Origin of the sequence: Hamadaea sp. NPDC051192, from assembly GCF_040682475.1 — a bacterium.
Classification (GTDB): Bacteria; Actinomycetota; Actinomycetes; order Mycobacteriales; family Micromonosporaceae; genus Hamadaea; species Hamadaea flava.
In genome coordinates, this window is record NZ_JBFBAZ010000040.1 from 1 (window position 1) to 56,369 (window position 56,369).

52 protein-coding genes, 3 pseudogenes and 1 riboswitch (1 of these 56 running past the window's edge) are annotated in these 56,369 nt (G+C 70.4%); of the genes and pseudogenes, 28 read left to right on the forward strand and 27 right to left on the reverse strand.

Going from position 1 to position 56,369, the window contains the following annotated elements; all coding sequences use genetic code 11:
* Positions 1-176: 176 nt before the first annotated feature.
* Positions 177-764 carry an MFS transporter gene (locus AB0M47_RS18810; RefSeq protein WP_363415122.1) on the reverse strand — a complete coding sequence of 196 codons (588 nt, stop codon included), beginning with the start codon at positions 762-764 and terminating at the stop codon, positions 177-179.
* A 71-nt stretch (positions 765-835) separates the two neighbouring features.
* Here AB0M47_RS18810 and AB0M47_RS18815 point away from each other — a divergent pair.
* Positions 836-1,096: pseudogene (locus AB0M47_RS18815) on the forward strand (hypothetical protein); the annotation flags it as partial.
* A gap of 4 nt (positions 1,097-1,100) precedes the next feature.
* Here AB0M47_RS18815 and AB0M47_RS18820 read toward each other — a convergent pair.
* Positions 1,101-1,670, reverse strand: a pseudogene (locus AB0M47_RS18820) (MFS transporter); the annotation flags it as partial.
* Between the two features lie 64 nt (positions 1,671-1,734).
* Between AB0M47_RS18820 and AB0M47_RS18825 the strand changes: the two are divergent.
* Positions 1,735-2,703 carry a DUF5937 family protein gene (locus tag AB0M47_RS18825; protein ID WP_363414976.1) on the forward strand — a complete coding sequence of 323 codons (969 nt, stop codon included), beginning with the start codon at positions 1,735-1,737 and terminating at the stop codon, positions 2,701-2,703.
* On the opposite strand, the gene AB0M47_RS18830 is transcribed toward AB0M47_RS18825, so the two are convergent.
* Positions 2,700-4,292, reverse strand: coding sequence for a glycoside hydrolase family 71 protein (locus AB0M47_RS18830; protein WP_363414978.1), 1,593 nt, complete (start codon positions 4,290-4,292; stop codon positions 2,700-2,702). The genes AB0M47_RS18825 and AB0M47_RS18830 overlap by 4 nt on opposite strands.
* A gap of 91 nt (positions 4,293-4,383) precedes the next feature.
* On the opposite strand from AB0M47_RS18830, the gene AB0M47_RS18835 reads away from it, so the two are divergent.
* Together AB0M47_RS18835 and AB0M47_RS18840 are read left to right on the forward strand one after the other, a co-directional pair.
* Positions 4,384-5,148: a metallophosphoesterase family protein gene (locus AB0M47_RS18835; protein WP_363414981.1), complete on the forward strand. Its 765-nt coding sequence runs from the start codon at positions 4,384-4,386 to the stop codon at positions 5,146-5,148.
* A gap of 71 nt (positions 5,149-5,219) precedes the next feature.
* A complete protein-coding gene (locus AB0M47_RS18840) occupies positions 5,220-6,131 on the forward strand; it encodes a superoxide dismutase (protein WP_363414984.1) in 912 nt (303 codons plus the stop codon).
* Between the two features lie 98 nt (positions 6,132-6,229).
* Here AB0M47_RS18840 and AB0M47_RS18845 read toward each other — a convergent pair whose 3' ends face one another.
* Complete coding sequence (locus AB0M47_RS18845; protein WP_363414987.1) at positions 6,230-6,787, reverse strand: TetR family transcriptional regulator; 558 nt, start codon at positions 6,785-6,787, stop codon at positions 6,230-6,232.
* Positions 6,788-6,842: 55 nt separating this feature from the next.
* Between AB0M47_RS18845 and AB0M47_RS18850 the strand changes: the two genes are divergently transcribed.
* The 6 genes from AB0M47_RS18850 (at position 6,843) to AB0M47_RS18875 (ending at position 11,499) form a co-directional block, all read left to right on the forward strand.
* A complete protein-coding gene (locus AB0M47_RS18850) occupies positions 6,843-7,898 on the forward strand; it encodes an FAD-dependent oxidoreductase (RefSeq protein ID WP_363414990.1) in 1,056 nt (351 codons plus the stop codon).
* A gap of 285 nt (positions 7,899-8,183) precedes the next feature.
* Positions 8,184-8,696, forward strand: coding sequence for a GNAT family N-acetyltransferase (locus AB0M47_RS18855; RefSeq protein WP_363414993.1), 513 nt, complete (start codon positions 8,184-8,186; stop codon positions 8,694-8,696).
* A gap of 188 nt (positions 8,697-8,884) precedes the next feature.
* Positions 8,885-9,568 carry a hypothetical protein gene (locus AB0M47_RS18860; RefSeq protein WP_363414996.1) on the forward strand — a complete coding sequence of 228 codons (684 nt, stop codon included), beginning with the start codon at positions 8,885-8,887 and terminating at the stop codon, positions 9,566-9,568.
* A gap of 31 nt (positions 9,569-9,599) precedes the next feature.
* Positions 9,600-10,091, forward strand: a complete 492-nt coding sequence (locus tag AB0M47_RS18865; protein WP_363414999.1) for a DUF402 domain-containing protein — start codon at positions 9,600-9,602, stop codon at positions 10,089-10,091.
* Positions 10,091-10,840 (forward strand): NRDE family protein, encoded by a 750-nt coding sequence (locus AB0M47_RS18870; RefSeq protein ID WP_363415002.1) that lies wholly within the window; start codon positions 10,091-10,093, stop codon positions 10,838-10,840. The genes AB0M47_RS18865 and AB0M47_RS18870 overlap by 1 nt, the downstream gene beginning before the upstream one ends.
* A 98-nt stretch (positions 10,841-10,938) precedes the next feature.
* Entirely contained in the window at positions 10,939-11,499 is a 561-nt protein-coding gene (locus tag AB0M47_RS18875; protein ID WP_363415005.1) for a YceI family protein, read from the forward strand.
* A gap of 113 nt (positions 11,500-11,612) precedes the next feature.
* On the opposite strand, the gene AB0M47_RS18880 is transcribed toward AB0M47_RS18875, so the two are convergent.
* Positions 11,613-12,116, reverse strand: a complete 504-nt coding sequence (locus AB0M47_RS18880) for an XdhC family protein (protein ID WP_363415008.1) — start codon at positions 12,114-12,116, stop codon at positions 11,613-11,615.
* 61 nt (positions 12,117-12,177) lie between these two features.
* On the opposite strand from AB0M47_RS18880, the gene dusB reads away from it, so the two are divergent.
* Positions 12,178-13,299: a tRNA dihydrouridine synthase DusB gene (dusB, locus tag AB0M47_RS18885; protein WP_308197780.1), complete on the forward strand. Its 1,122-nt coding sequence runs from the start codon at positions 12,178-12,180 to the stop codon at positions 13,297-13,299.
* A 129-nt stretch (positions 13,300-13,428) separates the two neighbouring features.
* Here dusB and AB0M47_RS18890 read toward each other — a convergent pair whose 3' ends face one another.
* Positions 13,429-14,781, reverse strand: a complete 1,353-nt coding sequence (locus AB0M47_RS18890) for an FAD-binding oxidoreductase (protein ID WP_363415012.1) — start codon at positions 14,779-14,781, stop codon at positions 13,429-13,431.
* Positions 14,782-14,935: 154 nt separating this feature from the next.
* On the opposite strand from AB0M47_RS18890, the pseudogene AB0M47_RS18895 reads away from it, so the two are divergent.
* The 5 genes and pseudogenes from AB0M47_RS18895 to AB0M47_RS18915 all read left to right on the forward strand — a co-directional run.
* Positions 14,936-15,247 (forward strand): annotated as a pseudogene (locus AB0M47_RS18895) (carbohydrate binding domain-containing protein); the annotation flags it as partial.
* Positions 15,248-15,652: 405 nt separating this feature from the next.
* Complete coding sequence (locus AB0M47_RS18900) at positions 15,653-16,915, forward strand: glycosyl hydrolase family 18 protein (RefSeq protein ID WP_363415125.1); 1,263 nt, start codon at positions 15,653-15,655, stop codon at positions 16,913-16,915.
* A 101-nt stretch (positions 16,916-17,016) separates the two neighbouring features.
* On the forward strand, positions 17,017-18,792 hold the full coding sequence (locus tag AB0M47_RS18905) for a hypothetical protein (protein WP_363415015.1): 1,776 nt from the start codon (positions 17,017-17,019) through the stop codon (positions 18,790-18,792).
* Between the two features lie 266 nt (positions 18,793-19,058).
* Complete coding sequence (locus AB0M47_RS18910; protein ID WP_363415018.1) at positions 19,059-19,973, forward strand: NAD(P)-dependent oxidoreductase; 915 nt, start codon at positions 19,059-19,061, stop codon at positions 19,971-19,973.
* Positions 19,974-19,982: 9 nt separating this feature from the next.
* Entirely contained in the window at positions 19,983-20,843 is an 861-nt protein-coding gene (locus AB0M47_RS18915) for an RNA polymerase sigma-70 factor (RefSeq protein WP_253761158.1), read from the forward strand.
* Here the strand turns inward: AB0M47_RS18915 and AB0M47_RS18920 are convergent.
* The gene (locus AB0M47_RS18920) at positions 20,833-21,285 is read right to left on the reverse strand and encodes a GNAT family N-acetyltransferase (RefSeq protein ID WP_363415021.1); all 453 of its coding nucleotides are present in this window, start codon (positions 21,283-21,285) and stop codon (positions 20,833-20,835) included. The two genes, AB0M47_RS18915 and AB0M47_RS18920, sit on opposite strands and share 11 nt — an antisense overlap.
* 25 nt (positions 21,286-21,310) lie before the next feature.
* On the opposite strand from AB0M47_RS18920, the gene AB0M47_RS18925 reads away from it, so the two are divergent.
* The gene (locus AB0M47_RS18925) at positions 21,311-21,973 is read left to right on the forward strand and encodes an N-acyl homoserine lactonase family protein (RefSeq protein ID WP_363415024.1); all 663 of its coding nucleotides are present in this window, start codon (positions 21,311-21,313) and stop codon (positions 21,971-21,973) included.
* Here AB0M47_RS18925 and AB0M47_RS18930 read toward each other — a convergent pair.
* Both AB0M47_RS18930 and AB0M47_RS18935 read right to left on the reverse strand, forming a co-directional pair.
* The gene (locus tag AB0M47_RS18930) at positions 21,966-22,574 is read right to left on the reverse strand and encodes a 50S ribosomal protein L11 methyltransferase (RefSeq protein WP_363415026.1); all 609 of its coding nucleotides are present in this window, start codon (positions 22,572-22,574) and stop codon (positions 21,966-21,968) included. The two genes, AB0M47_RS18925 and AB0M47_RS18930, sit on opposite strands and share 8 nt — an antisense overlap.
* Entirely contained in the window at positions 22,571-22,972 is a 402-nt protein-coding gene (locus tag AB0M47_RS18935) for a helix-turn-helix domain-containing protein (protein ID WP_363415029.1), read from the reverse strand. Before AB0M47_RS18935 ends, AB0M47_RS18930 begins: the two co-directional genes overlap by 4 nt.
* A 126-nt stretch (positions 22,973-23,098) precedes the next feature.
* On the opposite strand from AB0M47_RS18935, the gene AB0M47_RS18940 reads away from it, so the two are divergent.
* Positions 23,099-23,950 carry an NAD(P)H-binding protein gene (locus AB0M47_RS18940; RefSeq protein ID WP_363415032.1) on the forward strand — a complete coding sequence of 284 codons (852 nt, stop codon included), beginning with the start codon at positions 23,099-23,101 and terminating at the stop codon, positions 23,948-23,950.
* 144 nt (positions 23,951-24,094) lie between these two features.
* Here AB0M47_RS18940 and AB0M47_RS18945 read toward each other — a convergent pair whose 3' ends face one another.
* Complete coding sequence (locus AB0M47_RS18945) at positions 24,095-25,204, reverse strand: lytic polysaccharide monooxygenase (RefSeq protein ID WP_363415035.1); 1,110 nt, start codon at positions 25,202-25,204, stop codon at positions 24,095-24,097.
* Between the two features lie 151 nt (positions 25,205-25,355).
* Here AB0M47_RS18945 and solA point away from each other — a divergent pair, with 151 nt between their 5' ends.
* On the forward strand, positions 25,356-26,465 hold the full coding sequence (gene solA / locus AB0M47_RS18950; protein WP_363415038.1) for an N-methyl-L-tryptophan oxidase: 1,110 nt from the start codon (positions 25,356-25,358) through the stop codon (positions 26,463-26,465).
* Between the two features lie 11 nt (positions 26,466-26,476).
* On the opposite strand, the gene hrpA is transcribed toward solA, so the two are convergent.
* From hrpA to AB0M47_RS18970, 4 genes are all read right to left on the reverse strand, one after another.
* On the reverse strand, positions 26,477-30,550 hold the full coding sequence (gene hrpA / locus AB0M47_RS18955) for an ATP-dependent RNA helicase HrpA (protein WP_363415041.1): 4,074 nt from the start codon (positions 30,548-30,550) through the stop codon (positions 26,477-26,479).
* A 142-nt stretch (positions 30,551-30,692) separates the two neighbouring features.
* The gene (locus AB0M47_RS18960) at positions 30,693-32,072 is read right to left on the reverse strand and encodes a glycine--tRNA ligase (RefSeq protein ID WP_363415044.1); all 1,380 of its coding nucleotides are present in this window, start codon (positions 32,070-32,072) and stop codon (positions 30,693-30,695) included.
* 143 nt (positions 32,073-32,215) lie between these two features.
* Complete coding sequence (locus tag AB0M47_RS18965) at positions 32,216-32,704, reverse strand: hypothetical protein (RefSeq protein WP_253761148.1); 489 nt, start codon at positions 32,702-32,704, stop codon at positions 32,216-32,218.
* Positions 32,705-32,715: 11 nt separating this feature from the next.
* The gene (locus tag AB0M47_RS18970) at positions 32,716-33,054 is read right to left on the reverse strand and encodes an antibiotic biosynthesis monooxygenase (RefSeq protein WP_360003086.1); all 339 of its coding nucleotides are present in this window, start codon (positions 33,052-33,054) and stop codon (positions 32,716-32,718) included.
* A 91-nt stretch (positions 33,055-33,145) separates the two neighbouring features.
* On the opposite strand from AB0M47_RS18970, the gene AB0M47_RS18975 reads away from it, so the two are divergent.
* From AB0M47_RS18975 to AB0M47_RS18990, 4 genes are read left to right on the forward strand one after another with little or no spacing between them, the layout of a single operon-like run.
* The gene (locus AB0M47_RS18975; protein ID WP_363415048.1) at positions 33,146-34,060 is read left to right on the forward strand and encodes a metal ABC transporter substrate-binding protein; all 915 of its coding nucleotides are present in this window, start codon (positions 33,146-33,148) and stop codon (positions 34,058-34,060) included.
* Entirely contained in the window at positions 34,057-34,815 is a 759-nt protein-coding gene (locus AB0M47_RS18980; RefSeq protein ID WP_363415051.1) for an ABC transporter ATP-binding protein, read from the forward strand. Before AB0M47_RS18975 ends, AB0M47_RS18980 begins: the two co-directional genes overlap by 4 nt.
* A gap of 22 nt (positions 34,816-34,837) precedes the next feature.
* Positions 34,838-35,710, forward strand: coding sequence for a metal ABC transporter permease (locus tag AB0M47_RS18985; protein WP_363415054.1), 873 nt, complete (start codon positions 34,838-34,840; stop codon positions 35,708-35,710).
* Positions 35,710-36,102, forward strand: coding sequence for a transcriptional repressor (locus tag AB0M47_RS18990; RefSeq protein WP_363415057.1), 393 nt, complete (start codon positions 35,710-35,712; stop codon positions 36,100-36,102). Before AB0M47_RS18985 ends, AB0M47_RS18990 begins: the two co-directional genes overlap by 1 nt.
* Here the strand turns inward: AB0M47_RS18990 and AB0M47_RS18995 are convergent.
* Complete coding sequence (locus tag AB0M47_RS18995) at positions 36,094-36,783, reverse strand: DUF2306 domain-containing protein (RefSeq protein ID WP_363415060.1); 690 nt, start codon at positions 36,781-36,783, stop codon at positions 36,094-36,096. The two genes, AB0M47_RS18990 and AB0M47_RS18995, sit on opposite strands and share 9 nt — an antisense overlap.
* Before the next feature lie 76 nt (positions 36,784-36,859).
* On the opposite strand from AB0M47_RS18995, the gene AB0M47_RS19000 reads away from it, so the two are divergent.
* Positions 36,860-37,528: a TetR/AcrR family transcriptional regulator gene (locus tag AB0M47_RS19000; RefSeq protein WP_363415063.1), complete on the forward strand. Its 669-nt coding sequence runs from the start codon at positions 36,860-36,862 to the stop codon at positions 37,526-37,528.
* 52 nt (positions 37,529-37,580) lie between these two features.
* Complete coding sequence (locus AB0M47_RS19005) at positions 37,581-38,204, forward strand: hypothetical protein (RefSeq protein ID WP_363415066.1); 624 nt, start codon at positions 37,581-37,583, stop codon at positions 38,202-38,204.
* Between the two features lie 116 nt (positions 38,205-38,320).
* Here AB0M47_RS19005 and AB0M47_RS19010 read toward each other — a convergent pair whose 3' ends face one another.
* From AB0M47_RS19010 to AB0M47_RS19020, 3 genes are all read right to left on the reverse strand, one after another.
* Positions 38,321-40,234, reverse strand: coding sequence for an acyl-CoA dehydrogenase family protein (locus AB0M47_RS19010; protein WP_363415068.1), 1,914 nt, complete (start codon positions 40,232-40,234; stop codon positions 38,321-38,323).
* A gap of 160 nt (positions 40,235-40,394) precedes the next feature.
* Complete coding sequence (locus tag AB0M47_RS19015; RefSeq protein ID WP_363415071.1) at positions 40,395-41,126, reverse strand: TIGR03943 family protein; 732 nt, start codon at positions 41,124-41,126, stop codon at positions 40,395-40,397.
* Positions 41,123-42,133, reverse strand: coding sequence for a permease (locus tag AB0M47_RS19020; protein WP_363415074.1), 1,011 nt, complete (start codon positions 42,131-42,133; stop codon positions 41,123-41,125). Before AB0M47_RS19020 ends, AB0M47_RS19015 begins: the two co-directional genes overlap by 4 nt.
* A 55-nt stretch (positions 42,134-42,188) precedes the next feature.
* A riboswitch (TPP riboswitch) is annotated at positions 42,189-42,333 on the forward strand.
* Between the two features lie 91 nt (positions 42,334-42,424).
* Between AB0M47_RS19020 and AB0M47_RS19025 the strand changes: the two genes are divergently transcribed.
* From AB0M47_RS19025 to AB0M47_RS19035, 3 genes are read left to right on the forward strand one after another with little or no spacing between them, the layout of a single operon-like run.
* On the forward strand, positions 42,425-43,015 hold the full coding sequence (locus AB0M47_RS19025; protein WP_253761136.1) for an ECF transporter S component: 591 nt from the start codon (positions 42,425-42,427) through the stop codon (positions 43,013-43,015).
* A complete protein-coding gene (locus AB0M47_RS19030) occupies positions 43,015-44,340 on the forward strand; it encodes an ABC transporter ATP-binding protein (protein WP_363415077.1) in 1,326 nt (441 codons plus the stop codon). Before AB0M47_RS19025 ends, AB0M47_RS19030 begins: the two co-directional genes overlap by 1 nt.
* Positions 44,337-45,068, forward strand: a complete 732-nt coding sequence (locus tag AB0M47_RS19035) for an energy-coupling factor transporter transmembrane component T (protein ID WP_363415080.1) — start codon at positions 44,337-44,339, stop codon at positions 45,066-45,068. Before AB0M47_RS19030 ends, AB0M47_RS19035 begins: the two co-directional genes overlap by 4 nt.
* A 293-nt stretch (positions 45,069-45,361) precedes the next feature.
* Here the strand turns inward: AB0M47_RS19035 and AB0M47_RS19040 are convergent, their stop codons facing one another.
* The 9 genes from AB0M47_RS19040 to AB0M47_RS19080 form a co-directional block, all read right to left on the reverse strand.
* On the reverse strand, positions 45,362-46,147 hold the full coding sequence (locus AB0M47_RS19040) for an isoprenyl transferase (RefSeq protein ID WP_253763859.1): 786 nt from the start codon (positions 46,145-46,147) through the stop codon (positions 45,362-45,364).
* Positions 46,148-46,182: 35 nt separating this feature from the next.
* Positions 46,183-46,938, reverse strand: a complete 756-nt coding sequence (gene recO / locus AB0M47_RS19045) for a DNA repair protein RecO (RefSeq protein WP_253761133.1) — start codon at positions 46,936-46,938, stop codon at positions 46,183-46,185.
* A gap of 50 nt (positions 46,939-46,988) precedes the next feature.
* Positions 46,989-48,464 (reverse strand): Asp-tRNA(Asn)/Glu-tRNA(Gln) amidotransferase subunit GatA, encoded by a 1,476-nt coding sequence (gene gatA / locus AB0M47_RS19050; protein WP_363415084.1) that lies wholly within the window; start codon positions 48,462-48,464, stop codon positions 46,989-46,991.
* Positions 48,461-48,760: an Asp-tRNA(Asn)/Glu-tRNA(Gln) amidotransferase subunit GatC gene (gatC, locus tag AB0M47_RS19055; RefSeq protein ID WP_253761131.1), complete on the reverse strand. Its 300-nt coding sequence runs from the start codon at positions 48,758-48,760 to the stop codon at positions 48,461-48,463. The genes gatA and gatC overlap by 4 nt, the downstream gene beginning before the upstream one ends.
* Before the next feature lie 149 nt (positions 48,761-48,909).
* Positions 48,910-50,856: an EAL domain-containing protein gene (locus tag AB0M47_RS19060; RefSeq protein ID WP_363415128.1), complete on the reverse strand. Its 1,947-nt coding sequence runs from the start codon at positions 50,854-50,856 to the stop codon at positions 48,910-48,912.
* A gap of 403 nt (positions 50,857-51,259) precedes the next feature.
* Positions 51,260-53,338 (reverse strand): NAD-dependent DNA ligase LigA, encoded by a 2,079-nt coding sequence (gene ligA / locus AB0M47_RS19065; RefSeq protein WP_363415087.1) that lies wholly within the window; start codon positions 53,336-53,338, stop codon positions 51,260-51,262.
* Positions 53,339-53,380: 42 nt separating this feature from the next.
* Positions 53,381-54,361, reverse strand: coding sequence for a methionine synthase (locus AB0M47_RS19070; protein ID WP_363415090.1), 981 nt, complete (start codon positions 54,359-54,361; stop codon positions 53,381-53,383).
* Entirely contained in the window at positions 54,358-55,548 is a 1,191-nt protein-coding gene (mnmA, locus tag AB0M47_RS19075) for a tRNA 2-thiouridine(34) synthase MnmA (RefSeq protein ID WP_363415093.1), read from the reverse strand. The genes AB0M47_RS19070 and mnmA overlap by 4 nt, the downstream gene beginning before the upstream one ends.
* 20 nt (positions 55,549-55,568) lie before the next feature.
* Positions 55,569-56,369 carry the 3' portion of a cysteine desulfurase family protein gene (locus AB0M47_RS19080; RefSeq protein WP_363415096.1) on the reverse strand. 363 nt of this gene lie beyond the right edge of the window, so 801 of the gene's 1,164 nt are visible here — the last part of the coding sequence; its start codon lies beyond the right edge, outside the window — the gene reads right to left on this strand; the stop codon is at positions 55,569-55,571.

The following is a 56,369-nucleotide window of genomic DNA, read 5'->3' on the forward strand; positions in this document are numbered from 1 at the left end:
GTCGCGCCCCCACCCCACCCCCACCCCCACCCCCCGTCGCGTTGATCATGGAGTTAACTGCGGTATCGACGGCGTGTCAGGGGTGCAAAGCCCATGATCAACGGGGCCAGACGGGAGCGTCGGGAGCGCGGGCGGGCGGTGGGAGCGCGGGTGGGCGGTGGGAGCGCGGGCGGCCGTCACGAGCGAGGCCAGGCAGCGAGCGGGCGGAGCGAAGCGACGGCCGCGACGAGACGGAGAACCCCGGCCACGATCCACGGGGCGGCCAGCCCCCACCACTGTGCGACGTAGCCGCCGAGCAGCGCGCCGATCGGCTGCGTTCCGAAGGCCACGAGCAGGCCGACGCTGGCGACCCGGCCCATCAGGTCGGCCGGCACGGCGCGCTGACGCACCGACATCACGGCGACGTTCCACAGTGAGGCGCTGAACGTCGTGACGGCGGCCAGTGCGGTCAGGGTCACGATGTCGTGGGCGTACAGGCCGAGGACGATCATCGCCGTCGGCGTCACGAACAGCGTCGTCGTCACGGTACGCCGCCCGCCGAACCGGCCGACGATCCGTCCACTCAGGAAGCTGCCGAGCACGCCGCCGATTCCGGTCAGCGCCACGACCACCCCGTACGCCGCGTCCGAGACGCCGAGCCGATCGCGCACGAAGAGCACGAAGGTGGCCATCGCCAGGAAGTTGGCGAGGTTCGCCACGCCCGCCAGCAGGGACAGGGTCCGGAGCAGCCGATGCGAGGCCAGCCACCGCACACCGGCGGTGATCTCCCGCCGAAGCGACCGGCCAGCCGACGGCTGAGTCGACCGCCCAGCCGACCGGCCAGCCGACCGGCCAGCCGACTGCTGAGTCGACCGCCCAGCCGACCGCTGAGCCGACCGCCCAGCCGACCGCCGAGCCCGAGCCGACCGCCCAGCCGACCCGCCGGAAACAGCGCCGGAGGAAACGCCAGAAGCAGCGCCGGAACCAGCGCGGGAAGAAACGCCAGAAGCAGCGCCGGAACCAGCGCGGGAAGAAACGCCAGAAGCAGCGCCGGAACCAGCGCCGGAGGAAACGCCGGAAACAGCGCCCGAAGCAGCGCGGGAGGAACGGCCGATGAGGTGGACCAGTAGCGCCGAGACCAGGAACGACGCGACGTCAACCCAGAACGGCAGCCCGGCGGCGACCGAGAACAGGAACGCGCCCAGCGGCTGGCCGAGGAACTGCCGGTTGGCGAAGAGCGCCCCGTTCTGCCGGCCGTTGGCCTTCTCCAGGTCGGCCGGGTCGACGACCGCGGGAAGCAGCCGCTGGCCGGACACCTTCGCGAGCGTCTCGGCCAGCCCGACCGCGAACGCGACGGCGTACACGGCGAGGATGCCGCCGGACCGCACTGTCACGAGGACGGCCAGCACCCCGATCAGGAGCGCCTGGGCGAGTTGGACGACCGTGAGCGTCCGCCGGGCGTCCAGCCGGTCGGCGACCGCTCCGGCCGGCAGCGCCGCCAGCAGCCAGGGCAGCGTGCCCCAGGCGGTCACCCCGGCGATCAGCCGCGGGTCGGTGGTCATCGTCGCCGCGAGCAGCGGCACCGCGGCGAGGAACGCGCCGTCGCCGAGGCTGGAGATCGCCCCCGCGCTCCACAGTAGGCGCCAGTCGCGCCGGGCGCGCCGGACCGGGGTTTCGAGAAGTGCCGTCATGCCGGGGATGCTGCGGCGAACTCGTCGAACGCGGCCACGATTTAGCGGACGCTAAATTGGGGTCATGGCTCTGCGCATCCCGCTCGACGGGCTCGAATTGGCCCGCGTGCGCTTCGCCGTCTCGCCCGCGTACGAGACGGTCTTCGCGCTCGCCGCGCTCCATCGGCCCGGCGTCCACGCCGTCCACCTGCCGTGGACCCGGTGGGCGCGGCCGCGCGTACCTGCCGGTCCGGGGGTGGATCTCCTGCTCGATCTGGCCGCGAACGACCGGTTCAAGCCCGCGTTCCTGCTGCCCGCTCCGGACGTCCGGCTGCCCGCGCTCAGCGACGAGCTCCGTCGGATCAAGTCCGTTTCGACCGCACGGGTACGCGAAGAGCTGAGCACGCTCCAGGTCGACACCCCGCGGACCCGGCGCTTGGCGGAGCAGCCGCGAGACGGCCTGCGCGCTGCGGCGGACGCCCTCGAAGCCTGCTACGAAGCCCTGATCGCACCACATTGGACTCGAATGCGGCGGGTACTGGAGGCCGACATCGCGTACCGGGCGGGGCTGCTGGCGCAGGGCGGCATCGAGGGGCTCTTCGCGGGTCTGCACGACGAGGTGCGCTTCCTCGACGGGGTGCTCCACGTCCATCCGCGGCGCCCGCCGTACGACAAGAAGCCGGTGCGGCTCAACGGGAACGGGCTGATCCTTTGCCCGAGTGTGTTCTGCTGGCCGCGCGTCACCGCGTCGGTCCGCCCGGTCGCGGCCGGCACCCTGCGCTACCCCGCTCGCGGTGTGGCGACCCTGTGGGAGCGGCCCGAACCCGTTTCCGATGCCCTGGCCGCGCTCGTCGGGCGTACCAGAGCGGAGATCTTGACGACCCTCGCGCAGCCCGCGACGACGACGGATCTGGCCATCCGGCTGGGCGTCACGGCCGGGGCGATCTCGCAGCACCTGGGCGTGCTGCGCGGGGCCGGGCTGGTGTCGACCAGCCGCGACGGCCGCACGGCGCTGCACCTGCGGACCGACCGGGCCGAAGCCCTGCTGGCTTAAGCCTTTCCGCCGCAGGCGGTGCCGCCGCCCGCCCGGTACATCATGTCCTGGTGGGTGACCTTGGCCTTGATCGGCACCTTGCTCTGCAGGGCCTGGACGACCTTGCCGGCGCGCTGCAGCTCGAACGACGGCGTGGTGCCCGGCACCATCGCGACCGCGAACGACACCATTCCCGCCGCCGTGACGTCCTTCGTGGACACCGTGCCGCCCTGCTTGATCACGAGCTTGCCGGGCGCGCTGAGGAAGGCGAGCAGTTCGACCTTGTTCGAGGCGCCGTCGCCGTTCGCGATGTGCATCGCGATCTGCTGGAGGCTCGTGTCGTAGGGCGCGTCGGTCCGGTGGCTGCGGTGGAAGTAGTAGAGCGCGTCCCGGACCAGGCTGGGCCGCTTGCCCGTCTTGAACCACGACGTGTAGTACGCGATCGTGTCGGCGACCGCGTAGCCCCGGCCCTTCGAGGGCGCCACCCAAGACTCGGTGTAGTCGTTCCAGGTGATCAGGGCGAGCCAATCGGCGTCACCGGCGATCGCCTTCTCCATCATGGCCCGCAGCGCGCCGCTGTTGGACGACTCCCAATAGCGGCCGTCGTAGATCCGGGTGTCCTCGAACGCGATCGGCGCCATGTACTTGCGCCCGTTGGCGTGCGCCTCGACCGCGCCCTTGCGTACCGAGTCCGCGCCGCCGACCCATCGGTTGCCCCAGAGGGAGTACCCGTAGACGCTGTTGTTCCAGGCGGCCGCCCGGACGTTCGGCGAGCCCGAGAGGAAGATCGGCACCAGCACGCTCTGCACGCCGCTGCCCGCCAGCGTCGTGCGGATGCCGTCCCAGAAGGAGACGGCGACGCGCTCCGGATAGAACGGGGCCAACACGATCTTGCCGTCGACCTTGTAGAGCGCCGGCTCGCTCTTGACCTTGAGCACATCGTTGACGATCGACGCCTGGGTGGAGTTCGCGCCCTGCTGCAGGTCGGGGCTGAGCATGATGCGGAACCCGGGGTCCACCGCCTTCGCCGCCGCCAGCATCGCGGGCAGCTGCGTCCACCGGGCGTCCGAGCTGACGCTGTGGTACTCCCAGATGAACCCGTCCAGGCCCATGTCGATCGCCTGGCGGATCTCGGTCTCGAAGTCCTTCTGCCGCCAGTTGCCGGACAACGGGGCCCGGGTCAGCGGCCGATCGAGCATCTCCTCGCCCTGCTTGGTGCCGCTGGCGAGCCGGTCCGCCTCGGTCGTCCACTTGGCCCAGTAGTCGCTGCCCGGGTCCTTGTTCTCGATCGAGATCGGGTAGGGCGGGAAGTAGAACGCGAACGCCTTCTTCTTCGCCGCGCGCAGCGTGCTCGTGGACGCCTTCGCGAAGGCGTACCGGCCGCAGTTGGTCGCCGGGACGACGCTGGGACTGGCGCTCGTGCTCGCACTCGCACTCGCGCTCGGGTCCGCCGACGCGTCCAGTCCGGCCTCGGTCCCGGCCGCACCGGTCTCCTGGGTGGTCGAGGCCGCGTCCCGAGTCGCCACCGAACAGGCCGCCACACCCGCCGCGGTCAGCAGCAAGACGCCGGTCACCGCCGCGGCGGCGCTGAGCATCAAACGTTTACGCATGGCTCCGGCGCCGCCTCTCTGTCCACTGAGGTCAGAAGTCTGCTCTGCCGACCGGTTCGCGTCAATGCCCGTGACGCGGCATCATCGCGCTATGACACCCCGCTACGGACCGGTACGCCGAGTCGCCGTCCTCGCCGACGTCCACGGCAACGTCCCCGCCCTCCGGGCGGTGCTGGCGGAACCGGACGTACAAGCCGCCGACCTGGTGGTCTTCCCCGGCGATCTCACCTGGGGACCGGAACCGCAGCGGACCGTCGACCTCGTCCGGGCGCTCGGCGACCGGGCGGTGTGCGTACGCGGGAACGCCGATCGGGCGGTCTACGAGCTGGCCCGCCAGGGGCGTACGCCGGAACGGGAGCGAGACTTCTGGATGCCCCAGCAGCATTCGGCCGAGGCGATCGATTTCCTGGAGTCCTTCCCGTTCACCGTGGTCGTCGACGTCGAAGGGCTGGGCGGCGTGCGGTTCTGCCACGGTTCGCCGCGCAAGGACACCGAATGCGTGACGCCGGAGACGCCCGAAGCCCGGTACGCCGAGCTGTCGGCCGGAGTCGCCGAGCACGTCATCGTCACCGGCCACACCCACCTCCAGTTCCACCGGGCGGTCGCCGGGCGGCGCAGCGTCAACTCCGGCAGCGTCGGCCTGCCCTACCACCTCGGCGAGCCGGGTACGGCGTACTGGGCGCTGCTCGGGCCGGACGTAGCCCTGCGGTCCACCCGGTACGACGTCCACGCGGCGGTCCAGGCGTGTGTGGACACCGGCGACCCCCGCGCCGACGTGATCACCCGATACCTGCTCACCCCGCCGACCCCGGCCGAGGTCACCGCGCACGCCGAAGGGCTCGTCTTCAGCGACTGACAACCATTTCACCGCTCCACCCGGTTTCCTTGCCGGCGGGCACGGGGCTCGCCGTCCAAGGAGGACTATCCATGCGCAGAAGGACGATGGTGGCCGCGCTGGCGGCCGCCCCGCTGGCCGGACTGCTCGGCGGGACGCCCGCCCAGGCCGGTGGCGCCACCCTGCCGGAGGTCATCGACCTGCCCGACGGCTGGAATCCCGAAGGGATCGCGGTCTCGGGCACTCACTTCTACGTCGGCTCCATCGCGACCGGCTCGATCTACCGGGGCAGCCTGCTGACCGGACGGGGTGGCGTGTTCATCCCCGGACCGGCCGACGGCCACCTGATCGGGCTGGAGATCGACCGCTTCAACCGGATCTGGGCCTGCACTGGCCCGAACGGCGGAGCGATCGTCTACGACGGGAACACCGGCGCGAAACTCGCCGAATACCAGTTCGGCGGCGGCTTCGTGAACGACGCGATCGTGACCGAGGACGCCGTCTACTTCACCGACTCCCCTAGCGACCAGCTCTTCGTGGTGCCGCTCGGCCGGGGCGGCCGGCTGCCCGACCCGTCGGCGGCGTACGCGATGACGCTGCCGGGCGGGCTCGGCGAGGTGGACGCCTTCAACAACGGCATCGAGACCACCCCGGACGGGCGGCAACTGCTGATCGTGCAGATGGTCGCCGGTCGGCTGTTCGCCTTCGATCCCCGGCGCGGCACGGCCACCCAGGTCGACCTCGGCGGGGCCAGCGTCCTCAACGGCGACGGGATGATCCGCCGCGGCCGGACGCTCTACATCTGCCGCAACTCCGACAACATCATCGCGAAGTTCGCCCTCGGGACGGACCGGGCGGTGCTGGTCGACGAGATCACCGATCCGCGACTGCAGGTCCCGGCGACGATCGCGCTCTTCGGCCCCTACCTGTACGCCGTGAACGCCCGGTTCGACGTCGACCCGGCGCCGGACGTGACCTACAACGTCGTACGCCTCCCCGCCTAGCGCGGCCCGCCTCGTTGATCATGGAGTTCGCCCCCTCGCCACGCCGTCGAGACCACGGTTAACTCCATGATCAACGGGGAGAGGTCAACGGGGAGAGGTCAACGGGGGGAGGACCACGCGCGGAGGAGGGTGCGGATGGTGGCGGCGGGGTCGAAGGTGGGGGTCGGGCTGGCGAGCTGGTTCAGCAGCAGCCCGTCGATCAGGTCCAGCAGCATCCGGTAATGCCGTTCCGGCTCGGCCGAGCCCAACGCCGCGACCAGGGGCACTCCCCAGGCGGCGAGCCGCTCCCGGTTCTCCGCGATCCGCCGCTGGAGATCGGGGTTGAACGCCGCTTCGTGGAAGATCGCGTACCGGGCGAGCGTGACGGCCCGGCCGGGACCGGCCAGCTCCGTGATCATCGCGCCGGCCGCGGTCGCGAATCGCTCCGCGTCCAGCGGCTGAGCGCCGCCGAGCCGGCCCCACAGTTCCGTCTCCCGGTCGACCAGCCGATCGAGCACCCCGCTGATCAGGGCTTCCCGCGTACGGAAGTGGTTGGACGCCGATCCCTCGGGCAGCCCGGCCACCGCGTCCACCGTCCGGTGCGTCAGCTGCCGGAGTCCCCGGGTGCCCAGCACTTCGATCGCGGCGTCGAGCAGCAGCGTACGGCGATCAGTCACAGCCAGCACACTACACCTGTAGTCATGGGCACTACAGGTGTAGTACGGTCGAGTCATGAGGAGAACAGCAGCGATCGTCGGGGGCGGCATCGGCGGCCTCGCCACCGCGATCGGACTGATCCGCGCGGGCTGGGCCGTCACCGTCTTCGAGCGGGCCGACGACCTGCCCAAGACCGGCACCGGACTCGGCATGTGGCCGTCAGCCATGCGTGCGCTCGACCAGCTCGGCGTCGGCGCGGCCGCGCGGGCCGCCGGCCGTCCGCAGGCCAACGGCCACATCCGGCGGAACGACGGCTCCCTGATCGCCACCCTCGACGTCGAACGGCTCGCCCGCAAGCAGGGCGAACCCGTCTATCTGCTGTCGCGGCCGGCGCTGCTGCGCGTACTGGCCGAGGCGGTGCCGGGCGGCGTGGTCCGCTTCGGCGACCCCGTCACCGATCTCGGTGCGCTGCGCCAGGCGTATCCCCTGGTGGTGGTCGCGGACGGCGCCAACAGCAAGGCCCGCGCGGCCCTCTTCCCGGACCACCGGTTGCGCTACGCCGGGGCCACGGTCTGGCGCGGCGTCACGGATCTCGACCTGGCCGCGGGCGGCGAGTTCTGGGGGCGCGGCGTCAAGTTCGGCGTCACGCCGCAAGAGCCCGGCAAGACCAACTGGTACGCCGTGCTGACAGTGCCCCAAGGCTACCGGCCGGCGGACGACCTGGCCGAGTTGCGCGGCGTCTTCGGCGACTGGCCCGAGCCGATTCCGGCCATCCTGAACCGGTACGCGGAGACTGAGGTCCTGCGCCACGACCTCACGTATCTCGACCCGCCCCTGCCGTCCTATGTATCCGGCTCCGTTGTGCTGATCGGCGACGCCGCTCACGCGATGACCCCGGACCTCGGGCAGGGCGCGTGCCAGACGCTGATCGACGCGGCGGCGCTGGCCGACTGCCTGGGCTCTGGGGACGTCGCCGCCGGACTGGCCCGGTTCGACGCACTGCGCCGCAAGCCGACCCAGAGGATCGCAGCCACGGCCGGGCGGGTCAGCCGCCTGACCCAGTGGCGACGGGGATTGTGGCTGCGCGACCTGATCACCAAGGCGGCGCTGATCCCCGGCCCGCCCGCCTGACCGGCCGGTGAAAGTACGCCGGAAATGGTGCGACCCCCAGGGTTCCGCCTGATGCGGACCGGCTGGACTGAGCCGGATAAGCCCTGGGGGTCGGGTAGCTGCCTGTTATTCGCCACACCGTTGTCACACGGCCCTGACGAAGCAGTCAAGGACAGCGGCTAGCGGACAGCCACCTCACGAGTCCCATTGCTATACAGCTGGACCACCTCCTTTCCCGTGTACTGCGAATCTACCCACGCGATCTTCACCCCCGCAACGGTGTTTTCCGACTCTTAAGATCACTGGATGCCGCACCCCCCGGTGGAGTACGCCGAACCCGCCCCGTTCCTCGCCGCCCTCGACGACCTCGCCGACGTTTACAGCGCCGCGTTCTCCGGCCCACCCTGGGACGAGTCCGCCGACCAGGTGCGTACCTTCGTGGCGTCGGTGCCCGACTGGACCGCCCGGGACGGATTCGTCGCGGCCTGGGCCCGGGAGCACGACGCGATCGCCGGTTTCGCTTTCCGCGTACGCACCCCGGCCCCGGTGCCGTCCGACGGCTTCTACGGACTGCTCCGCGACCGGTTCGGCGCGGTCGTCGACGACCTGGCCGGCGCCGTCGAGGTCGTCGAACTCGCCGTACGCCCGGACGCCCGAGGCGGTGGACTCGGCCGGACCCTGCTCACCACGGTCCTCGACGACTCCCCCGCCTGGCTGGTCACCCGGACCGCCGCGACGGCCACCATGGCCTTCTACGCCCGGCTGGGCTGGCAGGTCCAAGCCGAAGACGACGGCCTAGCCCTCCTAACCCACCCCTAACCCCCTTCACCCCCCTCACCCCCCACCCCCCCCACCCCCCCGTCCTTTCCGCGCGATCATGAACTAACGGTCGTGATCAACCGGCGTGTCGTGTCCCGGAGTCCCTGATCAACTCCTCAACGGAATGATCAACGGTGCGGACATAGTTGACGGTCGAACTTTCGGCATACCCCCGCTAGGCTCAGCGGATGTCGGAGTCGGCGTTCACCGTCTGGGGTGGCGTGTTCGCCGCCGCCCTGCTCGCGGTCGCCGCGCTGGCTCTGCTCGTCTCGGGCAACACCGGCGCACGCAAGTCCGCCCCCGACTGCCGCCCGCTCGTCGAGGAGGCCCGCGAGCTGGAGGAGATCGCCGCTGCGGCGTTCACCAAGGCGCTCGAGGCGGCCGACACGGCTGCGCGTACGACCGTCGAGCTGGAGAACGCCGAGAACCACCGGGACGAGTGCGACCGCCACCAGGTCGTGGCGGCGCACGCGCTGGCGGACGGGCTGCAACGTGTGTCCATTGAGGAGAGCGCGCCGTCCCGGGAGCCGGTCGGCGAGGCCTCCCGGGCCGCGATGGTGGCGTACCGGCAGGGGGTGATCTCGGTGGAACAGTTGCAGACCCTCTGGCAGCAGATCGACGGCTGGGACGCGACCCAGGAGGAGCAGTCGCACGAGCTCACCCGGCTACGCGCGGAGGACGTCGAGGCACGGCGTCGCTACGACGCCGCCGCGATACTGGAGCGCTCGGCTCGGCAGGCGTACGAGATCGCCCAGATCGCCGCCCGAGCACTGACGGAGGAGGCAGCCGAAGCAGCCGCCGAGGCGCAGGAGGCTCGGATCGCCGCCCAGAAGTGCCTCCGGCGGTCGGGGCGGCTGCCGACCCGACGCTGACGTTTCCCGCAACGCGCGTAGCCTTCGGATCATGAGGCTCACTCCGGGTCACGAGGTCATGGTTCGATTGGTCAAGTACGGGCGCGAGAAGCTGTCGTACGCCGCGACGGTGGTCGACGACGACGGCAACCACCTCGCCGTCCGCGCCCCGTTCGCCGGCGAAGAGGCGAAGGACCTGGGGTACATCTGGTTCGAGCCCGGCGACATCTTCACGGAGCACTACTGGCGTGACCGGTGGTATTCGGTGAAGGAGATCGTCGCCGCCGACGGCGTACGCAAAGGGTGGTATTGCGACATCGCCCGGCCGGTTTCGGTCGAAGACGGTGCGGTCATCGCCGACGACCTCGACCTCGACCTGTGGCGGTCCGCCGACGGATCCGTGATCCTGCGCCTCGACGAGGACGAGTACGCCGCCAGCGGCCTGGCCGAACGGGATCCGGCCGCGGCCGCCCAGGCCGAGCAGGCTCTGGACACATTGGAGAGGATCGCCCAGGACGGCTTCGACCAGCTCCTGGCGTTCTGATGTGCACCGTCATCGTCAGCTTCGAGCCCGGCTCTGCGATCCCCGTGCTGGTCGTCGGCGTACGCGACGAGTTCCTCGCCCGGCCGTGGCGGTTCCCGGGAGCGCACTGGCCGGATCGGCCGGGAGTCCTCGGGGGCCAGGATCTTCAGGCGGGTGGCACCTGGCTGGCCGTCGATCCCATGCAGCCGGCGGTGTCCTGCGTGCTCAACGGCTTCGGCCCGACGGCCGGCGCGGACGGCCGCCGCTCGCGCGGCGACCTCCCGCTCGGGGCGCCGCTGGAGGACCCGGTCCACTACGACCCGTTTCACCTGGTCCGGGCCACCGCTCTCGGCGTACGCATATGGTCATGGGACGGCCGTCAGCTCGACAGTCAGGAGCTGTCCCCGGGCCTGCACATCGTGACGAACATGGGTCTGGACGGGATTCGCGAGCGGGACGCGCCCGAGCAGGCCGTCACCGACATCCGGCAGCGGCTGGAGTACTTCCGCCCGAGGCTGGCGGCGGCCCGGCCGGAACCGGGCGACGGACCCGTGGCGACAGCGTGGCGCGAGTGGCTGCCGCTGTTCACCGGCGACGGGCTGGCGCGCGAGGACTCGCGGGCGCTGCTCGTACGCCGGGAGTTCGGCGAGCACGAGATCTGGGGAAGCAGTTCGGTGTCGCTGGTCGCGCTGCGGCGAGATGGCTTGCGATACGACTTTTCAGCCGTTCCCGCAGGTGACGCTGGGTTTGAGTGGGTAAGTGTGGCGTAGCTCACATGTGATCGACCGCGTGGGAATAGTTGACGCTTCAAACACCTTCGGTAAGCTGTAACCCGTTGGTTGAGAGTTCAACTACCTAGGAGATTCAGATGACCACCGCTACCGCTTCCCTCGCCGAGCTGACCGGACAGTACGCCCTCGACCCGTCCCACACGCGCATCGGCTTCACCGCTCGCCACGCGATGGTGACCAAGGTGCGCGGCGCGTTCAACGAGTTCGAGGGCACCGGCTTCCTGGACGGGTCCAACCCCGAGAAGTCCCAGGTCGCCGTGACGATCCAGGCGAAGAGCATCGACACCCGGAACGAGCAGCGCGACGGCCACCTGCGCAGCAACGACTTCTTCGACATGGAGACGTACCCGGAGATCAAGTTCGTCTCGACCGCCGCGCGCCAGGTGGACGACAGCACCTTCGAGCTGACCGGCGACCTCACGATCAAGGACGTGACCAAGCCGATCACCGTCCCGTTCTCGTTCGAGGGCGCGGTCAAGGACCCGTGGGGCAACACCCGGGTCGGCTTCGAGGGCGCCGTCACGATCAACCGCAAGGACTGGAACGTGAACTGGAACGCCGCGCTCGAGGCCGGTGGCGTACTCGTCAGCGAGAAGGTCACGCTGGAGTTCGAGCTTTCGGCGATCAAGACCGCCTGACGGTCTCCCCCCGCCTCGCGGGGCGATGAGCTGCAGATCAGGGATACGCAGGCGAACTTCGGCACCCGAAGCCTGCGTATCCCTGATCTGCTTGTCACCCCTCAGCGCGGGGGTTAGAAGGTGAAGCCGCCGGGGCGGCCGTTGCGGTCGGCGATCAGCCCGGCCAGCGTCGATACAGCGATCTCGGCTGGCGCCTTCGACCCGATGTTGAGCCCGATCGGACGGCGTACGCGGTCGATCTGCGCCGGGTCGACGCCGAGTTCGGTCAACGCCGCGACGTGCTGGGCGACATGGTGAACGCTGCCCATCACCCCGATCCAGCGGGCCGGGGTGTCCAACGCCGCCTTGAGGATCGCGCCCAGTTCGGGGCGATCGTGATCGGTCACCACGATGTCGGCGGTCGGATCCGCGAACGACGGGTCGACGCTGCTCGCCAGCCGGTGCGTACCGCCGATCCGGGTCAGGTCCGGTTCGACCAGCACGGTTCGGTAGCCCAGGTCCTGGCCGAAGTGCAGGAGGAACTCGGCGACCGGAGTGGCGAAGACCGCGACGAGCGTACGGTCGCCGGACTCGGCCGGGATCACCCCCTGCGCCAGGTCGCATGCGAGCGATGTCATGCCGCCAGCGTAAGCGCCGTCACTTGCGGGGAAGGCGTACGCGTATGGGATTCTTGGTGGCGTGACCTTGCGGCTAGGCCCCTTCCCGGTGGATCCGCCCGTGGTGCTCGCCCCGATGGCGGGAATCACCAACGTGGCGTTCCGCCAGCTCTGCCGTGAGCAGGGCGGCGGGATCTACGTCTGCGAGATGATCACCACGGTCGCGCTCGCGGTGCGCAACCCGAAGACCGAGAAGATGATCGAGTTCGCGCCGGACGAGAATCCGCGCAGCATGCAGCTCTACGGGGTCGACCCGGAGATCACCGCCAAGGCCGTCCGCCGGGTGGTCGACGAGAACCTGGCCGATCACATCGACCTCAACTTCGGCTGCTCGGTCAAGAAGATCACGTCCAAGGGCGGCGGCTCGGCCATCCCCTGGAAGCGCCGTCTCTTCGGCGCGATCGTCAAGGCGGCCGTCGACGCCGCAGCGCCGGCCGGCATCCCGGTCACGGTGAAGATGCGCAAGGGCATCGACGACGACCACCTCACGTATGTCGAGGCGGGGCTGATCGCCCAGGAGGCCGGGGCGAAATGGGTCGCGCTGCACGCGCGTACCGCTGCTCAGCGCTACTCCGGCCAGGCCGACTGGGAGGCGATCGCCACCCTCAAGCAGGCGCTCGACGTCCCGGTGCTCGGCAACGGCGACATCTGGGAGGGCGACGACGCACTCCGGATGGTCCGCGAGACCGGCTGTGACGGCGTCGTCGTCGGCCGGGGCTGTCTCGGCCGCCCGTGGTTGTTCGCCGATCTCCAGGCCGCCTTCGAGGGACGCCCCGAACGGGTCATGCCGAACCTCGGCGAGGTCGCGAACGTGATGCGCCGCCACGCCGAACTGCTGGTCCAGTGGTGGGGCGCCGAACGCGAGGCGATCACCGACTTCCGCAAGCACGTCGCCTGGTACCTCAAGGGGTTCCCGGTCGGGCCGCAGCTGCGCCAGGCGATGGCGATGTCGTCGTCGCTCATGGAACTCGACGACCTGCTCGGCAAGCTCGACTTCGCCGCGCCGTTCCCCGAGGCCAACCTCGGCCAGCCGCGCGGCCGGACGAACTCCCCCGCCAAGGTGGTGCTCCCCTACGGCTGGCTCGACGACCGCGACTCCGACGCCGTGCCCGAGGACGCCGAGCACGACGACTCCGGCGGCTGACCCGCACCGCCTCCCCGCGCGGGCCTCGCCCAGCGAGGGGCTGGATCAGGGATCCGGGTCGAATCATGGGTCAAGATTCGACCGAGAACCCTGATCCAGCGCCTCAAGCCAGCGGCCGGAGAGAGCGGGTCAGGCGGGTGGGATGTTCTGGTTGCGCCGGAACAGGTTCTCCGGGTCGTGCTGACGCTTCAGCGCCGCCAGCCGGTCATACGTCGCCCCCGGGTACGCCGCCCGCACCCGCTCGGGGTTGTCCTCGTCGCCGACGAACCCCACGTACGCCCGAGGCATCCCGGTTTCGAGTTGATCCCGGAACGAGGTGACCCACTCGTGCTTGGCGATCCGGTCGGCCGGGCTGGTGTACAAGGCGGCCAGGTTCACCATGTACGCCGCGTCCCGGTGGGCGAACGCGGTGGCGTCGGCCGGAATCCGGGCCATCGCCCCGCCGAGCGGCCGGATCTGGGCGACCCGCATCGGCGCGTCGCACTCGGTGAGCTGCTTGAGGATCGTCTCGACGGCCGCATCGTCCACCGAGTCGACGAACATGTTCTCCCCGACCGCCGTCGGGCGGTAGGACGCGTCCTCCGGCGGGAACATCTCGGCGTACGCCATCGGGTGGACGGTGTCGGTGATCGGGGTCGCCAGCGCCCGGAGCGGGCCGAGGATCTTCTCCGCCTCGGCGGCCGGGCCGGCGTACCCGAGGAGGGTCATCACGATGAGCTTGCCGTGCGCTTCTTCGGGGATGAACGGCGAGGGCGGGGCGGCCATCACGTTGACGATCGCCGACAGCTCCTCCGGGGCGGACGAGACGATCTGGAGCACGCCCCCGACCACCTCGGGCGTCGCGGGCTGGATCAGCATGCCGCCGACGAAGTCGCCCAGCTCGTGCAGGCGGTACCGGAACTTCGTGACGACGCCGAAGTTGCCGCCGCCACCCCGGATCGCCCAGAACAGATCCGGGTCGGACTCGGCGTCAACGTGGTGGATCCGGCCGTCGGCGGTGACGACCTCGGCCGCGAGCAGATTGTCGATGGTCATGCCGAACTTGCGGACGAGGAAGCCGATCCCGCCACCGACGGTGAGGCCGCCGAGGCCGACCGAACCGGTGTCGCCGAACCCGGTCGCCAGCCCGTGCTCGCCGGCCGCCGCGGTGTACTCCCCCGCGGTCACCCCTGAACCGGCCCACGCCGTCTTCCCGGTCGCGTCGATCTCCAAAGTCTTCAGATTGCGGACGTCGAGGACGATGCCGTCGTCGACGGCGCTGTGCCCGGCTCCGCTGTGTCCTCCGCAGCGCACCGCCAGCGGCAGCCCGGACTCGCGGGCCACCGCGAGGGCGGTCGCCACGTCCGCCGCGTCGACCGGGCGCAGGATCACCGCGGGTCGCTTGTCGACGTCTCCCGCGACGACCTGCCGCAGCTCGTCGTATGCGGAGTCGGACGGCCGAACCACCTCGCCACGGAAGGTGTCTGGAATCGAAAGCCCCATGTGACGGCATTCTGCCGAGGCCCCCCGACATTCGGAGCCGAACGGCCGCATCAGACAGGCATTTACATTCTCAGTAAGGTTTACTAATAATTATCGGATGAAGAAGCTTCGATTTATCGCTGCCGCAGGCGCCCTCGCCGTCCTGGGGGCGGCGATGGTGGTGGTGAGCACGCCGGCGTACGCGGCGAATCTGCTGAGCAACCCGGGCTTCGAGACCGGAACGCTCTCCCCCTGGACGTGCGCCGGCAGCACCGGCTCGGTGGTGAGCACCCCGGTCCACAGCGGCACCAAGGCGCTCGCCGGGGCGGCCTCGGCCTCGGACAACGCGCAGTGCACGCAGACCGTGGCCGTGCTGCCCAACACGGCGTACTCGCTCACGGGCTGGGTCCGCGGCAACTACGTCTACCTCGGCATCGTCGGGGGCGCGTCGACGTGGACGCCGTCCGCGGCGGCGTACACGCAGCTCACCGTGAACTTCACGACGACGGCCACGCAGACGAGCGTGCAGGTGTTCACGCACGGCTGGTACGGCCAGGGCACCTATTACGCCGACGACGTGTCCTTGGACGGCCCCGGCGGGTCCAGCGTCCCCGGTACGCCCGGCGCGCCCGCCGTCGGCGCGGTCACCGACACCTCGATCGCCCTGTCCTGGGCCGCCGCCTCCGGCACGGTCACCGGGTACCGGGTCTACGAGGGCAGCACCCTCGTCACGACGGTCACCGGGGCCGGCGCCACGATCAGCGGGCTGACCAAGTGCACGAGCCACACCTACACGGTGGCGGCGTACAACTCGGTGGGCGAGAGCGCCAAGAGCGCCGGGACGAGTGCCACGACGACCGGCTGCACGACGGCACCGCCCGTCCCCAGTGGACTGTCGGTCACCGCCACGACAGCGAACTCGATCTCGCTGGGCTGGGCCGCCGCGAGCGGCGCTACCGGATACCGGGTGTATGAGGGCACGACCCTCGTCACCACCGTCAGCGGCACGACTGCGACCGTGGGCAGCCTGGGCGCTTGCAGCAGCCACAGTTACAGCGTCTCGGCGTACAACTCGAATGGGGAGAGCGCGAAGAGCGCGACCGCAAGCGGGACGACGACTGGATGTTCCACGAGTCTGCCGCGACACGCGCTGATCGGCTATCTCCACGCGAGCTTCGCGAACGGGTCCGGCTACCTGAAGATGGCCGACGTGCCGGCCGCCTGGGACATCATCAACCTCGCCTTCGGCGAGCCGACCTCGGTGACCTCCGGCGACATCCGCTTCCAGCTGTGCCCGGTCAGCGAGTGCCCGGGCGTCGAGACGGAGGCGCAGTTCATCACCGCGATTCGCGCGAAGCAGGCCGCCGGCAAGAAGGTGCTGCTGTCCATCGGCGGCCAGAACGGCCAGGTCCAGCTCACCACGACCGGCGCGCGGGACACCTTCGTCAGCTCGGTGAGCGCCATCATCGACCGCTACGGCCTCGACGGTCTCGACGTGGACTTCGAGGGGCACTCGCTCACGCTCAACGCGGGTGACAACGACGTGACGAACCCGACCACGCCGGTCATCGTCAACCTCATCTCGGCGTTGCGCACGCTCAAGAGCCGCTACGGTTCCGGCTTCGTGCTGAGCATGGCGCCGGAGACGTTCTTCGTGCAGCTCGGCTACCAGTTCTACGGCGGCAACTGCGGCGGCTGCGACCGGCGCGCGGGCGCCTACCTGCCGGTGATCTACGCGCTGCGCAACGACCTCACGGTGCTGCACGTGCAGGACTACAACTCCGGCCCGATCATGGGCCTGGACAACCAGTACCACACCATGGGCGGCGCGGACTTCCACATCGCGATGACGGACATGCTCGCCGCCGGGTTCACGGTCGCGGGCACCGGCTTCACCTTCCCCGCGCTGCGCGAGGACCAGATCGCCTTCGGCACCCCGGCCGCGGTCAGCGCGGGCAACGGGTTCACCTCGCCCGCCGCGGTCCACCAGGCTTTGGACTGTCTGGTACGCGGAACGAACTGCGGCGGTTACACCCTGCGTGGCGGTACCTCACCGGCGTTGCGGGGACTCATGACCTGGTCGATCAACTGGGACCGCTACTACGGCTGGGAGTTCATGAACAGCCACGAGCCCTACCTGAACGCCCTCCCCTAATCCCTTCGTCGCAGATCACGGTTATGCATGCCTCCCCCGGCGGTTTTGGCATGCGTAACCGTGATCTGCGCCTATCGCCCGGGGGACCTACGCTGACGGCCATGCGTGCGCTGAAGGTCGTCCCCGCCGCCGTGGCGCTGCTGTTGGTGCGTACGGCGTGGCACCTGCTCACCGATGCCGACGCCCGGGTGGCGGACGGCGTACTGACCTTCGGCCGGGACGACTGGTTCGGCACGATCGTCCTCGGGTTCGGCTGGACGATCACGGTGCTGACCGGGGTCGCCGTGCTCGACGGCGGACCCCGTCCGCTGCACCGCGCGCTCCGGGCGCTGCCCGTCGCGCTGGTCGCGGTGGCGGCGTACGTGGTGCCGCTGGTCGTCTGCGGATTCCTGACCGGACTGCTGCTGCCGGGCGAACCCCTGATCGTCGTCCTCGTCGTCACGCTCGTGGCGATCATCCTCATCGGAGTCGCGACCAACTTCGCCCTGTCCGCCACCGTCGCGGTCGTCGAACAGGCCGGGTTCGCCGCCTTCACCACGTACGCCGAACTGCGGGGCAAGCGCTGGGACATGGGCGTCCTGTTCGCCTTCGGCGTCGTAGCGCCCGTCGCCGCGGTGGCGCTGCCGGACCGGTTCCTGCGTCCGGCGTCGGTGCCGACGGGGTTGGCGGTGCACCTGCTGCTGACCCTGATCGCGGCGACGGCGGTGGCGCTCCCGGCGATCACCCTGCTGACGATCTACCGGCGTACGCGGATCATCCCGGAACTCGCCCCACGCTCGACGATCCCGCCGAGCCGGGCGGTAGTGATCGCGACGGCCGCCCTTCTCCTGCTGCCCACCGCAGTCGCCGGCGCGATCGTGTCGAGCCACCGCCTCACCGAGGTACGCCACGAGCCGTACATCGGCAGCCCGGTGCTCGCCGTCGGGTGGCCGGCATCGCACCACCCGGTGCTGGTGACGCTGGACGGCATCAAGGACTGCCTCGACGACCGCTGCTCGGAGTTCCGAAGCACCGAGATCCCGGCGATGACGTCAGCCGCGAGCGTGGCCGTCCGGCGCGACGGCACCGTCGCCATCCTGTCGAGCCGGCTGCTGACCGTCTGCGACCCCGGCCGGCAGTGCTCCGGCGGGCAGGCGGCGGGCCGGATCGACCTAGTGGGCAAGGCCGGCGCCGTGGCCGTCGCCGCCCCGGAGACAGGCGAGATCGTGCTCGCCCAAGCCACCCCCGTCGGCGACACCGGGGACCGGCGACTCGCGCTGATCCGGTGCCGGGACGAGTCCTGCCGCGCGGGCACGACCGTGGATCTCGGGCTGGTCACCCGACCGGCGACCGGCGACGCCGAGGAGACGCTGGTCGCCGGGGTCGACCGGGGCGGGCGGCTCTTCGCGGTCTACCGCGACACGGCCGGCCAGGGCTGGCTCGGCTGGTGCACCCGGCCCGACTGCGCCGAGACGCGGCTCATCCGGCAGGGGCAGACCGACGCGGACGCCCCGACGGCCGAGGATCTTCTCCGCGCTCCCCGGGTGGCGGGCGTACCGAGGTGCTCCTTCGGCACCTGCCGAGGGCTGATGCCGGCGGTGGTCGCGGCCCGGCCCGGGGGCGACTACTACGCCGTGATCACCGATCCGGCGGGCCCGGACGAACTGGACGTGCGCCTGGTCCGCTGCCCCGACCCGGACTGCGAGAGCTACGTCCACGTCACGACCCTGGTCCGCGACGACCGGGCGACCTGGCCCGGCGACCCGCTCCGGTTCGGCGTCTCCGACCCGGGCCGCCAGGACGAGCGCTGGATGATCGTGGTCGCGCCCGATGGGCGGATCCTGCTGACCAAGCCGCACGGGTCACCCTCGGTGATCATCACCGTCGACGCCGCCTGAGCCCGCACGGCCCGCTCGCGCTCACACTCATGCGCGCTCACACTCGCGCTCTCGGGCCGCGCTGCCGCGCCGGGCCGCCCGGCGTTCGCGCTGGATCAGGGATCCGCGTCGAATCTTGGCCCAAGATCCGACCGAGAACTCTGATCCAGTGCCCCAAGCCGGGCGGAAAGCTGCCCAAAAGCGAGTGCGGAAAGCCGGGCGGAAGAGGGTGACTGGGGTCACGCCGGGGTATGTCACTTTTCAGGAGGCTGCCCTGTCCCATGGGCATGACCGAGATGAAGAACCAGACCGTGATCGTGGCCGGAGCCAGCGGCGTCTTCGGCCGTCACATTCGCCACGCCCTCACCGACGCCGGGCACACGGTGCTCGGGCTCGGCCGGGGCGACCACAACGAGATCCGGGGCGACCTGCTCGACCGGGAAGGTCTGCTCCGGGCGTTCGCGGGGGTCCAAGCCGACGCGGTGGTGCACGCGGCGACCGCGTTGAAGAAGCCGCCGATGACCCACAAGGGCATGCACGGCACGGACGACCTGCGGATCGCGGGGACCGCGAATCTGCTCGAAGCCGCCAAGCTGGCCGGCGTACGCCGATTCGTCGGCGAGAACATCGTCTTCGGCTACGGCTACCGCGACTTCGGTGACCGGGTGCTGACCGAGGCCGACGAGTTCGGAGTGACCGACCCGGACGCCGGGTTCAACCGTCACCTGGAGGCCATGCGGGAGAAGGAGAACTTGGCTCTGGCATCGGGGCTGGAAGCCGTCTCGCTCCGGTACGGCTTGTTCTACGGGCCGGGCGCGACCGAGACGATGGTGCAGATGCTGCGCAAGCGGCAGATGCCCGCGTTCAACGACCATGGTCGCGTACTGCCGTGGACGCATCTCGCGAGCGCGGCGAACGCCGTCGTCGAGGCGATCGAGCTGGACCAGCCGAGCCCCGCGTACAACGTCGTGGACGCCGAGAAGGGCTTCGGCGACATGATCAAGGCCATCGCGCACGCCTTCGAGGCGCCCAAGCCGTTCACCGCGCCGACCTGGATGATGGCGGTCGCGCCGTACATGTACCGCGCGCTGCACATCAACCTGCGGGTGTCGAGCGACAAGGCCCGTGAGGAACTCGGCTGGCGGCCCGAGTACGCCACCATCGAGGAGGGGCTCGGGGCGCAGACCCTGCTGCGGGTCTAGCCTCGAGACATGATCGACACCCAGGTCTTCGCCGAGCATCGGCGGCTGCTCTTCGACGTCGCGTACCGGATGACGGGGAGCGTCGCCGATGCCGAGGACCTCGTGCAGGAGGCCTGGCTGCGCTGTCGCGAGGTGGACGCCGGCCAGGTCGCCAATCCGCGTGCGTACCTGGTCAAGACGATCACCAACCTCTCCCTCAACCAGCTCACCTCCGCCCGCGCCCGTCGCGAGACCTACGTCGGGCCGTGGCTGCCCGAGCCGGTTCTCACGACCCCCGACGCCGGGCAGGAGGTGGAGATGGCCGAGTCGATCTCGGTGGCCATGCTCGTCGTCCTCGAGACGCTCAGCCCCGGCGAGCGCGCGATCTTCCTGCTCCACGACGTCTTCGGGTACAGCCACGCCGAGATCGCGGCCATTCTCGACAAGTCCGAACCCGCGGTGCGCCAGACCGCGACTCGGGCTCGCGCGCACGTCGCGGCCCGCCGGCCGCGCTTCGACGTCGACCAAGGGGTACGCGATCAAGCAGTGGACCGGTTCCGGCAGGCCTGTGTCGGGGGCGACCTGAACGCGATGATGGAACTGCTGGCCCCCGACGTCGTCTGCTGGTCCGACGGCGGCGGCAAGGTCACCGCGGCCCGCCGTCCGCTGCTGGGCGCCGACGGTGTCGCGCGCTGGCTCCTCGGCGTCTTCGCCAAGCCGGAGTCGCAGGGCGCCGAGCTGGAACTCGTCCAGATCAACGGGGAGCTGGGCATCCTCGGAACGGTGGCCGGGCAGCCGGTGGGCGCCGTCTGCTTCGACTTCGCCGACGGCCGGATCACCGGTGTACGCATGCAGGTGAACCCGGACAAGCTGCGGGGGCTCAGCCGGTGAGGCTCTCCCGCCGCAGGTCCACGAACGCGATCGTGGCCCCGTCGAGGACGTAGCGGTCGATCTCGGCGAAGCCGTGCCGCAGCGCGAACCGCAGTCCGTCCGCATTGGACTCCAGGACGACCGTCTCGACGGCGGTCGCCCCCAGGTCGGCGGCGACGGCGAGGGCGTGCCGATAGATCAGCTCGCCGTAGCCCTGCCGCCGCTGCTCGGGCAGGACGCGGGCGATCACGGTCGCCGCGGTCGGGTCGTCGGCCGGCGGCCGGACGGTGTAGTTGCCGACGAGGAGGTCGCCCGAGTACGCCACGGCGAGCTGGTTCCGCTGAGCGCGTACCCGGATCTCCTCGACCGACAGCGGGTCGGTGGGGATGATCAGGTTGTGGACGTGCTGCCAGTCGAGCAGCACTGCTGCAGACTCGACGGATTCGAAGCGAAGGTCGGACACGGCTCCAAACCTAAGGGGTGCGCGAATGCTGCGACGGCTCGACCTCGGACACATCATCCGGCCCGCGTCCGAAGCCGGCACCGAGCATCCCCGGGTGGAGTCCATCCTGGCGTACGTGGTGCGCCGCCCGGAGGGCGTGCTGCTGTTCGACACCGGCATCGGCTCGCATCCGGAGGTCGACGAGCACTACCAGCCGCATCGGCGCGATCTGCGGACGGCGCTGACGGACGCGGGCGTGGACCTCGGCGAGGTCTCCCTCGTGGTCAACTGCCACCTGCACTTCGACCACTGCGGCGGCAACCCGCTGTTCCCCGGTACGCCGATCCTGGCCCAGCGGACCGAGCTGACCACCGCGCGCACCACCGAGTACACCCTGCCCGAGTTGGTCGACTTCACCGGCGCCCGCTACGAGGACCTGGACGGCGAGACCGAGATCTGGCCGGGCGTGTGGATCATTCCGACCCCCGGGCACACCGACGGCCACCAATCCCTCGTCGTACGCCTGGCCGACGGCACGGTCGTGCTGGCCGGGCAGGCGCACGACTTCGCCTCGGAGTTCTCCCACGACCACCTCGCGTACGCCGTCGGCGCCGCGCCGCACAGCCCGTGGCTGGAACGGTTGCTGGAGTTCGACCCGAAGCGGGTGCTGTTCGCCCACGACTCCGCCGTCTGGGAACCGCCTAGGTGAAGCGCCAGATCGTGGTCGGCTTGACGCCGGTGTCCTCCAGCGCCCGGCGTACCGGGACGTCGTAGCGGCCGACCTCGGTCAGCAGACGACGGGGCAGGAAACCGCGGCCGGGGTCGCCGACGAGCACCTCGACGCCTCGGCGAGCGGTCGCGGTGAGCAGCTTCGTCATGGCCGCCCCGACGGACGCGGTGTAGAAGGCGTCGCCGACGAGGACCACTTCGGCGTCGCCGATCCGCATCGGGTCCGCCGCGCCGAGAATCGCCTCGACCTGGGCTCCGTTGGCGACGGCGTTGCGCTCGATGGCAGTCACCGCGGCCGGGTCGGTGTCCACCGCGCGTACCCCTTGGGCTTGGGCGAGCCAGGCCGCGATCGCGACCACCCCGGAACCGGAGCCGAGGTCGACCACCCGGCGGCCGCGCACGGTCTGGGGCTGGTCGAGCAGGTGGCGGGCCAGGGCGACGCCGCCGGGCCAGGCGAACGCCCAGAACGGCGGCGGGCGGTCGCTGGAGTAGCCGCCGTCGAAGAGGCCGGTCTGCTCGGCGGCCTGGTAGAGCTGGATCTCCGGGAGCAGCGGCACCTCGGTGAGCCGGGTCGCGGTCACCCTTGCTTCTTCGCGTCGTACGCGGCCTGCGCGGCGAGGACTGTCGGCAGGTGGCCTTCGAGGAGGTCGATGAGGCCGCGCAACCGGTCGGCGACCTGCTTGCCGAGCGTCGTGAGGCTGTATTCGACGCGGGGCGGGATGGTGGCCTGCACGTCGCGGCTGACCATGCCGTCGCGTTCGAGCGTCTGAAGGGTCTGGGCCAGCATCTTCTCGCTCACCCCGTCGACCCGGCGACGGAGCGCGTTGAACCGGTACGCGCCCTCGTCGAGCGCGACCAACGCGAGGATGCCCCACTTGCCGGCGATGTCCTCCAGCGCGTTGCGGGAGTCGCAGCCACGGGCGAACACGTCGGCGATCAGCTCGTCGCTCGGCTCGATCTCGGGGATGCGCTCGGTCATGCCTCCACGGTACGCGCTCATGCAGCACTATCCGCTATGTCGGCGCTCACCATCGGTTGGCACTTTCGAAAAGTTAGTGCAGTATTGCTGGCGAGCTTCACTCATCTCGACCAGGGAGAACGCATCATGATCGTCGTCACCGGAGCCACCGGGCAGCTCGGCCGCCTCGTCGTCGCAGACCTGCTGGCGCGGGGCGTACCCGCGGGGCAGATCGTCGCCGCCGTCCGCACCCCCGAGAAGGCCGCCGACCTGGCCGCCCAGGGCGTCGAGGTACGCCGGGCCGACTACGACGACCCGCAGTCGCTCAAGGACGCGTTCGCCGGAGCGCAGAAGGTCCTGCTGATCTCGGCCTCCGAGGTCGGCCAGCGGGTGCCGCAGCACAAGAACGCCGTCGACGCCGCCGTCGCCGCGGGCGTGCCGTTCCTGGCGTACACCAGCATCCTGAACGCCGACACGACCGGCGTCGCGCTGGCCACGGAGCACAAGGAGACCGAGGCCTACCTGGCCGGCTCCGGTCTGGCGTACGCGCTCCTGCGCAACGGCTGGTACACCGAGAACTACACCGGCTCGGCCGCCGCCGCCATCGCCGCCGGGACCGTGCTGGGCAGCACCGGAACGGGCCGGGTCGGCGCGGTGCCGCGGGCCGACTACGCCGCCGCGGCCGCTGCCGTCCTCACCACGGACGGGCACGCCGGACAGGTCTACGAGCTCGCCGCCGACGAGCCGTTCACGATGGCCGAGTACGCCGCTGAGCTGGCCGCGGTGTCCGGGCAGCCGGTCGCCTACGCCGATCTGCCGGCCGACGCGTACGCCGAGGCGCTGACCGGCTTCGGGCTCGACGCCGGGTACGCCGCCGCCCTGGCCGACGCCGACCTCGGCATCGCGCGCGGCGAACTCGTCTCCGACAGCGGCGACCTCGCCCGGCTCCTCGGCCGGCCGACGACCCCGCTCGCCGACGCCGTCCGCTCCGCCCTCTGACGAGCCGATCTCCCCACCGGCCGCCGCTTTGGGCGCCGGCCGCCTCGCCGGTCGCCGCTTTGGGCGCTGGATCAGGGTTCCAGGTCGAATCTTCGGTCATGATTCGACCTGGAACCCTGATCTGCCGCTAGCTCAGCCCAGCCGTCACGGGCTGGTGCAGGTGACGGTCGGTACGGCGTTCGTGCCGGTCTGCGTGGCGAGGAAGCCCACGCTGACCGATCCGCCGGCCGGCACCGAGGAGTTCCAACTCACCGGTTTGACCGTGATGCTGGACCCGGACGCGGTCAGCGTGCCGTTCCACAGTTGACTGATGGTCTGGCCGTTGGCGAAGGTCCACTTCACCGTCCAGCCGCTCAGGGCCGCTGAGCCGGCCTTGACCACCACCTCGCCCTGGAAGCCGCCGCCCCAGGTGTTCACGATCGAATAGGTGGCGGTGCAGGCCCCAGTGGGCGCCGGGGTGGACGAGGTGGGGCTGACGCTGGCGCTGGCACTCGGGGAGGCCGAAGCGCTCGGCGACGAACTCGTCGTGACCGACGGCGACGGCGACGGGTTGGTGCCGCCGCCGATACCGGTGACCTCGCCGTTGCCGCCGTCGAAGACGACGTCGGAGCAGCCGTAGAAGGTCTCGGTGCTGTCCGACCGCTTCCAGACCGAGTAGATGATGTGCCGCCCGGTCTTGTTCGGCAGGTTGCCCGACCAGTAGTAGTTGCCCGTCGGGGCGGAGCCGTTGAGCGGCGGGTGGTCCACCGACAGGAATGGCGTCGACTCCATGTCCGCCCAGGTCAGCGCCTGGTTCGGGTCATAGCCGTCCTTCGTGACGTACAGGTAGAACCAACCGGGGTGGGCGGCCCAGGCGGCGTACGTCCAGTTGAAGGCCGCGCCCGAGGTCAGGTGGGTGAGCGGCCAGTCGTTGCGGGGGGCGTCGAAGCCCGCGTACTTCGTGAAGCCGCCGCTGCAGAGCGCGCCGTCGGGGATGAACCCGGTGGTGCGCCCGGCGCCGTCGGACCGCAGTACGCCGAACCAGTCGTAGAACGGCTGGGCGCCGCCGACCGCGAGGGCGTTCTGGCAGGCGGCGTTGGTCGGTTTGATCTCGCCCGTGGAAGTGAGACCGTCCTTGTAGCACAGATAGGTGCGGCTGCCGGGGGTCAGCAGCGCACCGTGTGCCCAGGTTGTGGCCGGAATGAGCGCGGCGACGACCGCCGCGACCAGTCCCACCACAATGGAGTGTCCCACCGTCGCGCGTCTGATCTTCACCTTGTTCTCCCTTCGGAGGTGATCAGCACGGGGACGTCAGGGCCGTGGGAGAAGCCCAGTGCGGCAAGCGCATCATGTGATCACGAATCCAGCAATGCAGATGTCACAGTATGGGAACGCTCCCAGGGCTGGGCGGCGTTATCGTGTCCCGATGCCGGAAGTGATCGTTCTCGGGTTGGGCAGCATGGGCTCCGCGGCGGCGTACACGCTGGCCGCACGGGGTGTCGACGTCGTCGGCGTGGACCGCTTCACGCCACCGCACGAGCGCGGCGCGCACGCGGGCGGCACCCGGATCATCCGCATGACCTACGCCGAGGGCGCGGCCTACGTCCCGCTCCTCCGGCGGACCTACCGACTCTGGGCCGAGCTAGAGCAGGCCACCGGCATTCGCCTCGTCACGCCGACCGGCGGGCTCAACCTCGGCCGGCCCGAGAGCGCGACCGTGAGCGGGGCGCTGACCAGCGCCCGCGAGCACGGATTGGCGTACGAGCTGCTCGACGCGGACGCGATCCGCCGCCGCTTCCCGCAGTTCCACCCGGCCGAGGACGAGGTCGCCGTGCTCGACACGGCCGCCGGATTCCTCACGCCGGAGATCGCGATCTCGACGATCCTCGGCCTCGCCGAGCGCGCGGGCGCGACGCTGAGGTTTGGCACAGCCGCCGTCTCATATAGCGAGACAGCGGCCGGAGTGTCCGTCCTGCTGGCCGACGGCAGCCGGCTGGAAGCCGAGCGACTGATCGTCGCGCCCGGCGGCTGGGCGCCCGGTCTCCTCGGCGACCTGCCGCTCCGCGTGGAACGCCGGGTCCAGCACTTCTGGCGGCCCGGCCCCGGCTACACCCCCGCCGAGTTCCCGGCCTGGATCTGGGAGGCCGGCGGGCTCACGGCGTACGGGGTGCCCGCGTACGAGGGTCAGGTCAAGGCCGCGTTCCACGCCCCGCCCAAGCCCGAGGTGGTCGACGCGGACGCCGGCGCCGAGCCGCCGCGTCCCGACGAGGAGCTGCCGGTACGCGATTGGCTGCGCCCGCGTCTCCCCGGTCTCGCCGACGCCGCGTACGCCGGGGGCAAGCAATGCCTCTACACGCTGACGCCCGACGAGAACTTCGTCATCGGACCGGTCTCCGACCGGGTGACCGTCGCCGCCGGATTCTCCGGGCACGGCTTCAAATTCGTGCCCGTCGTCGGTGAGATCCTGGCCGATCTCGCGACGGACGCCGTGCCGCCCTACGACCTCGCGCTCTTCTCCCCCACCCGATTCCGCTAGCGGCGTCCGCGTCAGAGGGCGTCGATCGCGCGGAAGATCCGCACGTCGGAGATCGGGTACGCCGTCCCCATGCTCTGCGCGAAGTAGCTGACCCGCAGCTCCTCGATCATCCAGGGGATCTGGGTGACGGCGTCGGCCGCCCGGCGGGCGGGCGGAAGCTGGGCGACGACGTCGGCGTACTCCTGCTGGATCTCGTGGATCAGATCCGTGTGGGAACGGTCGCGCTGGATGTTGCCGGGCAGCTTCTCCAACCGGATCTCGATCGCCTTGAGATAGCGCTGCAGGTGCGGCAGCAGCCACCAGCCCGTCTCGGCCACGAAGCCGGGCCGGATCAGCCCGCTGAGCTGCTTGCGGATGTCGTTGACCGCCGCCACGTACGCGATGTTGGACACCGCCTTCAACCGCCGCTCGATCTCGTACGACGCCTTGAGGATCAACTCCACTTTGGAGACGACCTCCTCGAACGCGTCGAACAGGCGCTCGCGGACGGTGGTCGACAGTTTCGCGTACGCGGACGGGTCCCAGGCCGGGCCGCCGCTCTCCGCGATGACCCGGTCGACGGCACAGGCGACGCAGTCGTCGAGGAGCGCTGCGACACTGCCGTGCGGACCCCGGCTCAGCGCCAGCTTGGCGGAGTTGTCCAACCGGCTCGACAGGTAACGGACCGGCGAGAACGGCAGGTTCAGCATCAGCAGCCGGCGGGTGCCCCGCCACATCGCCTTCTGCTGCTCGGCCTCGCTCTCATAGAGGCGTACGCCGACCGAGTCGCCCTCGTCGTGCAACGCCGGGTACGCCGTGACCGTGTAGCCCATGCGTTTGCGCTCGACCGAGTGGGGGATCTCCGCCGAAGGGAAGTCCCGGAGCCCGGATTGCTCCACATCGGATACGGCCTCGTGGAAGACCTCCTTGGTCTTCGGCCGCAGCTGTTCCTGGAGGGCGGCCAGATCCTTGCCGGTCGCGAGCACCTTGCCGTCGTCCTCGACGGAGAAGGTCATCCGCAGGTAGTCCGGGACACGCGACAGATCCCAGGCGTCGTACGGGATCTCGACGGCGGCCAGCCGATGCAGATGCCGCCCGAGGGCCTCCAGCAGGGTTCCGTCGTACGGCTTGAGCTGCGTCAGGGCGTACTTGGCGTGATCCGGGACGGGCACGAAGTGCCGCCGCAGCACCTTGGGCAGCCCGCGCAGCAACGCGGTCACGAGTTCTTCCCGCAGCCCGGGGATCTGCCAGTCGAAGCCTTCGGTGGTCAGCCCGGCGAGGGCGGGAAGAGGAATGTGGACGGTCACGCCGTCGGCGGCGGCGCCCGGCTCGAACTGATAGGTCAGCGGGAACTCGTGCTCCCCGGTACGCCACCCATCCGGGAAGTCCGCCTCGGCGACCCCGCCGGCTCCGGCGTTGACCAGCATGTCGAGGTCGAAGGTGAGCAGGTCGGGCTGCTGGCGCCGGACGGTCTTCCACCAGCTGTCGAAATGCCGCCCCGACACCACGTCGGCCGGAATCCGGCCGTCGTAGAAGTCGAACAGCGTCTGGTCGTCGACCAGGATGTCCCGACGCCGGGCCCGGCTCTCCAGCTCCTCGACCTCGCCCAGCAGCTCCTTGTTCTTCGCGAAGAACTCGTGCCGGGTGTCCCAGTCGCCCTCGACCAGGGCGTGCCGGATGAACAGCTCCCGCGACAGCGGCGCGTCGATCTGCCCGAAGTTCACCCGGCGCTGCACCACCAGCGGTACGCCGTACAGGGTGACCCGCTCGTAGGCGAGGACGGCGGCGGCCTTCCGCGACCAGTGCGGCTCGCTGTAGGACCGTTTGACCAGATGGCCGGCCAGCTGCTCGACCCACTCCGGCTCGATCTTGGCGACCGTCCGCGCCCACAGTCGCGTCGTCTCCACGAGTTCGGCCGCCATCACGAAGCGCGGCGACCGCTTGAAGAGCACCGATCCCGGGAAGATCGCGAACTTCGCGCCGCGGGCTCCGGCGTACTCGCGCTTCTCCTGCTCGTAGAGACCGATGTGGCTCAGCAGCCCGGCCAGCAACGCCTGGTGGATCGCGTCGCCGTCGATCGACTTGTCCGGGTCGGGCGCCGCGCTCACCGCCACGCGCTGGTCGCCGTTGTCCCCCACCGCCCGGCGCAGCTGCCCGAACAGGTCTTGCCATTCGCGTACGCGGAGGTAGTGCAGGTACTCGGATTTGCAGAGCCGGCGGAACTGATTACCGGACAGCTCCTGCTGCTGCTCGTGCAGATAGTTCCAGAGATTGAGGTACGCGAGGAAGTCCGACTCCTTGTCGGCGAACCGGGCGTGGGACTGACTCGCCTGCTGCTGCTTGTCCTGCGGGCGTTCACGAGGGTCCTGAATAGACAGAGCCGCAGCGATCACGAGCACCTCGCGCAGACAGCCCGTACGCTCGGCCGCCAGGATCATCCGGCCCAGGCGGGGATCGGCCGGGATGCGGGCCAGCCGCCGCCCCACCGGGGTCAGCGTGCCCTCGGCGGTCAACGCGCCCAGCTCGTGCAGCAGGTCGTAGCCGTCGCGGATGTTGCGCCGGTCCGGCGGATCGATGAACGGGAAGTCCTCGACCTCACCCAGCCGCAACGCCACCATCTGCAGGATGACCGAGGCGAGGTTGGTCCGCAGGATCTCCGGATCGGTGAACTCCGGCCGCGACTGATACTCCTCCTCGGAGTAGAGCCGGACGGCGATGCCGTCACTCGTCCGGCCACATCGGCCGGCCCGCTGGTTGGCGCTGGCCTGCGACACCGGCTCGATCGGCAGCCGCTGCACCTTCAGGCGCTGGCTGTACCGGGAGATCCGGGCGGTGCCGGGGTCGATGACGTATTTGATGCCGGGCACCGTCAGCGACGTCTCCGCGACGTTCGTGGCGAGCACGATCCGCCGCCCCGTATGCGGCGAGAAGACACGATGCTGCTCAGCGGTGGAGAGTCTGGCGTACAAGGGGATGATCTCGGTGAAGCGGAGCTGGCGGCGCGTCAGGGCGTCGGCGGTGTCGCGGATCTCGCGCTCGCCCGAGAGGAAGACCAGGATGTCGCCGGGGCCCTCGGCGGCCAGCTCGTCGACCGCGTCCGAGATCGCGGTGACCTGGTCGCGGACCTCGTCGGTGTCCTGCTGACCGAACTCCTGGCGGCTCGCGCGAGCACTCCCCGGCTCATCACCCTCCACGACGAGCGGGCGATAGCGCATTTCGACCGGATAGGTCCGCCCGGAGACCTCGATGATCGGGGCGGGCTTGCCGTCGGCGTCCGCGAAATGCTGAGCGAACCGCTCCGTCTCGATGGTCGCCGAGGTGATGATCACCTTCAGGTCGGGCCGGCTGGGCAGCAGCTGCTTGAGGTAGCCGAGGATGAAGTCGATGTTGAGGCTGCGCTCGTGCGCCTCGTCGATGATGAGCGTGTCGTACGCCGTGAGCCGCCGGTCGTGGGCCAACTCGGCCAGCAGGATGCCGTCGGTCATGAGCTTGACCAGGGTCTGCTCGCCGACGCTGCTGCCGAACCGGACCTGGAAGCCGACCTGCTGGCCCAGCTCGACCCCGAGTTCCTCGGCGATCCGGTCGGCCACCGTACGCGCCGCGAGCCGCCGAGGCTGGGTGTGCCCGATCATGCCGTCGACGCCCCGGCCCAACTCCAGGCAGATCTTGGGCAGCTGCGTCGTCTTACCCGACCCCGTCTCCCCCGCGACGATCACCACCTGGTGATCGCGGATGGCCGCCAGGATCTCGTCTTTCCGCTGGCTGACCGGCAGTTCCTCGGGATACCGGATGACCGGTACGCTCTCGCGCCGCCGCTGGAGCTGCTCGGGCGTGCGCCCTCGGCGCTCCCGCCGTTCCGGCCTACGCTCCCGGCTTGCCCGCTTTTCCGGGCGACCCTCACGGGTCCCCGGGCGGCCTTTGTCGGCGGCTTCGGGGCGGCCCTCGCCAGCGGTTTCCGGGCTGCCCTCGGGGGCGGCTTCCGGTCGGGCTGACCGGGTCTCGGGTCGGCGCGGCCTGCGGCGGCGATTGGCGGCTTTTCGCGGCGTCTGTCCGTCTGCGGGGCGCTGCGTCGGGCGCTCGGGCCGGCTCTCCTCGGGTGTGCTCATGTCACCCGCCAGGGTATCCGCTGCCCTCGCCCGCTCTCACCTCGATTTCCGGCCGCGCCGCACGATCATGGGACGACCGGCGAAGCGCAGCGCCCCGCCGCCGGGAAGGCGACGGGGCGCTGAGGCGCGATGAGCGGCGGACCTAGCAGCCGGGCAGGCGCTCGATCAGGTAGGACTCGACCCGGTCGAGACCCACGCGCTCCTGGGTCATCGTGTCGCGGTCGCGAACCGTGACGGCGTTGTCCTCGAGCGTGTCGAAATCGACGGTGACGCAGTACGGCGTACCGATCTCGTCCTGGCGACGGTAGCGGCGGCCGATCGCCTGGGCGTCGTCGAAGTCGACGGTCCAGCGCTGCCGGAGCGTGGCGGCCAGTTCCCGGGCCTTCGGCGACAGCTTCTCGTTCCGCGACAGCGGCAGCACCGCCACCTTGACCGGCGCCAGGCGCTTGTCGAAGCGCATCACGGTACGCACGTCGACGCCGCCCTTGGTGTTGGGCGCCTCGTCCTCGTCGTACGCGTCGAGCAGGAACGCCAGCACCGCACGGGTGAGGCCGGCCGCCGGCTCGATGACGTACGGGAACCAGCGCTCGCCCTTGTCCTGGTCGAAGTAGGACAGGTCGACGCCGGACTCCCGCGAGTGCGTCGAGAGGTCGAAGTCGGTCCGGTTGGCGATGCCCTCCAGCTCGGAGAACTCGGTGCCGCCGAACTGGAAGCGGTACTCGATGTCGACCGTACGCTTGGCGTAGTGGGAGAGCTTCTCCTTGGGGTGTTCGAAGAAGCGCAGGTTCTCGGGGTTGATGCCGAGGCTGATGTACCAGTTCCAGCGCTCTTCGAGCCAGTACTCGAGCCACTTCTCGTCGGTGCCCGGCTCGACGAAGTACTCCATCTCCATCTGCTCGAACTCACGGGTCCGGAAGATGAAGTTGCCCGGGGTGATCTCGTTGCGGAAGCTCTTGCCGACCTGGGCGATGCCGAACGGCGGCTTCTTGCGGGCCGAGTTCGAGACGTTGTTGTAGTTCACGAAGATGCCCTGGGCGGTCTCGGGGCGCAGGTAGTGCAGGCCCTCTTCGCTGTCGACGGCGCCGAGGTAGGTCTTCATCATGCCGTTGAACATCCGCGGCTCGGTGAAGGTGCCCTTGTTGCCGCAGTTCGGGCAGTTCAGCTCGGCCAGGTCGAAGACCGCGTCCGGCTTCTTCGCGAGGAAGGCCTCTTCGAGGTGGTCGGCCCGGAACCGCTTGTGGCACTTGGTGCACTCGGTCAGCGGGTCGGTGAACTCCCGGACGTGGCCGGACGCCTCCCAGACCTGGCGGGCCAGGATCACGGCCGAGTCGAGGCCGACGATGTCGTCGCGGAGCTGAACCATCGAGCGCCACCACTGGCGGCGGACGTTCTCCTTCAGCTCGATGCCCAGCGGACCGTAGTCCCAGGCCGATCGGGTGCCGCCGTAGATCTCGCTGGACGGGAAGACGAATCCTCGCTTCTTGGCGAGATTGACGACCTTGTCGATGCGATCCGCAGGCATAGAGATAGCTCCTTCCATGGAGGCTGCCGCCGGCTGGATGTCGGCGGGATGCCGCTGGGCCCTACCCAGACGACCATATGGGCCGGTCCGGCGACCGGCACCCGATTAACGCTACTGGAGCGCCGCGGACGCGTGCCCGAGGGTCAGGCCGTGCCGCAGACCTCGATACGTCCGGTCGAGCTGTCCTGGGCCAGCTGGTACGTCACATTCCGGTCCGGACCGGACGCGTACTCCAGGGTGACGGGCACCTGGAGGGTGTTGAGATCCACCTCACCGACGGTGTATCCGGTGCTCGTGGTGACGTTCCGCTCCAGCGCCGCGAACTCGTCGACGTCATAGTGCTTGCGCATCTCCGCGCAGACCAGGTCGTACGCCTCGGCGGGTTTGCCGCGCTCCAAGGCGGAGAGATAGCGGGTGACCGTCTGGTTCGCCTGATCCTCCACCGCGCGTACGCCGGTGATGGCGAGCCCGACCAGCAGGGCGATGCCGCCACCGCAGAACAGCAGCAGGGCCACCGCCCCGGTGCCGAGTCCCCACCAGAGGCGCGTGGACGATCCCTCGGTCGGGGCCGCGACGAAGGGCGGCCGGGCGCCGGGGCCGGGCGGGACGCCCTCAAGCGTGGGCTGCGTCACGGTCACCGACTCTATACAACCCGGTCGCTAGTCCGCGGCTCGACGGGGCCGCCGGGCGGCGCGCTCGCGAGCGACTCGTACGCGACGGGCTCGTACAGCGACTCGGCCAGCAGCGGCGTGGCGGTCATCTTCACCTCGAAGGCGCCCAAGGCCCGCCGGTACGCCCCGACGTTGGCCCATTCCGTGACCAGGCACCAGGACGCGGGTTCGTCCAGCGACCGCGTCAGCTCCCCCCGCAGATAACCGGGCCGGGCCGCCAGCGCCGCCAGCGCCGCGTGGGCGCGCTCGACGAAGGCCTCGACGCCGTCCCCGGACTCGGGGCTGACCACGAACCTGTTGAAGACCAGCATCCTGATCGTCCTCCTCCGGTTGTACAGCGTAATGGGTCACAACATGAAAACGCTTTTGACAATCATTCTCATCTAGAGGAGAGTGGTGACCATGAGACTTCGCCACCTCCTCTCGGTCGCGACGGCGGGCGTGCTGCTCGCCGGGGGCCTGGCCGCATGCGGGCAGGACGGCGCGAGCGCCGACGGCAAGCTGCCCGTGGTCGCCGCCTTCTACCCCCTGCAGTTCGTCGCCCAGCGCATCGGTGGCGACGCCGTCCAGGTGACCAACCTGACCGCGCCCGGCGCGGAGCCCCACGACCTCGAGCTGAGCCCCAAGCAGCTCATGCAGATCGCCGAGGCGAAGGTCGTCCTCTACCTGAAGGGCTTCCAGCCCGAGGTCGACAAGGCCATCGACGCGCAGGCCAAGGACAAGGCGATCGACGTGCTCACACTCGTCCCCACGCTGACCGCGGCCGGCGAGGAGGCCGCCGAGACGCCGGAACTCCAGGGCAAGGATCCGCACGTCTGGCTGGACCCGACCCGGCTGTCGACCATCGCCGCCACCGTCGCGGCCAAGTTCACCGCCGCCGACCCGGCCCACCAGGCGCAGTTCGCCGACAACGCGGCGAAGCTCGCGGCCGACCTGGCCGAACTGGACATGGAGTTCGCGACCGGCCTGAAGACCTGTCAGCGCAAGGAGATCTTCACCAGCCACGCCGCCTTCGGCTACCTCGCCGACCGCTACCACCTCACGCAGATCGCGCTGACCGGGCTGGACCCCGAGCAGGAGCCCACCGCGCAGTCGCTCGCGGACATCGCGGCCGAGGCCAAGAAGTACGGCGCGACTACGATCTTCTCCGAGACGCTGGTGAGCCCGAAGATCTCTGAGACGATCGCGAAAGAGGTCGGGGCGAAGACAGCGGTCCTCGACCCGCTCGAGGGGCTGCCCGCCGGATCCACCGGCGACTACCTCTCGGTGATGCGGCAGAACTTGACGGCGTTGCAGAGCGCACTGGGGTGTTCGTGACGGAGGTCCTGCAAGTCCGGCGCGGGGTGGTCGCGTACAGCGATCGCCCGGTCCTGCGCGGCGTCGAGCTGACCGTGCACAGCGGTGAGGTCGTCGCCCTGCTGGGCGCCAACGGGTCGGGCAAGTCCACGCTGATCAAGGCGGCCCTCGGGCTGGTGCCGCTGGCCGCCGGCGAGGTCCTCCTCTTCGGCACGCCGCTGCGCCGGTTCCGCCAGTGGCCCCGGATCGGCTACGTCCCGCAACGGCTCGGGGCCGGCGGCGGCGTACCGGCGACGGTCGGCGAGGTCGTGGCGGCCGGTCGGCTCGCCCGCCGGGGGTGGCGCCCGGCCTCCGCTTCGGACAAGGTGGCGGTGACGGCGGCCATCGAGGCGGTCGGTCTCGCCGATCGGGTACGCGATCCGGTGGCGACCCTGTCCGGCGGTCAGCAGCAGCGTACGCTGATCGCCCGCGCGCTGGCCGGTGAGCCGGAGCTGCTGATCCTCGATGAACCGACCGCCGGGGTGGACGCGGCCAGCCAGGAGACCTTCGCCGGGGCGCTGAGCGACTTCGTGGCCAAGGGCGGCTCGGTGGCGCTGGTCGCGCACGAACTCGGTCCGCTGGCGCCGCTGATCGACCGGGCAGTGGTCCTGCACGACGGGCTCGTGGCGCACGACGGGCCGGTGCCCGAACCGGCCGAGCACCACGCCCATCCGGAGCACGATCACGTGCACCCGCACGCGCCGCAAACCTCGCCGAGCCTCTGGGAAGCCCCATGAGCGCGCTTTGGACCGTGACAGCATGAGCATCTTCGCTTATCAATTCATGCAGTACGCACTGCTGGGCACCGCGATCACCGGGCTCACCGCGCCGGCTCTCGGCGTCTATCTCGTGCAGCGGCGGCTGTCGCTGATCGGCGACGGCATCGGCCACGTGGCGCTGACCGGCGTCGGGATCGGCGTACTGATGCACAAGTCGCCGGTGCTGGTCGCGACGGTCGTGGCGATCATCGGCGCGGTCGCGGTCGAGATCATCCGCGAGCGCAGCAAGACCTCGGGCGACATCGCGCTGGCCATCCTCTTCTACGGCGGCATCTCCGGCGGCGTCTTCCTGATCGGACTCAGCGGCGCGAGTCAGGGCCTCAACGCGTTCCTCTTCGGCTCGCCGTTGACCATCCGGAACTCCGACATGGTGACGATCGTCGTGCTCGGGGTGGCCGTCCTGATCGTCTCGATCGGGTTGCGCCCCTGGTTGTTCGCGGTCTGCCAGGACGAGGAGTACGCCAAAGTCGCCGGCCTGCCCGTGCGTACCCTCAATGTGATCGTCGCGGTGACCACTGCCGTGACCGTGACCACGGCCATGCGCTCGATCGGCCTGTTGCTCGTGAGCGCGCTGATGGTCGTGCCGGTGGCGACCGCGCAGCTGGTCACCCGGGGCTTCCGCAGCACGATGGCGTTGTCGATGGCGCTGGGCCTGACCAGCGCGGTCCTCGGCGTGGTCATCGCCGGGCCGTCGAACACCGCCGTCGGGGCGACGGTCGTCCTCTTCGCGATCGCGTTGTTCCTGGTCGTGGCGGTAGGATCGGCGGGCCTGCGGGCCTGGCGGCGACGGTCGATCCCGGCCGGCCATCCGGCCTGCGACCCACCCGACGTGCTCCTGAAAGTGGATCGCTGATGACCGCTCCGCGTAACACCCGTCAGCGCACCGCCGTCGCCGCTCTGCTCGGCGAGGTCGACGGGTTTCACAGCGCCCAAGAACTGCATTCGATGCTGCGCGACCGCGGCGACGCGATCGGGCTGACCACGGTCTACCGGACGCTGCAGGCGCTCGCCGACGCCGAGGAGATCGACGTCATGCGCCCGCCCGGCGGCGAGCACCTTTACCGGCGGTGCAGCGACACCCATCACCACCACCTGGTCTGCCGGTCGTGCGGGGCGACTGTGGAGGTGGAGGGACCGGCGGTGGAGAGCTGGACGTCCAAGGTGGCGGCCGAGCACGGCTACTCCGACGTCAGTCACACGCTGGAGCTGTTCGGCACGTGCTCGGCCTGCGCCACGTCACGCTGAGGCGGCCTCCGGCGCCGGGGCCTTGACCGGCCGGCGGCCCTTGGGCGTCCGGGAACGCTCGATCCACCACTCGGCGATCAGCAGGTTGACGATCCAGCTCAGCCAGATCCCGGCCTCGACGGCCTGCTTGATCAGCGCGTCCTGATCGCCGCCGAACTCGCTGTCCAGCATCGGGGACAACGCCACGACGAGCAGGACCGTCCACAAACGATTGACGACGATCGAGGTGCAGAGCGCGAAGCTGCGGATCATCCAGCGGCGGTGTTCGGCGTACCGGGCGGCGCGGGCGGCGCGGAAGCCGCGATAGGTGACGAACAGCCAGACGATCGCCAGCGTGACGTTCCCGGCCTTGCCGGAGAACCCCGGCGTGACGGCGAGCGCGCCGACGAAGATCCCCAGGATGCCCGCCGGCAGCACCCCGCCGAGCACGTACACCCGGCCGGTCCAGCGATGCAGCGCCGGCCGCTTCTGCCGCAGCCACGGCCAGATCTGCATCGAGCACGCGATCAGGGCGACGGTGCCGAACAAGATGTGACCGACCAGCAGCGGAAAGTGCCACGGGTACCGCGGATCCAGCGGCAGCCGGGAGTCCTCGGGAGTGAAGCTGAGGTAGGGCGGCAACGAGAAGGCAAGGAACACCAGGACGATGAAGGCGAGGGGACCGATCCAGGGGCGCTTCATAGCGACTCCTCTGTTAGGGTGACTGCGTGCGACGTACGCAGAAAAGCGTATGCCATACGCAGAAGGGTGGCAAGTGGTGAGTCTGCTGTGGACCGGTCGGCCGTCGGCGGCGCGGGGACCGAAGCCCGCGCTGAGCCTGGAGCGCATCGTCGCCGAGGCGATCAGCCTGGCGGACGCGGAAGGGCTGGCCGCGGTCTCGATGAAGACGCTGGCCACCCGGCTCGGGGCGGGGACGATGTCGCTCTACCGGTACCTGCCCGGCAAGGACGAACTCGTCGCCCTGATGCTCGACAGCGTCATCGGCGCTCCCCCGGCCGTACTGCGCGACGGCGAGTGGCGAGACGGATTGCGGCTGTGGGCACACGGGACTCGGGACGTGTTCCACCGGCACCCGTGGTCGATCGGGATCATCGGCCAGCCCCGCGAGATCGGCCCGAACGAGGTCGCCTGGGGTGAGGCGGCGCTCGGCATCCTCGCCGCCGCCGGGGCGCCCGACCATCAGATCCTCGACATGGTCTTCGCCGTCAACGCGTACGTGCGGGGGGCTTCGCAGCTGTCCGCGCCCGGCGGCCTCGGACCGACCGTCGACCCGGAAGACATCGTCGCGTCCGGCCGGATCGAGGAGTTCCCCCAGTTCGCCCGGCTGATGGCGGCGGCACCCGACTTCGACCCGACCGCCAGCTCCAGCTTCGACGTCGGACTCGGGTATCTCCTCGACGGGATCTCGGCGACCTTGACGGCCTAGCAACCTCGCGCGGCAAGGCCTATTCATCGACAGGAATGGGCACTATGGACGTATGCCGAAGCTCTACGCGGAAAAGCCCTTCCGGTTCGCCCGCCAGCTCTTCGCCGACGTCTTCGTGGCGGCCTGGACCGCCGCCTGGATCTGGCTGGGCCACCGGGTGTTCGAGCTGATCATGGAGCTGGCCACGCCCGGCCGCAAGATCGAGGACGCAGGCAACGGCCTGGCCGACAATCTGGCCGACGCACAGTCCAAAGCGGACGGCATCCCGCTGGTCGGGGACAAGCTCGGCGTCCCGTTCGGCAAGGCGGCCGAGGCGGCCAAGTCGCTGGCCGAAGCCGGCCAAAGCCAGCAGGACGTCGTCCACGACCTCGCCCTGATCCTGGGCTGGGCGATCGGCGGCATCCCCATCCTGCTGGCCCTGGCGCTCTGGCTGCCGTTGCGGATGCGGTGGGTGCGGGCGGCCAGCGCGGCGACCCGGCTGCGCCGCCGTCGGGGCGGTGTCGAACTGCTCGCGTTGCGCGCCCTGACGAGTGCGTCGCTTCGTCGGCTCGCCACCCTCCCCGACGACACGGCCAGCCAGTGGCGCGCCGGGGACCCGGGCACCATGGACAGCCTGGCCGCCTTGGAACTACGTCGTCTCGGCCTGCGTACGCGTCTCGCCTCGCGTGAGCGCTGACGCTGGCCGCGCTCGCGTCAGGCCGACCGCACTGGATCAGGGATCTGGGTCGAATCTTGGGGCAAGATTCGACCTGGAACCCTGATCCAGCGCCCAAAAAGAGCCGCGTGGTGAGGCTAGCGGTGGATGTGGGGGAGGCGGCGGCGTACGTCGGTTTCGCTGGACGGTCCGGGCTCCCAGGTCGCCACCCAGTCCCCCGTCTCCGGCGGCGGCAGGATGCCGTCCTCGAGGAAGGCGTACCGGCCGTCGACGATCCGGGTCGAACCGCGTACGTCGGCGGCGTCGGTGTTGCGGTGCAACCGGCGGAACGACCGCTCGGCCCGATCCCGGGCCTGCCGGCAGAACAGGTCGGCCAGTTCCCGCTCCTCGGCCCGGCCGGACGCCTGGGCGCGTACGCAGGTGGCCGCGATCGCGAACAGCTCGGCTCCGATGTCGACGATCCGGCTCAGGTAGCTCTGCTTGAACTCCATCTTGCCCTGCCAGCGGGCCATCCCCCGGAACGTCTGCCGGGCCAGCTTGCGCGACGACCGCTCCACGTACCGCAGATGCCGGCCCAGGTCGCCGTATTCGGCGTACCCGTGGAAGGAACCGCGGCCGACCGCGAGAGTGGGCAGCCAGCGGGCGTAGAACCCGGCGGCGCGCAGGCCCGCGCGGACCTTGCGGCCGGTCGGGGCCTTGGGGTCGATGATGTCGCCCGCGACGCTGAGGTGCTGGTCGACCGCCTCGCGCGCGATGAGCAGGTGCATGATCTCGGTCGAGCCCTCGAAGATGCGGTTGATCCGCAGGTCGCGCAGGATCTGCTCGGCCGCGATGCCGCGCTCGCCCCGGGCCTCTTGCGACGCGGCGGTCTCGAATCCGCGCCCGCCGCGGATCTGCACGAGTTCGTCGGCGGCCTGCCAGGCCAGTTCGGAGGCGTAGAGCTTGATGAGCGCCGCCTCGATGCGGATGTCGTTGCGGTCGTCGTCGGCCAGCATGCAGCAGAGGTCGAGCATGCTCTCCACGCCGTAGGTGGTGGCCGCGATGAACGCGATCTTGGTCGCGATGGCCTCGTGCTTGGCGATCGGCACGCCCATCTGGACGCGTTCGTTCACCCAGCCGCGGGCGACCCCGGTGCACCACTTGAGTGCGCCGACGCAGGACGCGGGCAGGGACAGCCGCCCGGTGTTCAGCGTGCCGAGGGCGACGCGCATGCCGCGGCCCTCCTCGCCGATCCGGTTCTCCGCCGGGACGAAGACGTCGTCGAACCGGGTCACGCTGTTCTCCAGGCCGCGCAGGCCCATGAAGGCGTTGCGGCGCTCGACGGTGATCCCGGCCGACTCGCTCTCGACGACGAACGCGGTGATGCCGCCCTTGCGCCCCTCGGACTTCGGTACGCGCGCCAGCACGACCAGCAGCGTCGCCACCGTCCCGTTGGTCGCCCAGAGTTTGACGCCGCTGAGCTTGTAGCCGCCCTCGACCGGGGTGGCGCTGGTCCGCATGCGGGCCGGGTCCGACCCGACGTCGGGCTCGGTGAGCAGGAACGCCGACACCTCGCCGGCCGCCAGCCTGGGCAGGAAGCGCTTCTTCTGCTCCGGCGTGCCGAACATCTTCAGCGGCTGCGGTACGCCGATCGACTGGTGCGCGCTGAGCAGCGCCCCCAGCGACGGGTTCGCCGACCCGGTCAGCATCAGGGCCCGGCAGTAGTGCAGATTGGACAGACCGAGCCCGCCGTACTCCGGGTCGATCTTCATGCCGAAGCAGCCCAGCTCGGCGAGGCCGGCGAAGACGTCGTCGGGGATGAACGACTCCCGTTCGATCTGCGCGCCGTCGACATTGTTCGCCAGGTACTCCCGCAGCTTCGGCAGGAACGCCTCGGCACGGGCCGCCTTCTCCGGATCCGGCTGCGGCCACGGGCTGATCAAGTCGAGCCGGAATCGGCCCAGGAACAACTGCTTGCCGAAACTCGGCTTCTTCCACTCATCGCGGCTCGACTCGAGGATCTCCCGGGCCTGAGCTGCGGTCACCTGTGGCTTGGCATCGGTCGCGGTCATTCGCGTACACCCCCGGTGGGACGGGATCAAGTGGTGTCGCCCTATACGTTACTGCCCAGTCTTACCCGCCGGTAGGTGTCTCATTCGCGCTGGATCAGGGTTCTCGGTCGAATCTTGCCCCAAGATTCGACCCGGATCCCTGATCCAGCGCGGATGGGAACTACTCGTACTGCTGTTTGGGCGGGTCGACCGGACGCCACGAGGTCACCGCGATGAACGGGATGATCTCGTCGTTGACCGCGTCCCGCATGGTCCGGTCGGTGTAGGTGCCGACGATCTCCACCCAGGCGTCGTCGGCCATCCCCGTCGGGCCCTGGCCCGCGAAGGCGACCTTGATCGGGCGGGCGTCGGCGGCACAGCACGACAGGATCATGCGGCCGAGCACCTGTCGGCCGTCCGTGCTGGTGACGAGGAAGCCCACGAGTTTCACCTTGCGGTCGCCGAGAGACACGCCCTTGTCGAAGACGGCTCGGGAGGCGTAGTCGAGGACGGTGATCGGCACGACGTCGCCTGGCGGCAACGGCGGATAGTCCGACTCGGCCGCCGTGGACAGTGCCGTGCCGGACTGGCCGGCGGCGTACGCCCCCATGGCGGGCGGCGCCACGAGCAGCAGGCCCAGCACCGGGGCGATGATCAGCCAGCCGACGAGCGGCCCGCCGTGCGCGTGCGCATGCCCGTGATCATGGTCTTCGGACTCGTCCTGCTCGGCCGCCTCCGAGCGGTACTCGTGCCACAACGTCATGACCGCAGCGGCGACCAGCAGCACGCCGGAGAGGATGAGGAACGGCCGCAGCCCCTCCTTGACATAGCGGAGATAGAGGTCGCCGAGGCTGATCTTGAGGACTGCCCCGCCGAGCAGCAGCATGATGACGGACTGCGCCTGCCGGTTCACAGGAAGACCACCCCCAGGAGGCCGGCCACCCCGGTCGCCACCGCGAAGGTGGCCGGGGCGAACCGGGTGGCGAACCGGCGTCCGAAGACGCCGGCCTGCATCGAGATCAGCTTCAGGTCGACCATCGGCCCCACCAGGAGGAACGCCAGCCGAGCGGTGAGCGAGAACTGCGACAGCGACGCGGCGACGAAGGCGTCCGCCTCCGAGCAGATCGACAGCAGCACGGCGAGCACCGCCAACGCCAGTACGCTCAGCACCGGCCGCTGCGCGACCGCCAGCAGCCACTTCTCCGGCACGAGCACGTTGATCGTGGCAGCCGCGGCGGCACCGAGGGCGAGGAAGCCGCCCGCGTGGATGATGTCGTGGCGGCAGGACGCCCAGAACGCCCGCGACTTCGACAGGTCGTCGAGTTCGGGCCGGTGCGGCAGCTTGATCCAGTCCGCCTTGCCGAGCCGCAGCCAGAGCCAGCCCATCCCGGTCGCCACGATCAGGCTGCCGATCGCCCGGAGGACGACCATCTGCGGCTGGCCGGGGAACGCGACCGCCGTCGCGGTGAGCACGATCGGGTTGACCGCCGGGGCGGCCAGCAGGAAGGCTAGCGCTGCGGCCGGGGTGACCCCGCGGCGCATCAGGGAGCCCGCGATCGGCACCGAGCCGCACTCACAGCCGGGGAGCACCACCCCAGCACAGCTGGCTACCGGAACCGCCAGGGCGGGGTGCTTCGGCAACGCCTTCGCCCAGAAGCTCCGGGGCACGAACACCGCGATCACGGCCGAGAGGACCACCCCGAAGACCAGGAACGGGGTCGCCTGCACCATCACGGAGACGAAGACCGTCGTCCAGGTGCTGATCCGGGGCCCGTTGATCAGGTCAGCGACCTGCGTACGGAACAGGACCAGGAGGACGAGGAGGACGGCGAGCACCTCGACTGAGCCGACCCGCCATCGTCGCGGTCCGTCCGGCGCTTCTTCGGCCGGCCGGGGCCGGGTCGGGGAGACGGTCGTCACGAACCCGTACGCTACCGGCCCGGAAGAGGTGTAACCTACGCGGCACAACTGAACATCAGACGGACAGGGGAGCGCACAGCGCTGAGAGTGCGTCCCGCCTTGGAGACAAGGCGGTCGCAGACCCTCGAACCTGATCTGGACAAGGCGTCGCCCTGGGGAGGGCCGCCGATGCCAGCGTAGGGAGTTCGGTCTTCACCTCATCGTTTGCGCCATGCCATCAATCCCTCCTTGGGATCATGAAGGCATGGCGTGCGTCTTCTCCTGGTTCCCCCCTCGAACTAGGAGTCGTCCATGAACAACACCGCTTACCGGTGGCGAACCGTAGACATCGTCGTCACCGCGGTCGTCGCCGTCGCCTTCGGCGTCGTCTTCTGGGCTTGGAACCAGCTGTGGTTCGGGCCGTTCAGCGCCGCCTTCGCCGGCTTCCCGCCGGCCGGAGCGATCATCACCGGCGTGTGGTTCCTGCCGGCCGTGCTCGCTCCGCTGATCGTGCGCAAGCCGGGCGCCGCCCTGTTCGCCGAGCTGGTCGCGGCCGTCATCTCGGCCCTGCTCGGCTCGGCCTGGGGCGTCACCGTCCTCTATTACGGCCTCGCCCAGGGCGCGGCCGGCGAACTCGGCTTCGCCATCGGCGCGTACAAGCGCTGGGGGCTGCCGAACGCGCTGCTCACCGGCGGTCTCATCGGAGCCGCCGCGACCGTCCTCGACCTGACCACCACCTCGTACGGCGAATGGTCGGCGGCGTGGCAGATCACCTACGCCCTGATCCAGATCGCCAGCGGCGCCCTCATCGCGGGCGCGGGCTCGTTCGCCCTTGCCCGGGGGCTGTCCAGCACCGGGGTGCTGGACCCGTTCCCCTCCGGGCGTACGCGCGAGCTGGTCTGATGCTGACCCTGGACGGGTACGGGTGGCGGCACGCCGGCCGCCGCGCATGGGCGGTCCGCGGCGTCGACCTGCGGATCGACCGTGGCGAACGGGTGTTGCTGCTCGGCCCGTCCGGGGCGGGCAAGTCCACGCTGCTCGCGGCGATCGCCGGGCTCCTGCCGACGTCGTCGGGCGAGGCCGAGGGCGTCCTGAAGGTCGAGGGCCGGCCCGGCATCGTCTTCCAGGACCCGCATTCGCAGCTGGTCATGCGCCGCTCCGGCGACGAGGTCGCGTTCGGGCTGGAGAACCTCGGCTGGCCCGTCGACCGGATCTGGCCCCGGGTCGACGAGGTGACGCGGGAGGTCGGCTTCCCGTACGGCCGCGATCGGCGTACCGACCAGCTCTCGGGCGGTGAACAACAGCGGCTCGTCCTGGCCGGGACCCTCGCGCCCCGGCCGGACCTGCTGCTGCTCGATGAACCCACGGCCAACCTCGACCCGCAGGGCGCGGCCCAGGTGCGCCAAACGCTCCGCGAGGCCGTCGAGGCCGAGGTCACGGTGGTGCTGGTCGAACATCGGATCGACGAAGTCCTGCCGCTCATCACCCGGGTCGTCGTCCTCGACCCCGGCGGCGGCGTCCGCGCTGACGGGCCCCCGTCGCTGCTGACCGGTCCGCTCGGCGACGAACTGGCCGCCGCCGGCGTGTGGGTCCCCGGCCATCCGGTCCCCGCGCAGCGCGCCTCGGCGTCACCCGGTCGCGCCTTGATCTCCACTCAGGAGCTACGGGTACGCCATCTGGCGTACCAGGATGTGCACGTTCGAGAGGGCGAAACCGTGGCCGTGACCGGCCCCAACGGCGTGGGCAAGTCGACGCTGGCCCTGGCCCTCGGGGGCCTGCAGCGACCGGCGGCCGGTGCGGTGGTGACGCCGGACGGCAAGCCGCACAAGTGGCGGGCGAAGGTGCTCGCGACGCGGATCGGATCGGTGTTCCAGAATCCGGAGCACCAGTTCGTGACCTCGACCGTACGCGACGAGCTGGCCCTCGGCGGCACGCCGCCCGCGCGGGTCGACGAGCTGCTGGAACGGCTGCACCTGGCCGAACTGGCCCGGGCGAACCCGTTCACGCTGTCGGGCGGGCAGGCCCGGCGGCTGAGCGTGGCGACCGCGCTCGCCGCCGCACCGCGACTGCTGATCCTGGACGAGCCGACCTTCGGACAAGATCGTCGCACCTGGATCGAGCTGGTCTCGCTGCTGGCGTCGCTCCGCGACTCCGGGCACGGGATCATGACCGTCACCCACGACTCCTCGCTGGTCTCCGTGCTCGCCGATCGGACGGTCTCGCTGTGATCCTGGCCCGTCGTGCCCCCGTCGCGAAGCTCGGCGCCGCGCTGCTGCTGTCCTTGGCCGCGCTGACCACGTTGAACGCGGTCGTCCTGGGCGGCATCGTGCTGCTGACCTTGCTGGTCACGCCGCTGTTCGGGCTCACGCCCTGGGGCCTGCTCCGGCGCGCCTGGCCCGCCCTGCTGGGCGCGGCGAGCGTCGTGATCTCGCTGTCGCTGTTCGCCGCCAACCGGTCAGGTGCGGTACTGGTGGACTTCGGGCCGTTCCTCGTGACCACCTCGGTCCTGTCCCTGTCGGTGAGCTACGCGCTACGACTCCTCGCGCTGGCCCTGCCCGCAGTCCTCGTGTACGCCACCACCGACCCGACCGACCTCGCCGACTCCCTGATCCAGCACGTCAAAGCCCCAGCCCGGTTCGCGATCGGCGCACTGGCCGCGTTCCGCCTGGTCGGGCTGCTCGGCGAAGAATGGCGGCTCATCTCGATGGCCCGCCGCGCCCGGGGCATCGACGCGGGCGGCAACCCCCTGCGGTGGGTACGGCTGTTCGCCGGCACCGCGTTCGGGCTGCTCGTCGGGGCGATCCGCCGGGGAACGCGGCTGGCCCAGGCGATGGACGCTCGCGGGTTCGACTCCGGTACGCCGCGGACCGTCGCCCGGCCCTCGCCCTTCGGGCTCGCCGACTGGACCCTCCTGCTCGCTTCGCTCGCCCTCGCCACCCTCGTCATCACCCACTAAACCCCTCCACCCCGCTCTCTCCGCGTTGATCATGGAGTTAACTGTGGTCTCGACGGCGTGTCGAGGGGGCAAACTCCATGATCAACGCGCTTGGGGTGCGAGAGGAGGCGGGCAGCCGTCGGGAGGCGGGCGCCGTCGGGAGGCGGGCGCCGTCGGGAGGCGGGCGCCGTCGGGAGGCGGGCGCCGACCGCGTCAGGCGGAAGCGGGCCGCGTCAGGCGGAAGCGGGCCGCGTCAGGCGGAAGCGGGCCGCGTCAGGCGGAAGCGGGCCGCGTCAGGCGAAAGCGGGGCCGCGTCAGGCGGAAGCGGGCGGCGGCGGGACCGGGTTCGGCAGCGCCCCGCCGAACCGCCGGTCGCGCTGGGCGTACAGCTCGCAGGCGTGCCACAGGTGTCGCCGGTCGAAGTCCGGCCAGAGCACGTCCATGTAGATCAGCTCGGCGTACGCGCTCTGCCAGATCAGGAAGTTGGAGGTGCGCTGCTCGCCGGACGGCCGCAGGAAGAGGTCCACGTCGGGCACCTCGGGGTGGTACAGGTACTTGGCGAACAGCTTCTCGCTCACCCGGTCCGGGCTGATCCGGCCTTCGGCGACGTCGCGGGCGATGGCGGCCGCCGCGTCGGCGATCTCGGCCTGCCCGCCGTAGTTCACGCAGAACTGGAGGGTCAGCTTCGAGTTGTGGCGGCTCATCTCCTCCGCCGTCTCCAGCTCGTCGATGACGCTCTTCCAGAGCCGGCCTCGGCGGCCCGACCAGACGACGCGTACGCCGAGGTCGACGAGCTGGTCCCGGCGGCGCCGGATGACGTCGCGATTGAAGCCCATGAGGAAGCGCACTTCTTCCGGCGAGCGCTTCCAGTTCTCCGTGGAGAAGGCGTACGCCGACAGGAACGGGACGCCGATCTCCAGCGCACCCTCGACGGCGTCGAAAAGGGAGTATTCGCCCCGTTTGTGGCCTTCTGTCCGAGGGAGTCCGCGGTCCTTCGCCCAACGGCCGTTGCCGTCCATCACGACGGCGATGTGGCGCGGCAGCGCTCCGGACGGCAGCGCCGGCGGGCGGGCACCCGACGGATGCGGAGTCGGCTCCATGGGCGCCGACCTGCGGCCGAGGCTGACTTTCCTGATCACGTGCGCTCTCCCCGATCGACTAGAGGAAGCGAGCGTAGCGCGCGTTCCATATGCCACTGCAGGTGCGCTGCGACCAGGCCGCTGCACTGGCGACGCTGGGCCTCCTCGGCCGCGTCGGCGATCTTCCAGTCGCCGTTGAGCAGGGCGAGCATCAGTTCGATCGTGGCCGGGTTCGGATGGGCGGCGCCCGGCGGCCGGCACTGGCTGCACACGCTGCCACCGGCCGCGACGGAGAACGCCCGGTGCGGCCCGGGAGCGGAGCAGACGGCGCACTCGGCGAGCACCGGCGCCCAGCCCTCGTGCGCCATCGCCCGCAGCAGGTACGCGTCGAGCACGAGCGTTCCAGAGTGCTCGCCGTCGGCCAGTGCCCGGAACGCGCCCAGCGTCAGCTGGAACAGCCGCAGCGCGGGCTGGCCCTCCTCGGCGGTCAGCCGCTCGGCCGTCTCCGCGATCGCGCTCGCGGCGGTGTAGCGCGGATAGTCCTCGACGAAGTGCTTGCCGAGCAGGGAGATCCCCTCGACCTGGGAGATCGTGTGCAACCCGGCCCCTTCGGCCCACTGCACGTCGATGTGGCCGAAGGGTTCCAGCCGGGCGCCGTAGCGCGAGGTCATCTTGCGTACGCCCCGGGCCACGGCGCGCAGCCGCCCATGCCGACGGGTCAGCAGGGTGATGATCCGGTCGGACTCCCCCAGCTTCTGCACACGCAACACGATGGCGTCGTCGCGTTGGAGAGGACGGCGCATGCCAGGCATCCGACCATCCTCCCGCCCGCGTACGACAACAGTTACAGGGTCGGCGGCAGTTACAGCGTGGGCGGGGCGAACGTGCCCACGGCCGACTCAACCGCGGCGGCCACCCGGTACATCCGGTCGTCACCGAGGGTCGGAGCCATTACCTGGAAGCCGACCGGCAGTCCCTCAGACAGGCCGCACGGCACCGAGATCGCCGGGCCGCCGTAGAGGTTCGTCGGGATGGTGAACAGGTCCGCCAGGTACATCTGGTACGGGTCGGACGTCCGGGAGCCCAGTTCGAACGCGACGAACGGCGTGGTCGGCGAGACCAGCACGTCCACCTGCTCGAACGCCGTGGTGAAGTCACGGGTGATGAGCGTGCGCACCTTCTGGGCCTGCCCGTAGTAGGCGTCGTAGTAGCCGGACGACAAGGCGTACGTGCCGATGATGATGCGGCGCTTGACCTCCGGGCCGAAACCCGCCTCGCGGGTCATCGACATGACCTCTTCGAGCGACCGGTTGCCGTCGTCGCCGACGCGCAGCCCGAACCGCACTCCGTCGTACCGCGCCAGGTTGGAGGAGCACTCACTCGGCGCGATCAGGTAATACGCCGGCAGCGCGTACACGAAGTTGGGGCAGGAGACCTCGACCACCTCGGCGCCGAGCTTGGTCAGGGCCTCGACGGTCTCGCGGAACGCGCTCATCACGCCGGGCTCCGCGCCCTCGCCCGAGAACTCGCGGACCAGACCGACCTTCACGCCGGTCAGGTCGCCGGTCGCCCCGAGCCGCGCGGCCCCGACCACGTCGGGGACCGACGCGTCGATCGAGGTCGAGTCCCGCGGGTCGTGCCCCGCGATGACCGCGTGCAACAAGGCGGTGTCTTCGACGGTACGCGCACAGGGGCCGGGTGTGTCCAGTGAGGACGAGAAGGCGAGGAGCCCGTATCGGCTGGTGCCACCGTAAGTGGGCTTCGCGCCGACGGTACCCGTGACAGCGCCGGGTTGCCGGATCGAGCCGCCGGTGTCGGTGCCGATCGACAGTGGAGCCTCGTACGCCGCGAGCGCCGCCGCCGAGCCACCACCGGATCCGCCCGGAATCCGGGCCAGGTCCCACGGGTTGAAGGTCGGACCGTACGCCGAGTACTCCGTCGAGGAGCCCATGGCGAACTCGTCCATGTTGGTCTTGCCGAGCATGACGGTGCCGGCCGCCCGCAGCCGCTCGACCAGGGTCGCGTCGTACGGCGGACGCCAGCCTTCGAGGATCTTCGAGCCCGCCGTCGTCGGTACGCCTCGCGTGGCGAGCACGTCCTTGACGGCGATCGGAACGCCGGCCAGCGGCCCGAGCTGCTCCCCGGCGGCGATCCTGGCGTCGACCGCCTCGGCGGCGGCGAGCGCGCCCTCGGTGTCGACGTGCAGGAAGGCGTGGACGCGGTCGTCGACGGCGGCGATGCGGTCGAGGTGCTCGCGGGCGACCTCGACGGCCGAGACCTCGCGGTTGGCGATGAGTGCGCCCAGCTCAGCAGCGGTCTTCTTGATCACGCTGGTCACTCCTCTTCACTCAAGATGCGGGGAACCCGGAACCGGTCCTCGTACGCGTCCGGCGCGCCGGCCAGCGCCTCGGCCGGGGTCAGGCACGGCTGCTCGACGTCCTCACGCAGCACGTTGACCAGCGGAACCGAGTGGGACGTGGGCGGGATGTCCGCGGCGGCCACCTCGCCGACCCGGGCGACGGCCTGCAGGATCACGTCGAGCTGACCGGCGAAGACGTCCAGTTCCTGCTCGGTGACGGCAAGCCGCGACAGGTGCGCCAGATGCGCTACCTCTTCGCGGGAGATGGCGGCCATGCTCTGCCCCCTTGACTGATTCGGCGGAATTCGTCGAGTTCGGTGGGTTCGGTGGGCTCAGCCTGCCATCGGCGGGCCGCCCCGAGCGAGTCTATTTGCCCGGCTCGGCAAGATCACCTCCGGGTCCACGCCGCGTACCCCGGCCGGACTTAGGACGATTCGGGGCTGGTGGCGGGGCCGACGACGGCGTGCGGGTGGGCGGCAGGCAGGCGGGAGGCCAGCCGGCGCGCGCCCGGCAACGTCGTCCGGGCGATCCAGGCCAGCAGGTCCTCGGCCGGCATCGGTCGGGCGTAGAACCAGCCCTGGGCCACTTCGCAGCCCTGCTGGTGCAGCATCCGCCAGGTCGGCTCGTCCTCGACGCCTTCGGCCACCACACGCAGGCCGAGCGCGCCGGCCAGTTCGATGATCGAGCTGACGATCGCGGCGTCGTCGGGGTCCTCGCGCATCCCGAAGACGAACGTGCGGTCGATCTTCACCTCGGCCAGCGGCAGCCGCCGCAGGTGCTGCATCGAGGAGTACCCCGTGCCGAAGTCGTCCAGCGCGATGGCCACGCCGAGCTTGTCCAGCTTGGCGAGGGTGGCGAGGACCCGGTTGGGGTCGGCCATCAGGCCTTCCTCGGTGATCTCCAGCTGGAGCTGGTCAGCGGTGACGCCGTGCACCCGGAGCAGGTCGGTGACGTGCTCGACGATGTCGTCGTTGTGCAGGTCCCGCACGCTCACGTTGACCGCGCACCGCAGCCGCAACGCCATCGGGCGCCAGCGGGCGAGCTGCGCGACCACCTCGGCCAGCACCCAGCGGGTGAGCTGGCGCATCACCGCGCTCGGCTCGGCCGCCTTGATCAGCTCCTCCGGATCGACCGGCCCGTACGCCGGATGGTGCCAGCGCAGCAGTGCCTCCACGCCGACGACCTCACCGGACGAGATCTCGATCTGGGGCTGGTAGAAGACGTTCAGCCCGCCGCCCTCGGGGTCCTCCAGCGCCTTGCGCAGATCGGCGACGAGGCTGAGGCGTCGGGGCGAGTTGTGGTCGGACTCCGCGGCGTACAGGGCGATGCCGTCGCCACGGTGTTTGGCGTCGTACATCGCGACGTCGGCGTGCCGCATCAGCGTGGCGAAATCGGTGCCGTGCTCCGGGTAGAGGGCGATGCCGATGCTGCCGGAGATGTCGAGCGGCAGTCCGTCCAGCGTCACCGGGTCCTGCAGCGCCTGCGTGATCCGGGCGGCGAGGCGTACGGCGTCGTCGGGGCTGGTCAGCCGGCCGGAGACGATGGCGAACTCGTCGCCGCCCAACCGAGCCACGAGGTCGCCCTCGCGGATGTTCTTCGCCAGCCGGTCGGCCACCGCGACCAGCAGCCGGTCGCCGACGGTATGCCCGAGCGCGTCGTTGACGTGCTTGAACCGGTCCAGGTCCAGCAGCAGCAGGGCGAATCGCGCCTTCGCGGGCGAGCGCGCGTACTCGGCGGCGATCGAGCCGACCTCGCTGATCAGCACCTTGCGGTTGGCCAGCCCGGTCAGCGAGTCGAGCCGGGCCAGCCGGGTCTGCTCGGTGGACAGCACGGCCAGCCGCTGCACGGCGATCAGCGGAATGATCGCCAGCGGGACGTAGAGCGCGCTCTGGTCGGCGGCGGCGGCCAGGATCACGCCGAGCAGGAGCAACGCACCGGTGGTCAGTGCCTCCGGGGCCAGCGGGGCGCGCAGGGTCGGCCACAGTGGACCGCCGAAGCGCAGCCAGACCGCGACCGAGGTCGTCGTGTACTTGCACAGGAACCAGGCCACGGCGGCCAGTACGCACGCCGCCACCGTCCAGCCGGCCGCGGCGTCGATCGGCAGCAGCGTCGCGCCGAGGTGGATCACCGCCGACGCGGCGGACAGCGCGATCGCGTACTGGGCGATGTTGAAGACCGCCCGCCACGGTTTGTGCTTCATCCGCCAGGACGAGACGACGACCGCCGCCGCCTGGACCACCAACGCCGCCGCGAGGTTCGAATCGATGAGGATGGCGAAGCTGAAGCAGATCGACGGGAACACCGCCGAACTCATCCGACGCCCCGGCGGGCTCATCGGAAAGGCGTCCGCGACCAGCGCCATCGCCGCCATCAACCAGATCTCGGCCTCCCAGGTGCCGGAACCGGCGAACGGCGTCGCGAGTTCGACAACAAGGACGGCGGTCGCGAGGACGACAACAATCGCCACATACCCGATAAAACGGCCGGAACCCATGACGGGTGCGGCGTTCCGCAGCGATTCGGGAGGAGCGGTGATGGACGGAGTCTCCGCCCCACCGGCGGCCGAGCGTGACGCCGATGCCGTCATGCGACCCCCACCTTCCCGCGTATCCGCAGGTCGGAGCCCTAGATCGAGCGCCGACACACGAACCTACAGACTAGGACCTCCGCGGGCGCAGAGCGAGCGTCCCGCGACTCCCCGTCACCGATGTGACATAGGAAACCACACCGCGGAGGGTCGCGGGGAACGGCGAACGTCGTTGTAAGGGGCAGACTCAGGCAGCAGTCGACGCGGCGTGGCTCCGAGCTGCTTCCGGCCCGTCGGCGAGCAGGATCGCGAGACCCGCGTCGTCGAGGATCGGCACACCCAGACTCTGCGCCTTGTCGAACTTCGAGCCCGGGTTCTCCCCCACGACGACGAAGCTGGTCTTCTTCGAGACCGATCCGGTCACCTTCGCGCCCTGCGCGGTGAGCGCGTCGGACGCGTCGTCGCGCGTGAAGTCGGTCAGCGTGCCGGTGACCACGACGGTCAGCCCGTCCAGCGGCTTCGGGCCGGTGTCGACGCCCATCTCCTGCTCCATGACGACCCCGGCGGCCTGCCATTTCTCCACGATCTCGCGGTGCCAGTCGACGGTGAACCACTCCCGGACGGCCTCGGCGATGATGCCGCCCACATCCTCCACCGAGGACATCCGCTCGACGCTCGCCTTGCTGATCGCCTCGACCGAGCCGAACGCGTTGGCCAGCGCCTCGGCCGCGGTCGGGCCACAGTGCCGGATGGAGAACGACACCAGGACCCGCGAGAGCGGGACCGTCTTCGCCTTCTCGAGGTTGTCCAGCAGCTTGGCGGCGTTCGCGGAGAGCGAACCGTCCTTCTTCGTGAAGAACGGCGACCGCGTCAGGTCCGCGGCGGTCAGCCCGAACAGGTCGCCCTCGTCGGCGATCACCTTGTCGTTGATGAGGGCGACGCCCGCCTTGTAGCCCAAGCCCTCGATGTCGAAGCCGTCGCGGCCGCCGAGGTAGAACATGCGCTCACGCAGCTGGGCGACGCAGTAGCGCGTGTTGGGGCAGCGCACGTCGACGTCGGACTCCTTCGCCGGAGCCAGCGCGGCGCCGCACTCCGGGCAGTGCGTGGGCATCACGAACTCGCGTTCGGTGCCGTCCCGCAGGTCGACGACCGGTCCGAGCACCTCCGGAATGACGTCGCCTGCCCGCCGGATGGTCACCGTGTCGCCGATGAGGACGCCCTTGCGCTTGACTTCCTCCTGGTTGTGCAGGGTCGCGCTGGTGACGGTGACGCCGGCGACGTGGACGGCTTCGAGCACGGCGTAGGGCGTGACCCGGCCGGTGCGGCCGACGTTGACGAGGATGTCGACGAGCTTGGTGTTCGCCTCCTCCGGCGGATACTTGTACGCGATCGCCCAGCGCGGCGCCCGGCTCGTGGTGCCCAGGCGGCCCTGGATCGCCACGTCGTCCACCTTGATCACGACGCCGTCGATGTCGTGCTCGACGTCGTGCCGGTGCTCGGCGTAGTAGGCGATGAACTCCCGGACCTCGTCGAGGGAGTCCACCACCTTCCAGCGCAGCGACGTGGGCAGACCCCAGCTCTGCAACAGCTTGTACGCCTCGGACTGCCGAGGCGGCTCGAAGCCCTCGTGCGCGCCGATGCCGTGCACGATCAGACGCAGCGGCCGGGAGCCCGTGATCGAGGGATCCTTCTGGCGCAGCGAGCCGGAGGCGGCGTTACGCGGATTCGCGAACGGCCGTTGACCGGCCGCGACCAGGCTGGCGTTGAGGTCGGCGAAGCCGGAGGTCGGGAAGAAGATCTCGCCTCGGACCTCGACGAGCGCGGGGACGTCGTCGCCCTTGAGCGTCTTGGGGATGTCCTTCAGCGCACGCACGTTGGCGGTGACGTCCTCGCCGGTCCGCCCGTCGCCCCGGGTCGCCGCCCGGACCAGCCGGCCGTTGCGATAGGTCAGGTTGATGGCGAGCCCGTCGATCTTCAGCTCACACAGGAACGCGACCTGCCCGCCGGCGTCGCGCACCACGCGATCGGCCCAGGCCGTCAGCTCCTCGTCGGAGAAGGCGTTGTCGAGGCTGAGCATCCGCGCCGCGTGCTGGACGGTGGCGAACCCGGCCGCGGCCTGCCCGCCGACGCGCTGGGTCGGCGAATCCAGCGACCGCAGCTCCGGGAAGTCCTGCTCCAGGCCCTCCAGCTCACGCAGCAGACCGTCGTATTCCGCGTCGGAGACGGTCGGCGCGTCCAGCTCGTAGTAACGCTGCTGGTGTGCCTCGATTTCGCTGGTCAGCTCGGCGATCCGCGACCGGGCGGAGTCAAAGTCCTTCTCGCTCACAGGAGGAATCTAGCCGCTGGGTACGACAGTTCACGGTCCGGCTCAGACCTCGGCGAGCCGCCGCCCAGCCTCCCGGCACGCGGCCAGGACCTCGCGCGCATAGGCGGGTGTCGCTCCGGCGAGGCCGCAGGCGGGTGTCACCACGACCTGCTCGGGAAGCTGGGACTCACTGAACCCGAGGGTCCGCCACGTTGTGCGTACCTTATCGGCGACCGCAGCCGACGACGGCGCGCGAGTGCCCCGCGTGGCCGCCGCGCCCGCGAAGAGCGTGAGCCCGGCGTCGATCAGCTCGCCCACCGGATCGAGCTGATCCACCTGGTCGAGATCGAGTGCGACGCCGGCCGCCCCGGCTTCCCGGAACAGCGCGACCGGCGCGTCGGGCGCGCAGCAGTGGAGCACGACCGGCGCGTCGGCGGCCTCGATCACGCGGGTCAGCGCCTCGCGCGCGACCGACTCGGCGACGGATCGATAGGTGTGCAGACCACTGGCCGTGCGCACCCGCCCGGCCAGGACCGCGGGCAGCGACGGCTCGTCGAGCTGCAGAATCACCTGCGCGCCCGGCACGCGGCGGCGCACGTCCGCCACATGCAGGCGTAGCCCCTCCGCCAGCGACTCGCTCAGGTCGCGCGCGGCGCCGTGGTCGGACAGCACCGCCTGCCCGAGGGCCAGCTCGATGCTCGCGGCCAGCGTCCACGGGCCCGCGGCCTGCACCTTCAGCGGTCCCGCGAAGCCGTCCGCCTGCTCGGTCAGCTGGTCCAGGTCTCGTTCGAGGAGATCATGGGTACGCCGAAGGTCGCGACCGCCCCGGGAGGCGATCCGCCACCGTCCTGTGTAGAGCTCGACCGGCAGACCGACGAGCAGTCCGGCGCCCCGCCCGATCAGCTCCGCGCCCGGACCTCGGTTCGGCAACTCCGGCAGGTACGCCACCGGCAGCTCACCCAAGCTGTACTTGACCGCCTCGACCAGGTCCGACCCGGGCAGCGACCCGATTCCGGTGGCGCTTCCGCGCGGCAGCTCGATCATGCGGCGCTCGCCACGGCCGCGTCGGCGGTGACCGCCGTGGTGCCTGTGCTCGCGGCGGTCGCGCTGCTGTCGGTGGCGTTGCTGTCGGTGGCGCTGCTGTCGGTGGCGCTGCTGTCGGTGGCGCTCGTGATGGTCGCGCTGGCGAGGACGGCGTCCCCGGCGGCGTCGGGCCGGTAGACGACGATCGCCTGGCCGGGCGCGATCCCCCGCGCCGGCCGGCGCAGGCTGGCCGTCAGGACGCCGGCGACGATCTCGACCACGGCGTCGATCGGCTCGCCGTGTGCTCGAAGCTGCACCTGAGCCTCCGTCTTCGGCTCCAGCGGAGCCAGGACGATCGGGCGCGTGGCGGTGACGACGGTGACATCGAGCGCCTCAACCGGGCCGACGGTGACGGTGTTCGTGACCGGCGTGATGCTCAGGACGTAGCGCGGCTTGCCGTCCGGCGCGGGACGGCCCAGCGCCAGCCCCTTCCGCTGGCCCACCGTGAAGGCGTACGCGCCGTCGTGGGAGCCGACGACCTCGCCGGTGGTCGAGTCGACGATGTCACCGGGCGCCTCACCCAGCCGCTCCTGGAGGAACTTGCGGGTGTCGCCGTCGGCGATGAAGCAGATGTCGTGCGAGTCGGGCTTACCGGCGACCGACAGCCCCTTCTCGGCCGCCTCGGCACGTACGTCGGACTTCTGAGAGTCGCCCAGCGGGAAGATCGCGTGGTCCAGCTGCTCCTGCGTGAGCACGCCGAGCACGTAGGACTGGTCCTTCTCGGCGTCGGCGGCCCGCCGCAACACGCCGTCGTCGCCCAGCCGGGCGTAGTGCCCGGTCACCACGGCGTCGAAGCCCAGGGCCAGCGCCCGGTCCAGGACGGCGGCGAACTTGATCTTCTCGTTGCAGCGCAGGCACGGATTCGGCGTACGCCCAGCCGCGTACTCGCTCAGGAAGTCCTCCACGACGTCGGCGTGGAACTCCTCGGCCATGTCCCAGACGTAGAACGGGATGCCGATCACGTCGGCGGCCCGCCGCGCGTCGTGGGAGTCCTCCCGCGAGCAGCAGCCCCGGGCGCCGGTCCGATAGCTCTGCGGATTCTTCGACAGAGCCAGATGCACTCCGGTCACGTCGTGCCCGGCCGCCACCGCTCGGGCGGCCGCGACCGCCGAGTCGACACCACCGGACATCGCCGCAAGAACTCGCACCCGACGAGCTTACCCGGGGACTAGGCGCGGTCCTTGCGGAGTTTCCCGGCTCGACGGGCGCGCTCCACGACTGCGGGCAGCGCGGCCACCAGCTCGTCGATCTCGGCCGAGGTGGACGTGTGGCCGAGCGAGAAGCGCAGCGACGAGCGGGCCGCCACCGGATCGCACCCCATCGCCAGGAGCACGTGCGAGGGCTGGGCGATCCCCGCCGAGCACGCCGAGCCGGTCGAGCAGGCGATCCCCTGCGCGTCCAGCAGCATCAGCAGGGCGTCGCCCTCACAGCCCGGGAAGGCGAAATGGGCGTTGCCCGGCAGCCGGTTCACCGGGTCGCCGTTCAGGACGGCTTCGGGGACGGCGGCGCGTACCTTGGCGATCAGCTCATCCCGCAGGCTCGCCAAGTGGGCAGCCGTCGCGGCCTGCGTCGCGATCGCGATCTCCACCGCCGTGGCGAACGCCACGATGCCGGGAACATCCAGCGTGCCGGAGCGTACGTCCCGCTCCTGCCCGCCGCCGTGCAGCAGCGGGGTGCAGGGGACGTCGCGGCCGAGCAGCAACGCGCCGACCCCGGTCGGGCCGCCGAGCTTGTGCCCGGTCAGGGTCAGGGCGGCCGCCCCGGACGCGGCGAAGCCGACCGGGATCTGGCCCACCGCCTGAATCGCATCCGTGTGCAGCGGTACGCCCCGCGCGTTCGCCAGCGCCGCCAGCTCGGCGACCGGCTGGACGGTGCCGACCTCGTTGTTCGCCCACATCGCGGTGACCAGGGCGACATCGTCGTCGAGCGCCTCGTCGAGCACGCCGGGGTCGATCCGCCCCTCGGCGTC

Coding starts and splice junctions, on each gene's coding strand:
- AB0M47_RS18825 (WP_363414976.1), top strand. CDS start 1,735: ATGGCTCTGCGCATCCCGCTCGACGGGCTCGAATTGGCCCGCGTGCGC.
- AB0M47_RS18830 (WP_363414978.1), bottom strand. CDS start 4,292: ATGCGTAAACGTTTGATGCTCAGCGCCGCCGCGGCGGTGACCGGCGTC.
- AB0M47_RS18835 (WP_363414981.1), top strand. CDS start 4,384: ATGACACCCCGCTACGGACCGGTACGCCGAGTCGCCGTCCTCGCCGAC.
- AB0M47_RS18840 (WP_363414984.1), top strand. CDS start 5,220: ATGCGCAGAAGGACGATGGTGGCCGCGCTGGCGGCCGCCCCGCTGGCC.
- AB0M47_RS18850 (WP_363414990.1), top strand. CDS start 6,843: ATGAGGAGAACAGCAGCGATCGTCGGGGGCGGCATCGGCGGCCTCGCC.
- AB0M47_RS18855 (WP_363414993.1), top strand. CDS start 8,184: ATGCCGCACCCCCCGGTGGAGTACGCCGAACCCGCCCCGTTCCTCGCC.
- AB0M47_RS18860 (WP_363414996.1), top strand. CDS start 8,885: ATGTCGGAGTCGGCGTTCACCGTCTGGGGTGGCGTGTTCGCCGCCGCC.
- AB0M47_RS18865 (WP_363414999.1), top strand. CDS start 9,600: ATGAGGCTCACTCCGGGTCACGAGGTCATGGTTCGATTGGTCAAGTAC.
- AB0M47_RS18870 (WP_363415002.1), top strand. CDS start 10,091: ATGTGCACCGTCATCGTCAGCTTCGAGCCCGGCTCTGCGATCCCCGTG.
- AB0M47_RS18875 (WP_363415005.1), top strand. CDS start 10,939: ATGACCACCGCTACCGCTTCCCTCGCCGAGCTGACCGGACAGTACGCC.
- AB0M47_RS18880 (WP_363415008.1), bottom strand. CDS start 12,116: ATGACATCGCTCGCATGCGACCTGGCGCAGGGGGTGATCCCGGCCGAG.
- AB0M47_RS18890 (WP_363415012.1), bottom strand. CDS start 14,781: ATGGGGCTTTCGATTCCAGACACCTTCCGTGGCGAGGTGGTTCGGCCG.
- AB0M47_RS18905 (WP_363415015.1), top strand. CDS start 17,017: ATGCGTGCGCTGAAGGTCGTCCCCGCCGCCGTGGCGCTGCTGTTGGTG.
- AB0M47_RS18910 (WP_363415018.1), top strand. CDS start 19,059: ATGACCGAGATGAAGAACCAGACCGTGATCGTGGCCGGAGCCAGCGGC.
- AB0M47_RS18915 (WP_253761158.1), top strand. CDS start 19,983: ATGATCGACACCCAGGTCTTCGCCGAGCATCGGCGGCTGCTCTTCGAC.
- AB0M47_RS18925 (WP_363415024.1), top strand. CDS start 21,311: ATGCTGCGACGGCTCGACCTCGGACACATCATCCGGCCCGCGTCCGAA.
- AB0M47_RS18935 (WP_363415029.1), bottom strand. CDS start 22,972: ATGACCGAGCGCATCCCCGAGATCGAGCCGAGCGACGAGCTGATCGCC.
- AB0M47_RS18940 (WP_363415032.1), top strand. CDS start 23,099: ATGATCGTCGTCACCGGAGCCACCGGGCAGCTCGGCCGCCTCGTCGTC.
- solA (WP_363415038.1), top strand. CDS start 25,356: ATGCCGGAAGTGATCGTTCTCGGGTTGGGCAGCATGGGCTCCGCGGCG.
- hrpA (WP_363415041.1), bottom strand. CDS start 30,550: ATGAGCACACCCGAGGAGAGCCGGCCCGAGCGCCCGACGCAGCGCCCC.
- AB0M47_RS18960 (WP_363415044.1), bottom strand. CDS start 32,072: ATGCCTGCGGATCGCATCGACAAGGTCGTCAATCTCGCCAAGAAGCGA.
- AB0M47_RS18970 (WP_360003086.1), bottom strand. CDS start 33,054: ATGCTGGTCTTCAACAGGTTCGTGGTCAGCCCCGAGTCCGGGGACGGC.
- AB0M47_RS18975 (WP_363415048.1), top strand. CDS start 33,146: ATGAGACTTCGCCACCTCCTCTCGGTCGCGACGGCGGGCGTGCTGCTC.
- AB0M47_RS18985 (WP_363415054.1), top strand. CDS start 34,838: ATGAGCATCTTCGCTTATCAATTCATGCAGTACGCACTGCTGGGCACC.
- AB0M47_RS18990 (WP_363415057.1), top strand. CDS start 35,710: ATGACCGCTCCGCGTAACACCCGTCAGCGCACCGCCGTCGCCGCTCTG.
- AB0M47_RS18995 (WP_363415060.1), bottom strand. CDS start 36,783: ATGAAGCGCCCCTGGATCGGTCCCCTCGCCTTCATCGTCCTGGTGTTC.
- AB0M47_RS19005 (WP_363415066.1), top strand. CDS start 37,581: ATGCCGAAGCTCTACGCGGAAAAGCCCTTCCGGTTCGCCCGCCAGCTC.
- AB0M47_RS19010 (WP_363415068.1), bottom strand. CDS start 40,234: ATGACCGCGACCGATGCCAAGCCACAGGTGACCGCAGCTCAGGCCCGG.
- AB0M47_RS19025 (WP_253761136.1), top strand. CDS start 42,425: ATGAACAACACCGCTTACCGGTGGCGAACCGTAGACATCGTCGTCACC.
- AB0M47_RS19030 (WP_363415077.1), top strand. CDS start 43,015: ATGCTGACCCTGGACGGGTACGGGTGGCGGCACGCCGGCCGCCGCGCA.
- AB0M47_RS19040 (WP_253763859.1), bottom strand. CDS start 46,147: ATGGAGCCGACTCCGCATCCGTCGGGTGCCCGCCCGCCGGCGCTGCCG.
- recO (WP_253761133.1), bottom strand. CDS start 46,938: ATGCCTGGCATGCGCCGTCCTCTCCAACGCGACGACGCCATCGTGTTG.
- gatC (WP_253761131.1), bottom strand. CDS start 48,760: ATGGCCGCCATCTCCCGCGAAGAGGTAGCGCATCTGGCGCACCTGTCG.
- AB0M47_RS19060 (WP_363415128.1), bottom strand. CDS start 50,856: ATGGCGGCGATGGCGCTGGTCGCGGACGCCTTTCCGATGAGCCCGCCG.
- AB0M47_RS19070 (WP_363415090.1), bottom strand. CDS start 54,361: ATGATCGAGCTGCCGCGCGGAAGCGCCACCGGAATCGGGTCGCTGCCC.